This window comes from Halorubrum cibi (assembly GCF_900182635.1).
GTDB classification, from domain to species: domain Archaea; phylum Halobacteriota; class Halobacteria; order Halobacteriales; family Haloferacaceae; genus Halorubrum; species Halorubrum cibi.
Window position 1 is genome coordinate 55,329 of the sequence record NZ_FXTD01000001.1, and the last position, 54,717, is coordinate 110,045.

Genomic DNA, 54,717 nt, shown 5'->3' on the forward strand with positions numbered 1-54,717 from the left:
CGCCCCGAAGACGTCGAAACCGCTCCCGAGGTTCGCGCTGGTCGCGGGTGCCCGTACCGTTACCATGCCGAGGCGTTACGCCGGGGCGTCAAAAAGGAGCGGGATCGCGATCGAGGCGAGAACGCGGGACGAGGTGCGGACGCGAGCGTGGCGGACGGAGACCGGAGAGAGAACGGAGGCGGTGCGACGGGGAGAACGGAGGCGGTGAGAAGAACGAATCGGGGGAGGAGAACGGCTACGAGTCGGCCGTCGTCCACAGGAGCGGCCCGACGATCACCAGCCCGACCCCGAGGAGGATGTACGTCGCCGGCATGGTGGTGAACGGCGACATCGAGAAGATCAGCCCGAAGCTGATTATCACCGCGGCGACCAGCTTCTGTGACTTCAGCGGGAGCACGCCGAGAAGCGAGGCGACGAACGCGAGCAACAGGACGTGCCCGAGGTGATAATCGAGCAGGAACGTGTCGATGAACAGCGGCGAGAGCATCTCGTCGGGAAATGGGAGCGATCCTCGCATTAAAGTTCCGTTTCTGCCGACGGGTCGGATCGGCTGACTCGATCCCTCGCATATAAGACTCGTCCGGGAGAGCACGGATCGTGCGACTCGTACAGGTCATGATCCCGGCGGGAAAGCGCGCGGCAGTCGTCCGCGCGCTCGAAGACGAGGGGGTCGACTACGTCGTCACCGACGAGACGAGCAACCGCGAATACACGGGCGTCGCGACGTTTCCGCTGCCGAAGGCGGCCGTCGAACCCGTCCTCGAGCGCCTGCGCGAGGCCGGCATCGACGAGCGGACCTACACGGTGATCGTCGCCGCCGAGACGGTCATCTCCCGGCGCTTCGAGGAGTTGGAGGCGGAGTACGCCGAGGAGTCCGACCGGGACGAAGACCGGATATCGAGACAGGAACTTCAGGCGAAGGCGGACGACCTCGCTTCCGGGATGGGGACGTACGTCCTGATGACGGTGATCTCGGCGGTGATCGCGACGGCCGGACTGCTCCTCGACTCGCCGGCGACGGTCGTCGGGTCGATGGTGATCGCGCCGCTCATCGGGCCGGCGATGTCGGCGGCCATCGGCACCGTCGTCGACGACGAGGAGATGTTCCGACGGGGCGTGCGGATGCAGGTGCTCGGCGTCGCGGTCGCGGTCGCGGCCGCGACCCTGTTCGCCGTGTCGCTCCGGACGCTGGGGCTCGTCCCGCCCGGACTCGACCCGCTCGAGCTCGCCGAGGTCGCGGAGCGGCTCGCCCCGAACGTGCTCGTGCTCGCGGTGGCGATCGGGGCCGGCGTCGCGGGGATCGTCTCGCTCATGACCGGCGTCTCCGCCACGCTCGTCGGCGTGATGATCGCGGTCGCGTTGATCCCGCCGGCGGCCGCCGTCGGCATCGGGATCGCCTTCGGGATCCCGCGGCTCGTGCTCGGCGCGGGCGTGATCGTCGCGGTGAACGTGCTCTCGATCAACCTCGCGGCGCTCGTGATGCTGTGGTACGAGGGGTACCGTCCCGAGCGCTGGTTCCGCGAGGACGACGCGCGGGCGACGGTCGTGAAACGCGTCGCCGTCCTCGTCGCCGCGATCGCGGTGTTGAGCGTGTTCCTCGGCGGCGTCACCTACGACAGCTACGTCGCGTCCACGACGGAGAGCGACGTTCGGAACGCGGTGGGCGACGAGCTGGCGACGCTCGATCCGGCGGCCGAACTACTCGAGTTGCGTATCGAACGCACCGGCACGATCCCGCCGCGGGAGACCGACCGCGTGATCGTCACCGTCGGCGCGCCGCCCGGGGTCTCGATCGACGGCGTGGCGACGACGCTGGAGGAGCGGATCGAGCGAGTGACCGGCGAGGAACCCGGCGTGGAGGTCCGGTTGGTGACCGTCGATCGGTCGTGACTGGTGACCGTCGATCGGTCGTGACTGGTGACCGTCGATCGGTCGTGACTCGTCTCCGGACGGGGCCCGAGCGACCGCGTGCGATCGAGCGGTAGCGGGAAGAGCAACTCCTTTTTATCGGCGCCTCCCTGTGTAGGGCAGTGACGGACCCCACGGGACCCGACGACGACTCGATGCGGGAGGTGGTCGAGCGATCGCGCAGCGGCGCGCCCGCGGTCGGCGAGGCGGTTCGGGACCGCTTCTCCTCGGACGAGGTGTTCCAGCGGATCGTCGCCGCGGCCGACGAGGAAGTGACCTCGGGGCGACGCGAACTGTTCTTCAGCGGCGTCGCCGCGGGGTTGGCGCTCACGATCACGTTCCTCCTGTACGCCTCGTTGACCGCCGCGACCGACGGTCACCCGATCTTGAGCGTCCTGTTGTACCCGCTGGGGTTCATCTACATCATCATCGGCGGCTACCAGCTCTACACGGAGAACACGCTCCCGCCGGTGGCGTTGACGCTCGAACGACTCGCCAGCGTCCCGACGCTGTTGCGTCACTGGGGTATCGTGCTCGCGGGGAACTTCGTCGGCGGTGCGGTCGGCGCGCTCGTGCTCTCGTACGGCGGCGTCTTCTCCGCCGACGCGGTCGACGCGGCGGTGTACATCTCCACTGGGGGACTCTCCGTCGACTTCTGGCCGCTCTTTTTCAAAGCGGCCGTGGCGGGGCTGATCGTCGCCGGCGTCGTCTGGGTCGGATTCGCCTCCACGAACTCCGTCACCCGGCTGCTCGTCGTCTACCTCGCGTTCCTCGCGATCCCGCTCGGCGACCTCTACCACGTCGTCATCTCCTTCACCGAGGTGATGTACCTGCTCTTCGCCGGGACGCTCGGAGTCGACGTCGGCGGACTCACCCTGTACGGCGGGCTGATCGGGTTCGTGCTCCCGGTGCTTCTCGGCAACACGATCGGCGGTGTGGTGCTCGTCACGCTGGTCAACTACTTCCAGACGAGCGAGGAGCGCTTGGAGGAGGCGCGCTTCGAGGGGATGAATCGTCGGCTCACGCTACCCGAGTGGGTCTTCGGACGGGCGGCCGGCCGGTCGTACGTTCCCATCCTCGACGCCACCGAGGCGACGCTGTTCGCGAGCGAGGGCCACCGGATCATGGTCCCCATCTCGAACCCCCGGACCGACGGGCCGATAGTCGAGCTCGCGAGCCGGCTCGCGAGCGATCACGAGGACGGTCTCGTCCACGTCGTCCACGTGGTCCAGGCCCCCGAGCGCATGTCGCTGTCGGCGGGGGCGGGCCGGATCGCGGACGTCTCCGAGGAGGGGATGGCGGGCCTGCGCGAGACCGCGGAGGGGTACGACGTCGAGGTCTCCACCTCGACGGTGGTCTCGCACCGCTCCTTCGAGGAGGTGTTCAACATGGCCCGCCGGACCCGCCCCGAGGCCGTACTGATGGGCTGGGGCGAGGACCAGCTCTGGAACGCGGCCCGCGCGGAGCGGCCGATAGACGAGCTCACGAACCAGCTCCCGTGTGACTTCCTCATCCTGAGCGAGACGGATCTCGACACCTCGCGGGTCCTCCTCCCCACCTCCGGCGGCCCGGACTCCCGACTCGGCGCGGAGGTGGCGAGCGTGCTCTCGCGGACCGCTGGCTCCGAGGTGACGCTGTTACACGTCGTCGACGGCCCCGAGGACCGCGAGGAAGGCGAGAACTTCCTCGCGGCCTGGGCCGAGGAGAACGACGTGGGCGACGCCGAGCGGATCGTCGACGACGGCGGGGACGTCGAGGCGGCGATCGTCCGGGAGGCCGAAGAGAGCACCCTCGTGATCATCGGCGCGACGGAGAAGGGGCTGCTCTCGCGGCTCGTCTCGAACTCGCTTCACCTCGACGTGATCCACGACGTGGACTGCTCGGTGCTGCTCGCGGAACGGCCCAGTCGCCGCTCGATCCGCGACCGGCTGTTCGGCTCGGGACGACGGGAGGCCGGGCCGCCGAACGGGGCCCTCGAGCGCGAAGCGAACGGATCGAGCGGCACGGACGTCCGCGGGACCGACGACGAGTCGCCGACGGAGGGATCCGACGGGGACCGTGGGGACGGGAGAAGCGAGGACGACGAGCCGCCGGAACCGGCGGTCGTCACCGACCACGACGACCCCGACGAGGACGGAGAGGAGGGCGGCGAAGGCGACGACGAACCGCCGGAACCGGCGGTGATAACCGACCACGACGATCCCGACGAGGGCGGAGAGGATGCCGACGCCGATCCCGACGGGGGCGGAGAGGATGCCGACGACGATGACGACAGCGAGGCGGGCGGTGCGGCGGGCGGCGGTGACCCCGACGACGACGAACCGAACTCGACGTGATCGACGCCGCGATCCCGGCGACGACGCGGAACGCTACTCCTCGCGGTCGCGGGTCGGGAGGTCCGGCTCGAAGGCGGCCGCCTCGACGGCCATGTCCAGCACCCGCTCGACGTTCTCGTCGTCGGTGACGCTCATCGTCGCATCGACGGCCTCGGCGCGAACGGCGTCGAAGCGATCGTGTTTGTTCGCGACGGTGAGCATCGGGATCGACTCGTCGAACAGCGCCCGAACCTCCTCGCGGAGTTCGAGCTGTACGTCGAGGGGGTAACCGCAGTCGCCGGAGGGGTCGAGCACGAAGAGGACGACGTCCGCGAGGTGTTCGAGCGCGCTCACCGCCTGCTGCTCGATGTCGTTGCGCTCGTCTTCCGGCCGGTCGAGCAGCCCCGGCGTGTCGACGATCTGGTAGCGGACGTGGTCGCGCTCGAAGTGGCCGACTTGGACGCCGCGGGTCGTGAAGGGGTACTCCGCGATCTCGTTCGACGCGCGCGTGACCCGGTTGACGAACGACGACTTGCCGACGTTGGGGTAGCCGGCGACGACGATCGCGGGCTCGTCGGGCCGGATGTCGGGCAGGTCTCGCAGGTCGTCGCGGGAGTCGCCGATGTATCGGAGGTCGTCTTCGATCTGGTCCATCACGTCCGCCATGCGGGCGAACGCCTGCTTCCGGTGTTTCCGCGCGGCGTCGACGTCCGAGTTGCGGATCTTCGTCGTGTACTCGTCGCGTAGCGATTCGATCTGCCGGCTCGCCCACATCACCTGCGAGAGCGCCTGTCGGAGGCGGTCGACGTCGACGATGGCGTCGGCGAGCTCGTAGTAGAACGGGTCGACGTCGAAGCCGAAGTCGGGCCAAGAGACGACCACGTTCTCGAGGTTGTCCGAGAGCACGTTGCCGGCCGTCCGCAGCATCGACTCCTGGGCCTCGTGGCCGCGCTTGGCGCGACCGGCGCGGGCCGCCCGCGAGAACGCCTTGTCGACGAGCTCCTCCGAACGGGGGGTCGTCGGGAGGCCCTCGAATATCATACCCCGGTATTCCCCGCCGAGGCGTATAAGCGCGTCCGTTTCGGGGCTCCACGACACCGCGCGGCACGGATCGGGGTCTCCGGAACCGCGATCCCGGAACGGAATCATCGCGGAACGGAAACGTCCCGGAACCGCGCCGTCGCTAGGTCGATCGATCGCCACGACCGATCGCCACGACCGACCCCACCAAGTCCGATCAGCGTAACCGATTTCGGCTACGTTCCGAGAACAGAGCGGATCGCCGAGGGGTCGCCGCCCGCACCGTGCGTCGAACGAAACGGCCCGATACACGCGTTTATACGTGGTTTTCGGCGGATTCGACCAGACGCCGGCGACCACGTCCGAAGTCGATCCGTCGACGACCACAACCTATTTTCGTGTCGCCGTCGTCGATGTTTCTATGCCGATACAACGACGTGAGGTGCTCACCGCACTGGGGACTGGAACGCTCGCCGGCCTCGCCGGCTGTTCGGGGATCACGGGCGGCGGCGAGGAGGAAGCGTCGGCTGGCGTGACGGGCGAGACGCTCACGCTCACGACGACGACGAGCACCTACGACACCGGACTGCTCGACGAGATCCACGGGAGCTTCGAGGAGCTGTACGGCGTGAGCGTCGACGCGGTCGCCCAGGGGACCGGCGCGGCCCTCGAATCGGCGCGCAACGGCAACTCGGACGTGGTGATGGTCCACGCCCGCGGGCTCGAGGACGAGTTCCTGCGCAACGGCTACGGGGTCAACCGCCGCGACCTGATGTTCAACGACTTCGTCATCGTCGGTCCCGAGGACGACCCGGCCGGGATATCGGGAATGGGTTCGGCCACCGACGCGCTCACCGCCATCGCCGACGCGGGCGCGCCGTTCGTCTCTCGAGGGGATAACTCGGGGACTCACACGAAGGAACTCAATCTCTGGGAGGCCGCGGGCACCGAACCGGGCGGCGACTGGTATCAGGAGATCGGCGGGGGAATGGGGGAGGCACTGAACAACGCCAACCAGCAGGGCGCGTACACGCTTTCCGATCGGGGAACGTTCATCTCCCAGCGCTCGGAGATCGACCTCGTCATTCTGGTTCAGGGACCGATCGAGGGCGGCCCGGAGATCCTCTCGAACCCTTACGGGATCATGGCGGTCAACCCCGGCGTCCACGAGGACACCAACTACGACCTCGCGATGGCGTACATCGGGTGGATCACGAGCCCCGGAGCCCAGGACGCCATCTCGAACTACCAGATGAACGGGGAACAGCTGTTCTTCCCCGAGGCCGTCTCGGAGGACCCCGACTTCCAGCAGTACGTTCCGGAAGGCTGGAGTAGCGAGTCCTCGGACGCGTAAGCGTGCCACTCGAACCGGTCGTCCTGCCGGCGGCCTCCCTGCTCGAGTCGGCGACGGGGCTCGCCGCCGGGGCGAAGTCGGCGGTTGCCCTCGTCGACCTCCCGTTCAGGGACGGGTACGTCTCGAGTATCATCTACGTCTCGCTGTACGTGAGCCTCGTCGCCGTGACTCTGAGCACGCTGTTCAGCGTCCCGGTGGCGATCTTCCTGGGCTTCACCGACTTCCCCGGAAAGGGGCTCGTCAAGTCGGTGATCAACACCGGGATGGGATTTCCGAGCGTGGTCGTCGGACTGATCGTGTTGTTCGCCGTCTCCAATCAGGGGCCGCTCGGGTCGCTGGAGCTGATATTCACGAAGGAGGCGATGATCATGTCGCAGTTCGTGCTCGCGACGCCGCCGATCACCGCCATCAGCCTCGCGGCGATCACGGGCGTGGGCGACGACGTCCGCGACGCCGCACGCGCCCTCGGCGGAACCCGGATCGACGCGGCGCTCGTCGTCCTCAAGGAGGCGCGCTACGGGATCGCGACCGCGGTTCTGGCGGGGTTCGGCCGCGCCATCAGCGAGGTCGGCTCCGTGCTCATCGTCGGCGGCAACATCACGAGCGCGGACGGGATCTCGAAGACCCGGACGCTGACGACCGCCATCCAGCTCGAGGCCCGACAGGGCCAGTACGAGACGGCGATGGTACTCGGCGCGGTGCTGGTCGCGCTCGTGTTGACGGTCAACGCCGTCGTCGTCCGCTTCGGTGATCGGGGGGTGCGCTGATGCTCCGCGCGACCGGCGTCGGCCACTCGTTCGGGAACGAGTGCGTGTTCGAGGACCTCTCGATCGACGTCGAGTCCGGCGAGGTCGTCGCGGTCATCGGGCCCTCCGGCGTCGGGAAGACGACGCTGCTCCGGATGCTCGCGCTCTCTCGCGAGCCCGACGACGGCACCGTGACCTTCGACGGCACCGACGTGTGGAGCCTCGACGAGGCGGAGCGGCTCGCCCTCCGGCGGCGCGTCGGAATGGTGTTTCAGGAGGCGAGCCTCTTCGACGCCCCGGTCGCCCGCAACGTCGAGTACGGGCTCCGGATACGCCGGTCGTGGTCGGAACGGCTCCGGGACGAACTCCAGTCGATCGCGGGGTCGAACGGGACCGCCGCCGCCGTCAGCGACGCGCTCGACGTCGTCGGGATGGCGGGCAAGGCGGACCAGCACGCGGAGTCGCTCTCGGGCGGCGAGGCCCAGCGAGTCTCGTTCGCGCGCGCGATCGCCTACGACCCGGACGTCCTGCTGCTGGACGAACCCACGTCGGATCTCGACCCGCGGAACACCGCGGTCATCGAGGACGCGATCGACGAGGCGCGGGACCGGGGGATCGGCGTCGTCGTCGCGACCCACGACATGCACCAGGCCGAGCGGGTCGCGGACCGCGTCGCGGTGCTTCTCGACGGGGGGATCTCGGAGGTCGGCCCGACCGATCGGGTGTTCGAGGACCCGCGGGATCCGCGGACCCGACGGTTCATCGAGGGTGAACTGGTGTACTGAGGGGGCCGGTCGCGACGTCCGACACGAGCCACGGATACACCGATCCGGTCTGAAAATTTCACTGGAACTCTCACAAAACCATTACCCGTGTCGGAGATGTTGTGATGTTATGGGTGACTCAGATACCGGCGGTGAACGGCCGACCGTGTTGGTCGTCGACGACGACCCGGAGATGGCCGACCTCTACGCGGAGCTGTTGGCCGAGGAGTACACGACCCGCACGGCATACTCGGGCGAGGAGGCGCTCGATCCGGACCACTTGGACGCGGACGTCTCGGTCGTACTGCTCGGCCGTCGGATGGAGGGGATCTCCGGGGACGAGGTATTGCGGACGATCCGGGCGCGTGGCATCGGCTGTCGCGTCGTCATGGTCACGGCGATCAAACCCGACACGGACGTCCTCGATCTCCCCTTCGACGACTACCTCGTCAAACCGGTCACGGGTGAGATACTCCGCGACGCTGTCTCGCGGATGATCGTCCGGAACTCGTGTGACGAGACGATCCGCGGGATCGTCGCGCTCGCCTCCAAGATGGCGACGCTCGAGGCCAAGATGACCCTCGAGGAACTGGAGTCGAGCGGCGTGTACGCCGCCCTCGATCGGGAGTTCCGCGACCTCCGGCGAGGCGTCGACATGGGTGACCCGAACGACGACGTGTACACGGAGTTCACCGCCAAGAAGGTCCAAACGCTCTTCGAGTGAGCCGCGGTCGTCGACCGCGGCCACGAACGGGCCCCCGCCTTCGCGGGTCCGTCGTCGATCCGCACCCACCGGTCCGTCCGAGGAACTAACCGCCAGCCACGAGTAGCGTTCGCCGATGGACGAAGCGACCGGCCGGGGGCGCGCGACGCTCGTCGAGGACGACGTCGAGTTCGACGGACGGGACGCCGCGCTGCTCCGCGCGATAGCGCGAACGGGGTCGGTCGCGCGGGCGTCGACCGATCTCGGTCGCTCACGCGCACGAGCCCTCTCGCGGATCGAGACGCTCGAATCCGCCTTCGGCGACCTCGTGGAGCGTCACCGGGGCGGAAGCGGCGGCGGGGGGAGTCGACTGACCGATCGCGGGGGTCGGATCCTCGGGCGCTACGACCGGCTGTCGGCCGCGATCGAGGCGACCGCCGGCGTCCCCGAGACGGTCCTCGCGGGAACGGTCGAGACGGTCGACGGGGAACTGGCCGAGGTGGAGACGCCGATCGGGGCGGTGTGGGGCCTCCACGACGACCTCGCGGTCGACGACCGCGTTCAGGTTCGGATCGGCGCGGACGCCGTGACGGTCCGCGCGGCGGGGGACGACGGGGAGCCGACCGCGACGAGCGAGCGGAACCGCCGTCGCGGCCGGGTCGAGGGCGTCGACCGCGGGGAGACGGTCCACGCGGTCCGGATCCGCGTCGAGGGGGCCGACTGCGGCGAGGCGGTCCACGCCGTCCGGGCGCTTGTCACCGACGAGAGCGCCGAACGGCTCGGGATCCGGTCGGGAACGGACGTGTGGATCTCTTGGAAGGCGACCGCGACGCGGCTGGTCGCGGGCGTCGACGCCGGCGAGCGAGACGCCGCCGACGGATGAGCAGACACCGACGAGCGAACCGGCGCCGACTGGCGGGTCCACGCCGACCAGTGAGCCGACGCCGACGAGGCAACCCGGTACGTTTACCCCGGTCGCCGGCCGCGGGTGGGACATGAGCCTCAAAGCCACCGTCGCCGCCCCGTTCAAGCGACACGCCGCGGATCGGCTGGGCGAGGGCGAGTTCGTCGTCGCGCTCTCGCTGGAGCGCGAGTGGTTCTCGCCGGACCAGGCGAAGCGGCTCGTCGACGTGGCCGTGGGGCGCGGGCTCGTCGACGAGGAGGACGGCGAGCTGGTCGCGCGATTCGATCCCGATGAGGTCGCCGTCCCGGAGGACTTCCGGCCCGACGAGGACGTGTTGCGCGAGCAGTCGACCTTCGAAACCGCCCTCGACGCGGTCGTCGACGCCGGCGTCGAGAAGCAACGGGCAGTCGCCGGGATCAACGAGCGTCAGCGCGCGCTCGCGGTGACGATCGAGGCGGCCGCGGTCCTCTACGCGAAAGAGCAGGGGGCGCGCGTCGACCACCTCGTCGAGGACGTCCGCGCGGAGCTCGCGGAGGCGGAGTGATGGTCGCGGGCCGCCTGACCGACGGGGTCCGGATCGCCCAACTCTTCGCCTCCGAGGTGACCGGCGACCGCGGCCGCCTCCGAGAGGTCGACGTGACCGACGCCGATCCCGACGTCGAGCCGACCCCCGACGGCGCGCTGGCGTTTCGATTGGTCGAGGTCGACGCCGGCCGGGACGAGAACGACCGCGACGACGACCCGGGAGCGACCGGCGGCGACGAAACGGGGGCGACCGCCGGCGAAGACGACGGCGAGAAGCCGAGCGAAGGAGACGCCCTCGCGGACGTGTACGTCCAGCCGGACCGCGCCCGGATCGAGTTCCGTCGCGCGCCGGAGGCGGTCGCCGACGCCGCCGTCGAGGCGGGCCTGCGCGTCAGGCCGAAGGCGGTCCGCCCGCCGCGGACGCTGGTGTTCCTCGAGGACGGCACGGACGTGAAACGGGCGCTGCCGGCGTTGGAGACCGTCGTGGAAGGCGGCGATAACGCGTAGTGTCGCGGAGGGGAGGCCCCCGCGCCGACCTCAGTCCGTCCCGCCGTCGCCCACCGCGACCGGCGTGGACTCCGGCGAGGACCGCTCGCTCGCCGTCGACGACCCCCCGACCTCGAACTTCCGGAGGAGCCCGCGGAGTCGCTCCGCCCGGTCGCTGAGCGTTCCGGCCTCGGCGGCGGCGGCCGTCATCGCGGAGAGTTGTTCGTCGGCCGCCGCGGAGGCGTCGTCCGTCTCGTCGGCGGTCGACCGACTGATACCAGCGACCTCCTCGACCATCGCCACCGCCTCCTCCGTGCTCGCCGCCTGATCGTCGGTCGCCTCGGCGATCTCGGAGATCCCGTCGTCGGTCTCCTCCGCGTTCTCCGCCACCCGCGTGAACGCGTCGGCGGCGTCGCGGACGGCGTCGGCACCCGTCTCCATGTGCTCTTCCGCGGTCCGGACCTCGTCGACGGCCGCCTCGGTCCGGGCCTGCGTCCCCGCGATGAGTTCCTCGATGTCGCCCGCGGCCTCCTTCGTCTCCTCGGCCAGCTGTTTGACCTCGTCGGCGACGACCGCGAAGCCGTCACTCGATCCGGTTCCGGAGCCGCCGCCCGCTCGGGCGGCCTCGATGTTGGCGTTGAGTGCGAGCAGGTTCGTCTGGTCGGCGATGTCGCCGATCAGGTCGACGATGTCGCCGATGTCGGTCATCCGCTCGTCCAGGTCCCTGACCGTCTCCGCGGTCGAGTCGATCGCCTCCCGCGACTCTCGGACGCTCTCGATCGCCTCGTCGGCGGTCTCCTCTCCTTCGTCGGCGATCGACGCCGTCTGCCGAGCCGCGTCGGCGACCGTCTCGGTCGAGGCGGCGACCTCCTCGATCGCCGCGGAGAGGTCGCTCATCTCGCCGGAGACCTCCTCGAGCATCTCGCGTTGATCGTCCGCTCCCGAGGCGATCTCCGCGATGGATCGGCCCACGTCCTCGCTCAGTTCCTCGGCGGCCTCGACGCCGCTCATCGTCTCCTCGCTCGCCTCAGAGACCTCCTCGGCGAACGACTGGACCTCCCGCACGGTGGACTCGAGGTCGTCTATCATCCCGTTGAAGGCGACGCCGATCCGCTCCATCGGCTCGCTCTCGCTCTCGGCGTCGAGCCGGACCGTGAGGTCGCCGTCGGCCGCCTTCGCCATGGTCGCGCGGTAGTCGTCCGCCTTCGTCTCGAGGTGTCGGTTGAGCCGTTCGACCTCCTCGCGGCGCTTCTCGGCCTCGGCTTTGGCCGCCTCGACGTCCTGTATCTCGGCTCGCTGCTCGGAGACGAGCTCGAGCTGACGTTGGGCCTCCTCGCGGGACTTCTCGATCGAGTACCAGTTGACCACGAGCGCGCCCGCGAGCGCCGTGACGAACACCGCGTGGATCCCGCCCCAGACGACGGGGTTCGCGATCGCGGCGGGGTGGTTGTACACCAGGCTCGCGTCGATCAGGCCGAACAGCCCGTGGCCGGCCGCGACGTACGCCATCCCGAGTCCGAAGGGGAGCCAGTCCTCGTACACTGCGACCACCGCGATGAACACGAAGAAGTGGAAGTGCGCCTCGATGTACCCGCCCGAGAGCTTCACGAGCGCCATCGAGATGGTGAGCCCGCTGAACGTCGCGAGCACGGTCCGAGTTCGGCGGTCGAACCCCGACCACGTCGCGAGCAGCCCGGTCGCGGCGATGACCGCCAGCACCCCGACGAGCATCCACGTCGGCGTGTTCGGGATCTGCGCCCCGGTGAACGGTTCGGTACCCGAGTACACGCCCAACGCGACTAGAATCGGGATCTGCGCCGCGATCGCGATCTGGATGTTGCGGTGACGCGGTCGCCACATCTCCTCGGGCATCGATGTCCCGTCCGGGACGTACCCGAGAACCTCTCTGATCCCGGCGAACGCCCCTGCGGTTCCCCCGCTCGCCCCGTTCGCTGGATCGCGGCCGCCCGACGGCGATCTGATCGCTGATTCAGTCATGAACGTCGATCGTCGTACCGGATGAAATACTCTCGGCTCCGAATATTATCACTGATACTTCCCCATCGGGAGCGACGGCTCCCGTACCGACAGTCGTCGGGGAACACGCCAATACCGCGACCGGCGGTCAATTTCGCTGGTTCATCGACGAAGGTCGAACGCGACCGGGTTCGGCTCCGACGGGACCACGCGGGCGACGCCTTTTATACGAATCCGGACCCAGTACGGGCGTGACCCTCGATCCGATCCACGTCGAGAACATCGCGCGGCTCGCGTACGGGATCGCGGGCGACGTGGACACGACGGACCACGAGGACCTCGCGGGACGGGTGTGGAACGACTGGCTGACCGGACTCCGGCGGGAGGGTCGAACCGTGATCGAGCCTGTCGCCGGCCACGAGCGCCGCCGAGCGCCCATCGACGACGTTGCGCTCGCAGATCGGCCCTTCGGGACGGTCCACGGGCTCGACTCCGGCACGATCAACCCGACGACGTTCAAGAACGGGCTCGTCGTCGACGTGGCGCACGCGGCGATGGCCGCGGAGCCGACCGACCTCGACCTCCACCGCGACCGCACCATCGTCGCGACCGTCCACGCGGGCGACTCGACCGCCGACTTCGACGGGGCGTGGACGAGACGCGACGACGGCCACACCCGCCAGCGCGTGCTCCACGCGCCGCGGGTGAACCGGTACGCCGAGGGGGTCGTCCACGCGCTCGCGCTCTACCTCGCCGAGGGGACCCACGCGCTCGACCACGCCGACCGGGTCGAGGAGCTGCTCGTCCTCGACGGCCCGATCTACCCCAAGGAGCTGTTCACCTGGGGGGACCGCGACCCGGAGCTCGGCGAGCTCGCTCGGGAGGCGAAACCCCAGGCGGTCGTCGAGAAGTACGTCCGGCTCGTCGAGCGGTTCGTCGAGCGCGACGTGCCGCTCACCGGCTTCGTGAAGAACCCCTCGAGCCGGACGATCGTGCGGACGCTCTCCCGGAAGGGGTTCGAGTCCCCCTGGCCCGACGACACCGCGCTATTCACTCGGCTCCTGGAGCGGCGGGAGGGAGCGAACGGCGGCGACGGGAGCGGTGCGGACGGGACCGTCGCGAGTGGCGGACGCGACGACGATCGAAGAAGCGACGCCCGCCTCGACGACGACCTCACGTTCACCACGTGGTTCCACAGCCGCGGCGGCGCGGACGGGACGATGGCGGCCGACGCCGACGCGCTCGGGATCGACCGCGAACTCGACCCCGAACTGTACGAGCCGACGTTCATGGTGTTGTACGACCCGCGGACCGACGTGACCTACAAGCTTGAGGCCCCCTACGCGTTCACTCGCGACGCGGAGACGCGCGACCGGCTGACCCGGCAGGTGCTCGCGGACGTGGCGACGACGCGGGGGCCGCCCGCGGCGGTCGGGAAGGCGGACGCGCTCGCGCGGATCGACGCGACCGAGAAGGCCGCCCTGCGCCGGAAGTTCGAGGAGCGGTTCGACAGCGACCAGCAGGCGACCTACGACGACCACCGGTGGGGAAAGGACCGGTACTAGACCGCTGATCCAGGCGGTCGGCGTGCCTCCGGGTGCTCACCGGAGCAGGGCGAGAGCAGAGCTCTCGCGTGAAGCCGGCGCGTAGCGCCGGCGACGCCACCGCACCGGGAGAGATCGTTCGCAGAACAGCCGAACTCGACCTCAGAGCGCGTTCGCGAGCAACACCGCGTAGATCGCGGCGTTGTACACGCCGTGGGCGAGTCCCGGAACCAGTACGTTCTCGGTCCGCTCGTAGAGGACGCCGAGCACGCACCCCAACACGACGACGACCCCGACGTACGCCCACTGCTCGGCGCGGGTCCCCTGGATCCCCGAGAGGTGAACCAGCCCGAAGAGCGCGCTCGCGATCAGGATCGCCGGGGCGGCGTCGAACGCCCGCCGGAGTCCGCCCTGAACGACCCCGCGGAACAGGATTTCCTCGACCGGGCCGACGACGAGAAGCGAGACGGCGACCATCGCGAGGTAGTAGCCGACCGGGTCGCCGGCGGGGACGACCGCCTGGTTCTGTCCGGTCGAGAGCCCGACCTGTCGGAGGGTGAAAAGCGCGCCGTACTGGAGCGCCAAGAGGGCGACCCCCGCGCCGACGACGATCCCGACCTCCCGGAGCGACGGCCGTGCGACCCGGAGGAGGTCCCGCTGGTCGGTGAACACGAGATAGCCGCCAACGGCGGCGAGGAAGCCCGCGAACTGGCCGAGCGTCCGGAGCAACTGCCACCCGTTTCCGCCGTCGGCGACGAGCCCGATCCGGACCGCGAGGTCCGCGACCGGCGTGGCGATCGCACTCGCGACGACGAGCGCGAACACGATCGCGAAGGCCGCACTCGCGACGCGGACGACCCGGTCCAGCGCCGGGGGGAGGTTCTCCGTCATCGCCGGAGGTACGCGACCCGCGGTGTTAGTCGATCCGGAACTCGCGTTTGTCGGCCACCGCCTCGGCCTCGGGGAAGTCGCCGCCGCCGAGCAGCCCGCGAGCCGCCTTCTTGCCCCACTCGACGGCCGGCTGCGTGAACGTCGAGACGCTCGCGAGCTCGCCGTAGAGCACGCAGGCCGCCTCCATCCCGAACAGGAGCTCGCCGAGCGCGCGCTCGTCGACCCGGTCGATCTCGACCCGAACGTTGGGGACGTCGGCGGCCGCGAGGCTCGCCTCGGTCGCCGCGAACTCCGCGTCCAGCAGGTCGCCGAGCGAAGAGCCGCCGAGGTAGGAGAGCCCCTCGAGATCGGTCTCGGGGATCGGCGCGTCGGCGCGCTCGGTCGGCCGGACGAGCGTGACGAGCTTGTCGGCCGGGCCGGCGCGGTAGAGCTGGAGCTGGGAGTGCTGGTCGGTCGCGCCGAGCGCGCGCGCCGGCGTCTGGCCGAGCCCGTCCTTCCCGAGGCTCTCGGCCCACAGCTGGGCGAACCACTCCGCGAACGTCTCCAGCGACTCCGAATAGGGCATGAACGCGTTGGTGAGCGCGCCGCGCTCCGCGAGCGCGTAGGTCGTCGCGCCGTAGGCGTACGCCGGCGACTCGTAAAGCGACCCCGAGAGCGCATCCATCCCGTCTCGCCCGCCCGCGAGCACCGCCTCGACGTCGTGGCCCTGGAGCGCCGTGACCGCGAGCCCGACCGTCGAGAGGGCGGAGAAGCGACCGGGGACGCCCTCCGGCACGTCGAGCGCGGGGAGGTCGTGGGTCTCCGCGAGCTGCCGGAGGTTTCCCTCCTCGCCGGTCGTGACGAGCGTGCGCTCGGTCCAGTCGACGCCCGCGTCGTCCATCGCGTCGCGAACGACGAGGAAGTTCGCGAGCGTCTCCGCCGTGGTCCCCGATCGCGAGACCACGTTGACGACCGTGTCGGCGAGCGACAGGTCGGCGAGCAGCGCGTCGACGGCGTCGGGGTCGACGTTGTCGAGGAAGTGCGCGTCCACGTCGCTCTCGAGGGCGTCCGCGAGCGTCGCCGCGCCGAGCGCGCTCCCGCCGATGCCGACGGTCAGGACCGCCTCCGGCTCCCCGAACGGTTCGACCGCGGCGCGGATCGCCGCCGGATCGGCCGTCTCGGGCAAGTTCAGCGAGGCGTAGCCGAACTCGTCGTCGGCCATCCCGCGGGCGATCCGGTCGTGCGCGTCCGCGACGCGGTCGTCGAGTCTATCGAGGGTCTCCTCCGTGAGCCCCGGCCGGGTCTCCAGGGCGTTTCCGATGTCCACGTCCATACGGGGGAGACAGCCCGGCGGGTCATAAGCGTGGGTCGTTGGCGCGGACGGTCGTTCGGAGACGTTGGCGCGAGATCGACACACCGCACTCAATCCGCCGGGATCACGGACTCGCCGTCGGCGAGGGCGGGTCGGCCGAACCACCGGTCGAACGAGAGCGGTCCCGATCCCAGCGTGAAGACGGCCGACGCCAGCCCGAACAGCGCGACGTGGGCCAACACGGGATCGTCGGGGAGCCCGAACAGCGTGGTCGTGAAGAGGACGAACGAGACCGCGGCCGCGCCGCGGGTGAAAAAGCCCGCGATCAGCGCCAGACCGACCGCGATCTCGGTCACGCCCGCGCCGACGACCCAGAGGCCGGGGTCGACGGGGACGACCGCGGTCAGGTCGTACTTCTCGACGACGAGGAGGCCGCTCGCGGGGTCTGACAGCTTCTGGATCAACCCGAGGTAGACGAACGTGACGCCCATGCCGACCCGGAGCAGCGTCGGGACGTACTCGCGGAGCGGGGCCGTCGACTCGTCGAGGAACGCCTTCAGGTGGTGGATCGGATCGATCCGACCGTAGTAGGTGCCGGGCGTGCTCGCGACCTCCAAGAGCATGTCGTCCGCGCTCGGCCGGCCGCCGCCGAGGACGAGCAGCGCGAGGAGGACGGGGACGTACTCCATCGCGATGACGACGCCCGGATCGACGGCGAGGAGGACCCACGCGAAGGTCAGGAGGCCGACCGCGGAGACGATCCGGGTCGCGAGCCCGAAGAGGACACAGAAGCCGATCCCGATGAAGAGCACCCGGAGGACGGGGCTCGATGCGGGCTCGAACGTCAGCGTCGGCGCGAACAGGTATCCCTGGAAGCCGGCCCCCACGAGCGGGAGCCCGATCGAGAGCCGCAGCATCCACGGGACCAAGTCGCCGTACCCGACGAGGGTCTCCCGGAGAACGACCACGTCGCGGATCGTCGGCCGCACCCACAGGTACGCCGCGATCCCGGTGACGACGGCGAGCCCGGAGCCGACGAACACCGCGGCGTTGAACGGGTCCGAGAGCACCTCGAGGAGGAACGCGACCGCGTCCACCGGATCGCCGGAGTCCTCGGTGACGTAGTCGACGTGCGCGCTGACGGGGCGGACGGCGACCGCGCTCAGGGCCGCGACCGCCGCGAGGAGGGCGACCGCGGTCGATCGGTTGGGCATGGGTCGCCTACGGCCCACAGCTACCTAAGGTGTGTGTCGGATCCCCGCCGCGAACGACCGCGAGGGTCGATCGAAGCTATTCGTCGGCGTCAGCGTCGACGTCGGACCCGTCGGCGTCGGACCCGTCACCCGCGCCGGAGTCGTCGTCGAAGACGTCGCGGTACACCCGGCCGAACGCGTTGCGTCGGAGAGTGCTCGCGGCCGCGTCGGGACCGTCCTGGAACGTCGTCGCGACCACGGTGTCGGCGAAGGGGACGGGGTGCCACGCGACCCGGTCGACGTGTTCGGAGCCGAGTTCGACGACGTCCTCGGCGTCGAACTCGCTCTCCGCGAGCCACTCGCGGTACTCCTCGCGTTCGGCGAGGTGGACGGCGAGCAGCTCGGCGAATGTCGCGTCGCGGGCGGTCTCGATCACCGCCGAGGTGACGCGCTCGCCGTACTCGTCGGCGTCGAACTCCATCGCCTTCGCCGTCTCCCGGACTATCACCCGCGCGGCCGGGCCGACCTCCTCGTAGCGCTCTCTCGCCTCCTCGCGCGTCGCCGGCGCGAACACGCCCCTCGTTTCCATACGAAGTCGTTGCCGGCGGAGGGAAAAGGGCGTTCGGTTGCCGACCGTTCACTCTCGCCGCTTTCCCGGTGGGTAACCGATTCCGCCGTCTCCGGGACGCGATCCTCCCGCGACCTCGTCCGATCCGGCGCGCACCGCTCTCTTTTGTCCGTGTGGACCCACGGAACGGGTATGAGCCGATCGGACCGATCGAGACGCCCGCGAAACCGGCGGGGCGAACTCGTCGATCCGGTCCCGTTCCTCGTGAGCGCGGGTCTCGCGTTCATGCTCGCCTTCTCGATCGGCCCGATCTACGGGCTCGCTTACGGCGCCCCGCTGGGGGCGTCGCTCGCGCTGTCGGGCCTCGCGTTCGCCGGGACAGCGGTCGTGGCGTACGTCCAGTTCATCAGGAACGCGCCCCCCGTCGACGCCGGTCCGCTCCCGATCGCACCCCGGGTCGAACGGCTGTTGTACGCCGGGATCGCGCTCGGTGTGGTTCTCGCGGGACTGACAGTGCCGCTGTTTTGACCGCTCCGAGCGGGATCGAAGGATTCCGAGCGGGATCGAAAGGTTCCAAGCGGGATCGATCGAGATTCCGGTAGTCGATCGGTCAGGGCTCCCGGAGAACGACCTCCCCGCGGTCCTCGGTCGGGAACGGATCGGGTCCGTCGAGGGACTCGCTGGCCTCGACGCGGTCCCACTCCTCGTCGGTGACGAGCGCGTCGTCGAGCCGGTCGACGAGCTCCGCCTCGTCGAAGTCCGTTCCGATGACGACGTAGGCGGTCTCGCGATCGCCGTGGTCGTCGTGCCAGTCGAGTTCCGGGCGGTTCGACCGGAGCATGTCGCGTTCGACCGTCGGCCGACTCGCGATCCACGGGCCGGGTGCGGTCACGCGCACCGAGGGTCCCGCCTGTCCGACCTGCTGGCGGCGGTCGTTGCCCGCGATCCACAGCGTCCCCTTCGACCGGACGACGCCGTCGGGGAGGTCGCGAAGGGCCGCCGCGATCCGCGCCGGGTGAAACGGGCGGCGGCGGCGGTAGGTGAACGAGGTGACGCCGTACACCTCGTCCGGATGGCGGTGAGCGTGACCGTCGTCGTGGCCGGTCGGATCGCGGCTCGCATCGTCGCGGTCGTGCCCCTCGCTCCCACCGTCGTCTCCGCTCCCTTCGTCTCCGCTCCCTTCATTTCCGGCATCCTCCAGCGCGCGCTTCCAGCCGGGAAGCGTCGATACCTCCCGCTCGTCGAACAGGTCGACGCCGAGCAGTCGGTCCGGGTCGACCGCGGAGAACTCGGTGCGGATCGTCGCCGCGTCCGGCTGGAGCGCGGCGACGAGCTCCTCGGCGCGGTCGAGCTCCGCGTCGGTACACAGGTCGGCCTTGTTGAGGAGGACGACGTTCGAGACCTCGACCTGTTCGACGAGGAGGTCCGAGAGCGGGCGACCCTCCGCGTCGGTGCCGCGGCGCTCGGGGGACTCGGCATCGGAGAAGGAGTCGAGGAACAGCCGGGCGTCGAGCACGGTGACGAGCGCGTCCACGCGGTAGCGTGCGGCCGCCCGCGACTCGGTCGTGAACAGCCGGGCCACCGGCGCGGGCTCGGAGATTCCCGACGACTCGACGACGAGGTGATCGAAGGAGCGCTCGTTCGCGAGCCGCACCACGGCGGTCTCGAGGTCGTCCTGTAGCTCACAGCAGATACAGCCGTTCGACAGCTCCGTGACCCCGTCGTCGACGTCGAGTTCGGACCCCTCCGCGATCAGCTCCGCGTCGACGTTCACGTCTCCCATGTCGTTGACGAGCACGGCGATCTCGCGGTCTCCCGCGTTCGAAAGCAGGTGGTTCAGAAGGGTCGTCTTCCCCGCCCCGAGACTGCCCGACAGCACGGTCACCGGGATCCGGTCGTTCATGGGCGGAAATCGAGGCCGAACTCCCTTCAACTCCCCGGCACCGCACGCCCGCGAGCGATTCGGTCCCTCCCAGTAGAAGCCGATACGTTGATACGCCATCCGTACCGATAGCCGCGCATGACCGGCCTCGTTCCCATCACCGGGATCGCTGCGATCGTCGCGACGGTATCGATGGTCTTCGCCATGTTGTACCTCGTCTGGCTCTCGATGGGCGACGGGACTCACGCCCCGAATCTGGACGACGACCGTCCGGCGTTCGCCGACCGGAACGACGAGGAGGAGCAGCCGGAAGTCACCGACGGCAGCTCGGTCTGAGGCTTCGATCCGCTCGAGAGACCCCGCTTTTCTCCGCGTGCCGGTTCGCGTCCGCGACAGGTTTACGGCGCTCGCCCGGCCATGAACGACGATGACAGTCGCAGACCGGATCGCGGCGTTCCGTGCCGCCCTCGAGGAGTGGTTCCGTGGCCTCTACCACGGGATGTTCACCCACCCGGCCTACGAGAAGATCGAGAAGGAGGCCGAGGACGCCGAGGACGCCTTCATGCTGGCGTGTTTCCCCGACGCGTTCGGTATCCCCTCGCCCGTCTCGTACTACACCGCCGAGCTGTTGCCGTACCTCGAAAACGAGTTCGAGGCGTGGGAGCGCCGGCTGTGGGACCGTGAGAGCCTGATCGAGCGCAAGGGCCAGCAGTACCACTTCTGATGGACCGGTTCGTGTTCTTCGGCGGGAAGGGCGGCGTCGGCAAGACCACCGTCTCGTGTGCGTACGGGTACAAGTGTGCGAACGCGGGCCTGCGGACGCTCGTGGTCTCGACCGACCCCGCCCACTCGGTGTCGGACGTCTTCGACCAGCGGTTCGACGACGACCCGGCCTCGGTCGAGGGCATCGACGGGCTCGACGCGATGGAGATCGATCCGGACGACGAGGTCCAACGGCACCTCGACGAGATACGCGAGGGGCTCTCGGAGCAGGTCTCGGCCGCGATGGTCTCGGAGATCAACCGTCAACTGGAGATGTCCCACGGGACGCCCGGCGCGTACGAGGCGGCGCTCTTCGACGCGTTCGTCGGCGTGATGCGCGAGGAGAGCGATCCGTACGACCGCGTCGTCTTCGATACGGCTCCCACGGGCTCGACGCTCCGGCTCCTCGGTCTGCCGGAGTTCCTCGGCGACTGGATCGACCGGCTGATGTACAAGCGCCGACAGTCGATCGACCTCTTCGAGAAGGCGGCGATCGGCGACATGGAAGCCAGACGCGTGATGGAGGGCGATCCGGTTTTAGCCCGGTTGGAGGACCGAAAGGAGTTCTTCGAGTACGCCGGGGAGGCCCTCCGCGAGGAGTCCGCCTTCTTCCTCGTGTTGAACCCAGACCAGCTGTCGGTCAACGAGACCGAGCGGGCGATCGGGGCGTTCGCCGAGCGCGATCTCGCGGTGCGCGGGCTCGTCGCGAACAAGCTGACCCCCGAACCCGACGACGACGAGGAGGGTCGCGGGGCCCGATACCTGCGCGACCGCGTCGCCACCGAACGCGAACGGATCGAGCAGGTCGAGGAGGGGTTCGACCCGCCGCTGCTCGCGGCCATCGAGTCGCGCACTCGCGAGGTCCGCGGGGATCTCCTCGCCGAGGTGGCCGCCGAGCTCGACGTCGATCCCGCGACACCCGAGCGCGCGTGATTCAGATCGACCTCCTTCATTTAGAATTAACTTATAATTAATCGGAATCAATTGTCGGTGCGGTCGTGGAACCCGATTACGCCGCCGCCGTCCCCGCAACTATCAGGGTTGATGGTAATATTTAACACGTCGTTCGAAAACGCGTAGCACGAGGCAGAACCTATGACAAGTGTAATCTGGATCGTAGCTGCCGTGTTGGCGACGTTCACCGTCGGGTACATGGGATACTCGCGGTACCTCTCGCGGTTCGTCGACCTCGACGACGACCGCGAGACGCCGGCACACAAATACGAGGACGGACAGGAGTACGTACCGGCCAAGAAGCCGGTGCTACTGGGGCATCACTTCTCGAGCATCGCGGGCGGCGCTCCCATCGTCGGCCCGATCACGGCTGGGGCCATCTGGGGGTGGGTCCCGGCGCTCCTGTGGGTCGCCATCGGCAACCCGCTGATGGGCGCGGTCCACGACTTCATCTCGCTTTCGGGGTCGATCCGCCACGAGGGGCGGTCGATCGGGTACATCGTCGGCCAGTACGTCGGCGATCGAGGGAAGGACCTTCTGTTGTGGTTCGCGTTCCTCACGATCATCCTCGTCGTGGCGGTGTTCGCGCTCGTCGTGGGCATCGTCTTCAACGCGTTCCCGGAGGTGACGACCGCGAGCTTCGTGTACGTGTTGCTCGCGCTCGGCTTCGGAGTGTACCTCTACCAGCTCAACGGCCCGTTCGTCCCGGGCACGGTGCTCTTCGTCGCCGGCGTCTTCGCCGGCATCTGGGTCGGCATCCAGTTCCCGTTCGCGCTGTTCGAGCTGGCCGGCGAGGCCAGCCACGACCCGGGGACGTTCGTGCTGTTCAGCGGAACCGGTTCGTGGGTTCCGGGTGCGGCCGCGCTCGGCGGCAACACCGCCGCGTGGGTCCCGGTGATCATGGTGTACGGAGCCATCGCGAGCGCGCTCCCGGTGTGGGTCCTGCTCCAGCCGCGTGACTACCTCTCGTCGTTCCTGCTGTACACCGGCGTCGGCGGCGGGGTTCTCGCGATCATCGTCGGCACGCTGTTCGCGACGTCCTCCGTCCCGCTCGTCGTCGACTCGTCGATCGCCCCGTTCCAGGGCTTCTGGGGCGTTGAGGCCGCGGGGCTGTATCCGCTGTTCCCGCTGCTCTTCATCACCATCGCCTGCGGGACGATAAGCGGGTTCCACTCGCTCGTCTCCTCGGGGACGACCGCGAAACAGCTGAACAAGGAGAGCGACGCCCGGCTCATCGGCTACGGCGGCATGCTCGGCGAGGGGTTACTCGCCGCGCTGGCGCTGTCGACGCTCGCGGTCGCCGGGTTCGCCGGCGACGCGGCGGCCGGCGGGATCGGCGGCGCGCTCCCGAACTTCGCGACCGGCGGCGGCATCATCCTCACGAGCTTCGGGATCCCCCAGGCGGTCGGCTCCGTGTTCATGGCGCTCGTGCTCGTGAGCTTCCTCCTCACGTCCACCGACACGGCCGTTCGGCTCGGTCGCTACATGATGGAGGAGATCGTCGGCACGCCGAGCGGAACGACCGACACCGGCCTCTCGGGCGGCATCGGTTCGTTCGCCCGCGGGCGGTACACCAACCCGCTGATCCAGATCGGATTCGGCTACCTCCTCGTGATCTCCGGGCAGTGGGCGACGCTGTGGGCACTGTTCGGCGGCGCGAACCAGCTGCTCGCCGCGCTGGCGCTCTTGACCGCGACCGTCTGGATCGCCAACTGGGACGACTCCAAACAGCTCGTCTCCACCGGCGTCCCGATGGCGGTTATGGTGACGATCACGGTGCTCGGGCTGCTCTGGTTGGCGCTGTTCCAGAACCTCTATCTCAACATCATCCAGGGCGGCGCCGGTACGATCGGCGCACAGGTGTCCTCGGGCGTCCAGATGATCCTCGCGTTCGTGCTCATCGGACTGGCGCTGTCGCTCGTCCGTCTCGGGTACGGTAACCTGAAATCGGTTCGGGGCGGGAGCCGATCCGCCGCCGAGCCGGGCGACGACTGAGCCGTCGCCGACCGAGCCGCGGACGATCGAACGTCCGCGACGGGCGACCGCTCGTGCGACCCGTTTTTTTGACCGAACCGCTACCGCCAGAAGCGCTTGGCGAACCGCGAAAGGAACCCCTCCTTCGGCGGCTCGACCGGCTCCCAGAGCCGGAAGGCGTCGGCGATGCCCGCCGCCTCGCTTGCGACCATCGTCTCCGGCTCGGGCGCGACGACGATCAGATTCACCTCGTAGTGACCGTAGTAGCCGAACTTCAGAAGGGTCCGATCGCGAAACCCGTCGACGAACTCGACGACCTCCTCCGGAACCCGATCACTGACGAGGACGAAAGTGACGTCGGTGCCGTAGTGCTGTTCGTCTCCCTCGACGCGCTCGTCGACGACCGCGTGGCCGAGGTCGACGAGTCGCTCCAGCTCCCCGACGGTCGGAGTCGAGACGCGCCGGGCGAACAGGTACTCCTTCGTCTCGTGATCCGCGTAGCTCAACGCGGGGTGGAGGAACTGCTTCTGGTTTCGCATCCGCATCTCGGCGTACAGATCGAAGCGCTCGCCGTCGACGGCGTAGTCGGTCTCGAGGTCGTAGCTGTACATCAGCCGGTCGGAGACCCGGTCGAGGTACTCGTCGTCGTAGTCGGGGACGCGCTCGCGGATCTCGGCCGGCAACTCCTCGTGGTCGTGACGCGGAGCGGTCCCCGGTTTCCCCCCGTCGTCCTCGCTGCCGCTCGAGTCGTGTCCGGCCATCGTCACTCGTCTGTTCCGTCGTCGTCTGTTCCGTCGTCGTCGCTATCGGCGTCCCTGCTCGCCGGCGGACCGTCCGCCGTCGGATCGTACGCGACCGCGTCGCCGTCAACCGGCGGCGCGCCGATCGCGAGCAGTTCGACCGCCCCGTCGGCGTCCGCGGGGTTGTGCGCACGCTGTGGGCTTCCGGGGTCGACGGCGAACAGCTCGCCGGCGGCCACCTCGAAGGTGCGGTCGGGCGTCTCGACCGCGAGCGTGCCGGAGAGGACGTAGAAGGCCTCCTCCTGGGTCTCGTGGTAGTGGTACGCGAGCGGGACCTGCTCGCCGGGCTCGGCGCGGAAGCGGTTCAGCGCCACCTCCTCGAGCCCGGCGGGTTCCGTCAGCTTCCGGCACTCGCTGGGTCGATCCGGTTTCGGTTCGACCGACTCCGAGTCGACGACGCGGTATCCCATGCGTGGCCATACCAGACGCCCCATAAAAACGCGTCGGGCGACGCGACGACTCCAGAACCGCCCGAAATCGGTCGTGCGCGCCTCGCGCACCGCCGACACGGTTTAGTAAACTCGAACACACGATCGTGACAGACCGCGACATGACTGACGAAACGAACGCGAAACGGACCGAGGCGTGCGGCCGGTGTTCGATGTCGACCGTCGTCGACGCGGTCAACGGCGACGAGTCGCCCGAGGAGCGCGCCGAGCGCGACCCGTTCGCCGGCGAGCGGATCGAGGTCGACGAGTCCGCGATCCGTCGGGTGTCGCCCGCCGGATTCCTCGGCGACCTCAAATCGCGGATCGACGACGTCGCGCGGCGGATCGCCTACGGGAAGTAGGAACCTCGCGCGCTTCGACAGCGACGGGAGCGTCGCCGTCGCGGAGTCGCACGTCCGACGTCGACGACGAGACGCCGACGGGGAGACTTATAGTCGTCCGACACGTCCGTTTTCACGACCAATGGAAGAGAGCATCTCCGGGTTCAAACAACGCGGGGACTGGGGAGACGTCGTCGAACACGGCGAGCGGATCACGCTCGCGCTCCGGGAGGCCGGCGCGGACGGCGACGCGTTCCACGAGTTCGACGACTGGCGGCCGAAGACCCACGAGCGGATCGACGAGGACGTCTCGGAGAAGACCGCGAAGCAGGCGTCGGTGAGCGAGGGCAACGGCGAGAAGGCCGGCAAGACGCCGGGAGACGACCTCCAGACGGCCGGCGAGAAGCTCACGGAGTCCTACGAGAAGGTCGAGGCGGACGACACGGAGGGGGCGGTAGAGCGCTGGGGCGAGTCGATAAACCACGTCGCCCGCGCCGCCGACTCGGCGGGCCGGAAGGCGATCCGGAAGGTCGAGGACACGGTGTACCGGAAGGTGATGACGCAGATGGCCCCGTACTACTTCGACAACGAGCTCATCAGCGCCAACGTCACCGAGGTCGCTCGCGGCGACGACGGCGAGGCCTTCGAGTTCGAGGTGAACGTCAACGACGACGAGATGAAAGCCGAGGTGAGCGACATCCTCGCGGAGTACGAGTCGGAGATCGACCGCTGGCACGTCGAGACCGAGAAGTGGACCGAGGACGTCGCGGCCGCGGAGGGCGTCGAGCCGCCCGAGGAGGAGGGCGGTCCCGAGTCGACGATGACCTGACCCGGGACGACCGGGGTCGACGCGGCACGGGAGCTTTATCCATCGACCCCCCGAAACCGCGTCCATGACGCCTCCGCTCCGGATCGAGCCCGGGGAGCGCCCCGCCGACGAGATCATCGCCGCGTTGCGGGAGGGACGGCGGGTCGTCCTCGACGTCGAGGTGGCCGGAGCCCCTCACGAGGTGGTGCTCCGGTACGACGGCGAGACGTTCCACTGTGACACACCGACGAGCCTCCACCGACACACCGAGGAGGCGGAGATGCGCGCCTGTCTCGACCGCATGGGATACGCCGCCGAAGACTGACCCTTTAATCCCGTCGCGGACGACGCGTCTCCATGGCCGAAGCAGAGATCGAGGACCTTGTCGGCGACGTCTCCCCGTCGTTCGAACACGTGCTCTCGTGCGTCTTCGGTGTTCGAGACCACGAGAGCCGGACGTACCTGACGCTCATCGAGTATCGAGGAAGCACCGTCGCCGAGCTCGCGGACGTGCTCGATCGCGACCGCTCGAACGTGAACCGATCGCTGTCGACGCTCCGCGAGAAGGGACTCGTCGAGCGACGTCGCCGCCTATTGGACTCGGGCGGGTACGTGTATCAGTACACCGCGGTGCCCGTCCCCGAGGCGAAGCGGCTCCTCCACGACGCGCTCGACGAGTGGGTCGCCGGGGTCCACGAGTCGATCGACGCGTTCGACCCCGACGAGGCGTAGGGAGCTCGGTCGGTCACTCTCCGTTGTCGAACGCCAGCGAGACGCCGTCGTCGTCAACGGTCGCGCCGGCGGCACACACGGGATGTTCGAAGTCGTCGTCGAGGACCTCGCTCGCGGCGGCGCCGGCGTCCGTTGCCTCCAGGTCGTAGGCGCCGGGTGCGTCCCGCTCGTAGGTCGCCACGAGCGTCGGCGACTCGACCGCCTCGACGAGCAGCGCGTCGCGCCGGACGGTGCCGATCGTCGCCGTCTCCGCTCCGATCACGCCGGCGACCCGCGGGGTGTCGTAGTCGTCCTTCTCGAAGTCGAGCGCGAGGAGCGGCGTCGCGAGCGCGTCGCGGGCGGGGTAGCCGAGTTCGAGCTTCTCGGCGATCGGGTCGACGTGTGAGCCGTTCCCGAGGACCGCCAGCGGCTCGCCGGTCGGCGTCGCCACCCGACGCGCGCAGTTGTACGAGACGTACGGGTTGTCCGTCTCGGGCGCGCCGGGCGTCGAGCCGACGGTCAGCGTTCCGTCCCGATCGACCACTCGTCGGTTCGGGAACGACCGCGAGGAGACTCGATACGCGCCGATGCCGGGGCCGACGACGACGAACCGTCCGATGTACATACACGGCCGTGGGTAATCGTCCGGTTAAAACACGTCGATCGATCCACGTCCGGCGACAGCCGCGGGTCGCTTGAGGGAACGAGCGGCGATCCGGCCCGAGTCGTGTGCGAGCGCGTGGCAGGGAGAACGCGACGCGCAACGCTTACAAACACGCGTGGAGTAGCGATGGTGCGCACAGTCCATTGGGGTAGTGGCCAATCCTGAAGCCTTCTGGGGGCTTCGACCCTGGTTCGAATCCAGGATGGACTATCCGCCTTCTCCGCAACCTCGCCGATTCCGCCTTCCCGACGTGTCGCGATACCGCCGTTTCGCTTGTTTCTACTGGAATAGTTTGTCCGCGCAGTCTTGCGGTTTCCAATCGAAGTGAAGGGGTATGTGATGTCGTGACGGAAAGCCGTGGCTCCCGGACGCCGGGTCCGTGACGGGTCTTCGGGAGATCGTCGGATCGGCGAGGGCCCAGCGTCCTCACTTCTCGACGTCGAGCAGGGCGACGCGCTCGTGGACGACGTCGGCGAGGTCGCCGAGGGTCGCCGCGAGCTCGCGGTCGGTGACTCCGTAGTAGCCTCGGACCGCCTCGTCGTCGTACTCGCCGAGCGTCGGCTCCGGGCTCGCGGCGAGCAGTCCTTCGACGGACGCCACAGCCGCGTCGAGATCTGCCGGAGGACGGTCCGCGCCGGCGACGTCGCCGAAGTCGGCGACCACGAGGGCGGCACGTCGCGCTCCCGGCGAAACGCCGAGGTCGAGCGCGCGGTCGATCTGCCGACGCCCCGCGGCGTACACCAGTATCTCGACCGCGGGGTCGCGCGCGACCGCCTCGCCGCGCGCGATGGAGCGGGCGGCGAGCCGCGTCGCGAGCCGGAGGTGTGCGGCGTCGACGACGCGGTCGGCGTCGAACGCCTGGACGACCGCACCCGTCTCCTCGCGGATCGCCTCGAGATCGGCCAGGAACGCGTCGAGATCGTCGACGGCGAGAACGCCCTCGACGAGGCGGGTCTCCGGGCGCGACGCGGGGTGGTTCGGCGTCGCCGTGCGGGCGGGAGGCTCGCCCGGCTCGGACGAGCCGGTCATCGGAAGTCACCGAGGCTGGCCTGTCCCTCGTCGTCGCCGTCGCCGCTCCCGGCGGTCGCCGCCGCGGAGGCGGATCGGTCGGCGTCGATCCCGTCCATCGAGGGGTCCTCGCGCCCGGCGTGTTCGAGGATCCGCTCCGCAGTCCGCTCGCGGCCGCGGAGCGCGCCGAGCACGACGGCCTTCTCCGCGTCCCGGAGGTCGGATCGAGTCTCGACGCCCGCCTCGTACAGCCGGCGCGCGCGCTTTCGCCCGACGTTGCGCACGCCCGCGAGGTCGAGGAGTTGCTCGCGGACGCCGTACTCGACCCGCTTTCTGGCCCGTCGGACCGCGAGGACCGCGTCGCCGTCGACGCCGTCCACGTCGGCCGCGAGCGTTTCGGCCGCTCGGAGCAGCCACTCCGCGGTGTCGACCTTCCCGCGGATGTCGCCGGGACCGACGCCGTAGCGCTCCGCGATCCGGTCCTCGTCGACCTCGTCGGCCCAGTCCTCCAAGAGACGGGCGGTCTTGAGCGCCGCGAGCCAGTCCTCGAAACGGACGTCCTCGTACTCCGAGGGCACGTCGCCGAGGAACTCCGTCTCGCGCTCGTAACAGACCTCGGTGTACGTCTCGCGGTCCCCCGATTTGAGATAGAGCTCGTACATGTCCGGCGTCCGGCTCACCAGGTGATACAGCCCGAGCGGGGTGATATCGGTCCCGGAGTCGCCGGCGGCATCGTCGTCGCCGGCGTCGGTCCCGCCGGAGCCTCCGTCACTGCCGCCGACCCGGCTGTACGTCCCGAATCCGGGCTCCTCGCCGTCGTCCGCCGCGCCAGCCGCGTCGGCCGCGTCGGCGATCGACCGCTCGTACTTCCCGGTGGCCGCCCCCTCGTCCGCCTCGGCGGCCGCGCACGCGTTCCGGAGGCCGTCGATCATCGTCGCCGCGCTCATCGGGTCGAGGTAGAGCCGCGAGACGGTGTGGCCGATCCCGGTCGCCGAAAGCGACTCGCTTCCGCCCTCGCGGTCGCGCTCGAGGAAGCCGTTGACCGCGAGGTACTCGAGGACGCTGTCCGTGACCGCGGCGAGCCGGCCCGCATCGTCGGTCTGGGTGGCGTACAGCGTGTTGTCGAGGAACTCGAGGAGGCCGCCGCGCGTCGAGGCGAACCCGGAGGCGACGGTCGCGAGCACGTGGGTCCGCAGCGCGGGTTCGGCGGCCAGCTTCGATCGGACGGGCTCGGCGTCCGCCCAGACGTACCGGTCGAACAGCTCCTCTTTCGTGTCGGCGTCGCTCGCGAGCAACACCGCCTCGCCGTACGGATCGAGCCCGGGACGCCCGGCGCGGCCGCACATCTGGTGGACCTCGAGCACGTCGAGCGGCTTCATCCCGCCGAACTCGCCGTCGTAGCGCCGCCAGTCGCGGACGACGACCCTGCGCGCGGGGGTGTTTACCCCGGCCGCGAGCGTCGGGGTCGCGGAGACGCACTTGATCAGCCGGTCGCGGAACGCGTCCTCGATCAGGCTCCGGTGGTCGGCCGCGAGCCCGGCGTGGTGGAAGGCGGACCCCGATTCGACCGCGCCGGCGAGGTCCTCGGAGGTGTCGGTGTCGGAGACGCCGCGGATCTCCTCGGCCAGCTCGCGGAGCCGGTCGCGCTCGTCACCGGTGAGCCGCGGGCCGGTCACGTCCGCGAGCTTGCGGGCCGACGACTCGGCGTTCCGCCGGGAGTTGACGAACACGAGCGAGGAGCCGCCCTGTCCGTCCTCCTCCGTGTCGAGCGCGTCCGCGACGAGCCGGGCGGTCTGCTCCTCGCCGCGGTCGACCGGCACCTCCCGTTTGCTCCCGTCATCGAAGTCGATCGCGTTGCCGAAGTGGACGCCGACGCGGAGGTCGATCGGCCGCCACTCCGACTCGACGAGCTCGGCGTCGAGCCACTCGGCGATGACGTCGGCGTTGCCGACGGTGGCCGACAGCGCCACGGTCTGGAGGCCGGAGTTCACCTTGCGGAGCTTCGCGAGGGTGACCTCCAGAGTCGGGCCGCGGCTCGCGTCGTCGACGAGGTGGACTTCGTCGCTCACGACGCAGGTCAGGTCGTCGATCCACGGCGCGCCGTTGCGGATCAGCGAGTCGACCTTCTCCGAGGTGGCGACGATGACGTCGCGGGTCGCCAGCCACTCGCCGTCGGAGTCGTAGTTGCCGGTGGAGACGCCCACCGTGACGCCGTGCTCCTCCCACCGCTCGAACTCCGCCTTCTTCTCGCTGGCGAGCGCGCGAAGCGGGACGATGTACAGCGCCTTGCCGCCGCGCTCGATCGCCGACAGCATGGCGAGTTCGGCGATCAGCGTCTTTCCGGAGGCGGTGGGGACGGCCGCCACGAGGCTCTCGCCGTCGAGGACGCCCGCCTCGACGGCGGCCTCCTGTGGCGGGTAGAGGTCGGCGACGCCCTCGGCCTCGAGCGCCTCGCCGACGCCCGCGGGGAGCCCGGAGAGGGCGGTCGGTTGCATTGACGTCCCTTGGTCGCCGACGCGATTTAAACCGTCGGAACGGGGCGGAAGGGCCGGCGACGACGTTTCCCGAACACCCGGTTCGGCGCGCGTGAGACGAGGGGCGGAATCCCGAGGAACGCGCGCGAGGGAGCAGCGGCCGCGCCGCCGGAAACCCTCGGCAGCGCGGCCGCTGCGAGGTTGGGGAGGCGTGAGGTGCGGTCGCGGGGCGGGACGATCGCGCCCGCGACTCCCGTGGTACACCGCGTTGACTGCGGTATGCGACGCCGGAGTGCGATCCGCGGTGTCGAGTGCGATCCGTGGTGTCGAGTACGACACATCGCGCCGATCGCGATGCGCGCCGTCGACCGTCGCGACGGCTCCCCGTTCGCGGAGCTACACCGCGTCGTCGAGGTCGTGTTCGGCGGCCATCCGCGACGCCTCCGCGGCGAACCGCTCGACCTCCTCGGCCGGCACCTCGCCGAGCGCGTCCTCGTCGACGTCGCGTCCGGCGGTCACCCCGCCGCCCGTGACCAGCCGCTGTTCGGCCAGTTCTTTGGTGTGGACGCGCTCGCCGTCCTCGGTCGCGTACGTCAGCCGGACGAGTCCCTTCGAGTCGAACTGCCGGTCGACGAGCCAGACTGCGGTCATCGTCGGAGCGTCGCCCGCGACGGCCTTAAACCGGCTGGTCGTCGACCCGCGACGCCGCTACCCCGGCTGGTCGACGAGTGTCGCCCGCTCCCGGTACGCCTCCAGTTCGGCGTCCGCCCACGCGACCGCGTCCGCCGAGTCGTTCGTCACCAATCCGGTGACGTCGCCCGTTCCGCGGAACGTGATCCCCGCGTGGTCCCCCTCCGGCGTCTCCATCACCCACAGCGCGTACGGGAGCGACCCCGCGCTGCGGTACAGATCGAAGGAGTCGCGCGCGAGAAGCGTCGCCACGGGGGTGTCCGACAGCTCGGAGAGCGCCTCCACCACCGCCGGCTCGGCGACGACCGACACGTCGAGCGGGTCGCGGTCGAGCTCGCGGTCGATGATGAACACGTCCGATTTGAGCACGGTCGGGGCCAACCCCCGCATCGCGGTCGCCCGCTCCAGGAGTCGGCTGCTCGCCGTCGACGCGCCGGAGGGTGCGTGTGGGTCAGCGACGTTCACGGTCGCGTCCTCGAGGAAGACCGACGGGAGCGTCGTCCCCTCGGGGAGATTGTTCAGAAGCCTGCTCGCCCGTTCGGCGGTCCGCGTCGTGGCCGCGTAGCGGTCGTACTCCGAGAGCGCGACCCGGCCGGTGGCGGAAAGCGAGTAGGTGCCGTTGCGCGACTCGACGCAGTCCATCTCCGCCAGATCGTCGATCGCGCGATCGACGGTCGATCGCGAGCTCGACAGCCGCTCGACGAGCTCCGGCTTGCTCGCCGATGACTCTTCCAGCGTCCGGAACACGTCCGCGCGCTTGTGGAGCACGTCCCGGAGCGTACTTCTGTCCGATCCCATGGGAGTAAACCACACGGTACGGTTAAAAACGGCCCGACCGAGAACGACGGAGGGCGTCGGCGTCAGCGGGCGTTTTTCCCCAGGGTCGGCACGGACATACCCTCACCGTCCGGGAGAAATCCCGAGGCGCGGGAACGAGCGTCGGACGTGCCAACGGGACGAACCCCGCCACCGCTTTGTACCCGCTTCGCGTAGCCCGGGTATGCGCGTCGAGTTCGACCGGGACACCTGTATCGGGATGTACCAGTGTGTCGCCGAGTGGGACGGTTTCGAGAAGGACCTGAACGATGGGAAGGCAGACCTCGTTGACGGCGAGGAGCGGGAGGAGGACCTGTTCGTCGTCGAAGTCCCCGACGGCGAGGAGTTGGACGCGAAGTTCGCGGCGCGGGCCTGTCCCGTCGATGCCATCGAAGTGTACGACGACGACGGCGAACAGGTGGCGTGAGGTGACCGTCGCGGGTCGAGTGACGCCTCCGAACCGCTATTCGCCGTTGTCCGGGTCGTCCGTGTCGGTCGGAACGCCCCCGAGGTTCCCCTCGTCGTCGAACAGCTTCGCGCGAAGGAACCGGGCGCGGTAGCGGTTCGCCCCTTCCTTCGTGTCCGCCTCGCGGATCTCGTCGATCCGGCCGTCCGCGACCGCGTCGATCATCTCCTCGAGCTGCTCCTTCTCGCTCGGCGTCAGATCGAACTCGTAGGTTCGGGGCTGCTCGCTCTCTAAGCGCGTCCACTTGCGGGCCGCGCTCACGACGACCGAACACGGCTCCCGGCAGGGGAAGACCCCGTCGCCGCCGTCGACGTCGAGGTCGGTCTCGTCGTCGTACTCCCACTCTCGACGTTTGAGACACTGCGAGTCGTCACAGCAAGCCTCGGCGACCCAGTTCACGTGCTCGTGGCCCTCGCCGCGGTCCCACGTCTTGATCACGCCGTAGATGCCGGACTGCCGCTCCATCGTCTCGCGCCAGTGGCTCACGTCGAGTTCGCCCTCGCGCTCGCGGTGCCAGTTGGCGACCGTCGCGGGATATATCGTCTCGACGAGTTCGTAGACCTCCCTCGGCCCCAAGTCGGGGAAGACCCAGCCGCGACGCAGCGTGGGAGCGGTCTTGAGCGGCCGATACCGTCCCTTTCCGTCCAGTTTCACGATCTCGCGGGCGTCGAGCGGGTCGTCGCGGGCGGTCAGCTCCCCGCGGGGGGCGCCCGCGTCCGCCTCGTGGCGCACCTCGTACCGGCGCTCGCCGCGGTCGGTGACCGTGGCCGTGATCCGAAGTTGCCCCCACGCGCGCTCGATCCCCGCCGTGAGCGCGGCGTACCGCTCGGCGACCGTCGCGCCGTCGGCGTCCTCGATCCAGCGCAGGAACGCCCGTCGGGGGCCGAACTCGCCGACGACGCGCTCGAAGACGTACCAGTCGGTGACGGCAGCCGCCCGGTCGGCGAGCGCCGCGTGGAGGTCGCGCTCGCTCAGACCCGTTCGGGGGTCGTCGCCGGCGGGCTCGAGGACGTAGTGGGCGTCCGCGTCGGCGGCGCGGTCGTCGCCGGCGACGCCGACCGAGAACCCCTCGAACCGGATCCGCTCGTCGGGCGCGAGGCCGGCGAGCGCGTCGAGCACCGCGTCGAACGCGTCGCTCGGGAGGTCGATCTCGGGGACTGCAGGCTCGTCGTCGCTTTCGGCCGCCGCCACGGTCTCAGGGTCGCTCACGGACTCGGGGTCGCTCACGGTCAGTCCCCCGCGGCGACGCGGGTCGTCTCACGCACGGCCGCGAGCGCGTCGCCGAGGTCCGCGCCGGCGTCGGCCGCGCGCTCCAAGATCACGTCGGCCATCAGCGGTTCGGTGCCCACCGCGCCCGCGTACCAGATCCGGATGTCGTCAACCGTCTCCGGCACGTCGTACCCCTCCGCGTGGTCCTCACAGAGTCCCACGTCCTCGGGGATGTCCTCCTGCGTGTGGTAGCCGTCGGCGATGAACAGCGGGACCAAGACGACGTCGTCGCTCTCGAAGAACTCGGGGAGGTCGTCGACCTCGGGGTCCTCGTCCATGTAGAGCGCCCGGACCTCGTCGAATCGGCCGCGCTCCGCGATCCGGTCGGCGTGGTACTCGATCGCCTTCGCCGAGTTCTCGTTGCGCTCGGTCCCGTGGCCGACGACCGCCAGTCCGAACCCCTCGCCCACGTCGGGGTCGCCGGTGACCGACTCCGCGCGCCGCTCGATCACGTCGGTCATCGCGCGGTGGGTGCCGACCGGGCCGCAGTAGTGGACCTCGCGGTCGACGTCCGCGGCGACGAGCGTGGCCTGGTCGGCGGAGAGCCCGTCGGAGTCCCACTCGGAGACGTCCCAGCCCTCCAGCCGAAGCTCGCGGGGGATCACCTGTTCGGTGAAGTAGCCCTCCGAGACGAAAAGCGGGACGACGTACACCTCGTCGCCCTCGACGGTGCGGAGCACCTCTCGGAAGTGCGGTTCCTCCTTCCAGAAGCCGGTCTTCACCTCGTCGAACGCGCCGGACGCGCGGATCGTGTCGGCGTGCGCGTACGTCGGCGCGCTCGATTCCGGGTTGAGGTGGGAGCCGTGCGCGACGATGACGAGCGACTGCATACCCGTTCTGGGGGCGCGCCGTTCTTAGGGACTTCGGAGGCTGCGAGGCGGTGAGAACGGGTCCAACGGAACGGCGACAGCACCCGACCGAAACCGCCATGCCGACCGCGCGCACACGGGCGGGCATGTCGCTGGCAGCCGACACCCGCGAGGCGGTCCGAGAGCACCCGTTCCTCCTCGACGCGCTCCGCGCGGGAGTCCTGAACTACAGTGCGACCGCCGCGTGGCTCGTCGAGCGCGGCGGGCTCGACGGCGACGCCGACGCGGTCGCGACCGCGCTCCGCCGGTTCCGCGAGGACCTCCCGACGTACGCGACCGCGGACCGGACCGCGAGCGTCACGATGCGGAGCGGCGTCGGGGTCGTGGGCGATGGAGCGCGGGAAGGCGACGATGCGAAGGAAGATGACGGGACGGACCGCGACCCCCTCCTCCGGGTCGGCGGCGCGGCGGTCGTCCTCGAGGGGTCACACACCGCGCTGCTCGCGACCGGTGGGGTCGATTCCGCGGCGCTTTCGGCCGTGCTCCGCCGGCTCGACGCGGTCGACGTCGCAGTCGCGGCCGCGGGCGTCGCGGTCGCGGGAGGCGACGACGGCTCGCTCGTCGTGATCGTGGACCGTCGCGACGGCGCGGGCGCACTGCGGGTCGTCGAGGACGCGCTGGCCGCGATCCCGGGGGTCGAAGGCGAATAGACCGATCGAGAGGGAAAATAGACCGATCGAGAGCGTGAAGCGAGAAATGCGGTTGCGGTGAACCCTTCCGAAGCCTCGGTCGCGAGGCGCTACGCGTCTCCGGTCCCTCCCTGTTCGCGGGGACGCGTCGCACCGCACCTCACGCCTCCCCAGCCTCGGCGCCCGCCCTCCGCTTCGCTCCGGTCGGTCGCCTCCAGCGAGGGACCTTCGGTCCCTCTGGCAGCCGGCGCGTAGCGCCGGCGACCTCGCGCGGTCGTTCGCGGCCCGGTGGGCCGCTCACGGCACGCGCCGCCGCGAGGAGAACCCGGTTCCGCAACCGGGTCCTTTTCGGTGCGGGGCGTAGATTCGCTCCGCATGTCCAGAGTCACGATCGACGACGTCGAGGCCGCGGCGGCGCGGTTCGCCGACGCCGACATCGTCCAGCGCACCCCCGTCCAGCGGAGCCGGTCGCTCTCCGAGCGGTGCGGCGCGGAGGTCCGACTGAAGATGGAACACCTCCAGCGCACCGGCTCGTTCAAGCCGCGCGGCGCGTACAACGCGATCTCCCGGCTCGTGGAGTCGGACCCGTCGGCCGAGCGGGTCGTCGCCGCGAGCGCGGGAAACCACGCGCAGGGAGTCGCGCTCGCGGCAACCGCGGCGGGCCTCGACTCGACGATCGTGATGCCCGAGTCCGCCCCCGGCGCGAAGATCGAGGCCACGCGGTCGTACGGGGCCGACGTGGTCCTCGAGGGGGCCGTCTTCGCCGAGGCGATGGCCCACGCGCGGACGCTCGTGGACGACCCCGCGACGCGGTTCGTCCACGCCTTCGACGACCCGGACGTCGTCGCCGGACAGGGGACCATCGGGCTGGAGGTGCTCGAGCAGGCTCCCGACGTCGACACCGTGCTCGTCCCCGTCGGCGGCGGCGGGCTGGCGGGCGGGATCGCGACCGCGATAAAAGCCCGCGCGCCGGACGTGCGGGTCATTGGCGTCCAGACCGAGGGGGCCTCGACGCTCTCAGAGAGCCTCGCGGCCGGCGAACTAGTCATGCGCGAGGAGCCCGACACGATCGCCGACGGGATCGCCACCGGCGGGATGAGCGACCTCACCTTCGGCCTCCTCGAGGAGCACCTCGACGGCGTGGTGGTCGTCAGCGACGACGACGTGGCCGCCGCGATCCTGCTGCTCTTGGAGCGCGCGAAACAGATGGTCGAGGGCGCGGGCGCGACCGCCGCGGCCGCGCTCCTCGACGACGAACTCGTCTCGAAACTCGGGCTGGCCGACGAGACGGTCGTCCCGCTGCTTTGCGGCGGCAACATCGACATCACGTCGCTCCAGGAGGTGTTGACCCACGCGCTGGTCGAGCGCCACCAGCTGGTCGAACTCACCGTCCGCATCGACGACACGCCGGGGAAGATGGGCGAGATCGCGACGCTGATCGGCGAGGAGCGCGCGAACATCCGCACCGTCCGCCACGAGCGGAGCCGCCCGGACCTCCCGGTCGGCGACGCCGACCTGGTCTTCGAGGTCGAGACGAACGGTCCGGCTCACATGAAGCGGGTCGTCGAGGCGGTCCGCGAGGCGGGATACGGAGTTGCCTCCCGGACCGACGTCGGCTCCCGGCGGTAGCGCGGCGGATCGAGACCGCCTACTCGGGCGCGGCCCATCGGAGCGCGTCGGAACCGTGATCGAGAAGCGTCCCGAGGTGGTCGCCGCCAGCGGTCGTCAGCGTCCCTCCGCAGTCGTCCACGAACTCCTCCACCGACGGGAGGGGCGTGTTGTCGTCGCGGGTTCCGTGCCACGCGCGAATCGGGAGATCGAGGGATTCGGAATCGACTGATCCGGTCGCGAACGACCGGCTCTCGCGCTCGACCGCGCTCGCGCCGCCGCCGATCGCGCCGCCGAGGGCCTCGTGGAAATCCGCGGCGATCGCCCGCGCGACCGCCGGCGACACCGATCGGTCGGTGTACTGGGAGACGACCGCTTCCGGTCCCGATACCGACGCGACTGCGCCGAAGAGCGGAAAGAGAACTCGGATCGCGTACGGGATCCGGGCGAGTCCGGCGAGGCCGGCGTCGCTCGGTGGAACGACCGTACTCACCAGCCCGAGCCGGGTCGCCCGGTCGCCCCCGGCGGCCGCGATCGCGAACGGGCCGCCCCCGGAGAACCCGAGCAGTCCGACGCGGTCGATCGACTCCGCACGGAGCACCGGTAGCAGGTCCTCGCGCCAGTCGTCCAGTCCCCAGCCGTCCGGCGGCGGCGACGAGCGCCCGTATCCGGGTCGATCGGGAGCCACGAGCCGGACTCCCGCGTCGACGGCGTCGTCCGCGAGCAGCGCCGCGAACAGCCGCGAGCCGGGCGTGCCGTGATGGAGGACGACGGGCGAGCCGTCCGGTGGACCGCAGACGGAGTAGGCGAGTTCGCGGCCGTCGGGGAGGTCGACCGCGTCGGTTCGGAGGCCCGGGTCCTCGTCGGCGGCGTCGGCGGCCTCGTCGGCGTCGGCGTCGGCTCCGGCGTGCTGGGCCATGGTGGATCGACGTTTCGGTCGCGGTCTCATAACCCGTCGGATGACTCACACCCGCGTTGTAGCCTTCGGGGCGACGATCCGACGATTTCAAAGCCTCCGCGCGGGTACCGGCGCGTAATGAGTCTCGTCGTCACCGACACCCTGGAAGACGAGCGCGTCGAGTTCACGGCCGACGGCGACGTCACGCTGTACGTCTGTGGACTGACGGTGTCGGACGACCCCCACCTCGGACACGCCCGGCTCTGGTTCCACGCCGACGTGCTCCACCGGTGGCTCGACCATCTCGGCTACGACGTGCGCCACGTCGAGAACGTCACCGACGTCAACGAGAAGATCGCGGCCCGCGTGGGCGAGCGCGACGACTGGAACGAGGAGCGCGACGTGGCCGAGGCGTTCACGGCGAGCACCTTTGGCGCGATGCGCGGGCTGAACCTGCTCCGCGCGGAGGTGTACCCCCGCGTCACCGAACACGTCCCCGAGATCGTCGACCTCGTCGAGACGCTGGTCGAGAAGGGGTACGCCTACGAGTCGAACGGCTCGGTCTACTTCGACGTCACGACGTTCGACGACTACGGCGAGCTCTCGAACCAAGACGTCGAGGAACTGGAGGCACAGGGCGAGCCGGACGAGCGGTCGGAGAAGCGTCACCCGGCCGACTTCGCGCTCTGGAAGGCCGGCGGCGTGAGCGAGGCGGCCGCCCGCGAGCACGCCAAACACGACCACGGCGAGGCGGTCCCCGAGGGCGAGACGTGGGAGTCGCCGTGGGGCGAGGGGCGTCCCGGCTGGCACGTCGAGTGTTCCGCGATGTCGACGACGCACCTCGGCGAGACCCTCGACGTCCACATGGGCGGGCGCGACCTCGTCTTCCCGCACCACGAGAACGAGATCGCCCAGTCGGAGGCGGCGACCGGCGAGGAGTTCGTCCGCCACTGGCTCCACGTCGGCCTGCTGGCGATGGAGGGCGAGAAGATGTCCTCGTCGATCGGAAACTTCTGGACCGTTCCCGACGCCTTGGACGAACTCGGCGTCAACGTGATCCGGACCTTCTACGCCGGGGCGGCCTACCGATCCGAGCAGGCGCTCACCGAGGAGGCGATCGCGGAGGCCGAGGAACGGTGGGATCGGCTCTCTCGCGCCCACGAGCGCGCGGTCGACGCCCTCGACTCCGTCGACGCGTACGCGAAGACGGTCGACGAGGAGTTACGGCAGGCGGTCGCCGACGCCCGCGCCGACTTCGAGGCGGCGATGAACGACGACCTCAACCTCCGGGAGGCGACCGCGGCGCTCTTGGCGCTCACCGACGCCGTGAACCGCCACGTCGACGCGGAGCCTCCGTACGACTACCGCGGGCTCCGCGAGGCCGTCGAGGTGTTCGAGGAACTCGGCGGCGGCGTGCTCGGGCTCCAGTTCGAGTCGACGACCGACGGCGACGTTGACCTCGCCGGCGACGTGGTCGAACTCGTCCTGGACGTCCGCGAGGCCGAGCGCGAGGCCGGCAACTACGAACGCGCCGACGAGCTGCGTGACGCCCTCCGCGACGTGGGCGTCGAGATCGAGGACGGCCCGGACGGCGCGAGCTACCGGTTCGAGTGATCTGCGAGGTGGACTCTGGGTTCCGCGGCGAGAAGGGATCGAGTCCGCCGTGCGGTGGCGCCGCCTCCGAGACGGTCACGCCCTACTCGAGGACGTGTTCGGTGTCGTACGATCCGAGCACGCGCACCCAGCCCTTGTCGGCGATCGCCTCGACGTCCTCGACCGCCTTCGCCATGTGGTCCTCGTAGAGCCCGGCGTCGACGTCGAAGTGGAAGAGGTAGTCGCCGAGGCGCTCGCCGCTGGGGCGCGACTCGATCCGCGAGAGGTTGAGGTTGCGGTCGGCGAAGGCCTCCAGGAGTTCGAGCAGCAGTCCGGGGTAGTTGGCGTTCGGGTAGACGATGAGCGTGGTCTTCCCGCCGGCGTCCGAGCGGGCGCTCTCCGGGCCGACCACGAGGAAGCGGGTCGCGTTCGAGGTGCGGTCCTGGATGTCCGCGGCGAGGATCTCGAGGTCGTCGCCGGCGTTGTCGGGGTGACCGATCCCGGCGACGCGGGCGTCCTCGCGGGCGCGCTCGACCCCGCGGGCGGTCGAGGCGACCGCTTCCAGCGCGGCGTCGGGGTGGTTCGCCTCGAGCCAGTTGCGACACTGCGCGAGCGCCTGCGAGTGGCTGGCGACGAGCTCGAACTCCGGCGACTGCGCGAGCAGCGCGTGGCGGATGGGGGTGACGACCTCGCGGGTGACGGCGACGTCGTGGTCGGCGAGCGCGTCGAGGCTCTCGGAGACCGACCCCTCGATGCTGTTCTCGATGGGGACGACCCCGCGCTCGAACTCGCCGCTCGCGACGGCGTCGACGATGGCGGTGACCGACTCGCGGAACGACACCTCGGCGGCGACGGCCCGCGCCGCGCGGTGGGAGTACGTCCCGGCGGGGCCCAGCGTGACTGCGTTCATCGCGTCGACGTAGGCGACGGGGTGCGAAAAACGTGGTGGGAGGGAACGCTACAGCAGCCCGGGGTCCTCGTCGTACCGCTGGAGCCACACGAACTCGCCGGTGTCGAACGCGAACGCGACCGCCCCGCCGTCGATCCAGCCGTCGACGACCGTCGACGAACGGACCTCGAGATCCCGCGTCCAGGCCCGGCCGCCGCCGGAGTCGTCCGCGGCGTCGCCCGTCGCATCGACCGCGACCGCCTCGCCGTCCCGATCGACGAAGTACGCCCGCGCCGCGTCGACGACGAGCGAGCGGTGGCGGTCGCGACCGGGCGCGAGCCCGGCGCGCCACAGCGGATCGCCGGCCTCCCGGTCGAGGACGCGAACCGCTCCCCGGTTCACGGCGGCGACTCGGTCGCCCGTCACCGTCGGCGGCGGGCCGTCGCCGCCGACCCCGGTCCGCCAGGCCTCCTCGCCGTCCGCGAGGTCGAGCGCGAGCAGGTCGTCGCCCTCGCGGAGCAGGACCTGGTCGCCGTCGACGACGAGGGTCGATCCGGCCCCGGACTCGCGACGCCACCGGCGGGAGCCGTCGGGGGCGAGCGCGACGAGCGCGTCGCCCGCCGCGACGACGACGCCGTCGGGACCCTCGTCGTCGGCACACCACAGCCCGCGGACGTCCCCGCCGACCTCGACCGTCCAGTCGACTTCTCCCTCGCGGGCGGCGATCACGAGCGGCCCGCTCGCGACGTACGCGCCCAGTCCGTCGGCCGCGATCGGCTCGGACTCCCGGCGTTCGACCGGGTCCGTCCCCTTCGCCGGCTCCCCGAGCACGTCGGCGATCGACGCCTGCCAGTCGGGCGCGTCGACCCTCGAGAACTCGGGGTCGCCACCGTTCCAATCGTCCGGGTCGTCGACGCGGTCGGTGGCGGTGTCGTCGTCGGAACTCGCGTTCCCGTCGGTGTCGTCTCCGGCCCCGGACGGTTCGCCCGCCTCGTCGTCGGCAGCGGGCGTCACGGCGACGATGTCTCCGGTCGATTCGCGGAGGTACACCCGCTCCGCGTCCGGACCGGCGGCCATTCCGACGCTCAACCCGTCGTGCCGGAACGTCCCGATCTCCTCGGCACCGCGGTCGATCACCTCGACGGCGGTTCGCTCGCCCTCGAAGGGCGAATCGCCCGACTCGGCGAAGGCGATCCGATCGCCGGCGATCGCGTGGGCGCTCCAATTGGACGCGAACACGCTCGAGCCGCCGGCGGACTCGACGTCGCGAACGTCACCGCCGCCGTAGGCGTACCCGCACCCCGCCAGGCTCGCCGCGGCTCCCGTCGCGACCGCGGCGAGCAATCGCCGTCGTTTCATCGTCACTCGAGTTCCCCCGCCATCTCCCGGAGCCGGTCGATCCGGTCGGCCGTCGGCGGGTGCGTCGCCGGGAACACGTCCGTCGACACCAGCTCCGCGTCGGTGAACGCCCGTCCCTCGAGGGGCGCGACGTACAGCGCCTCGGCGCCGCCGTCGAGCGACCGGAGGTCCCGATCCGGCACGTCCGCCATCCGGTCGTCGAGTTTCCGAAGCGCGCTCGCGAGCGCGGTCGGATCCCCCGTGATGGCCGCCGCCCCGCGATCCGCGGCGTGCTCGCGGTACCGCGAGAGCACCCGGTGGATCAGCACGCTCGCCGCCCAGAACATCGCGGAGACCGCGAGCGTGACCACCGCGGTGACGAGCAGAACGAGGATCGCCTTCGCCGCGCCGTCGCCGCCGTCACCGTCACCGCCGCGACCCGCCGTTCGCGCCAGTCCGTAGAGGACGTACGCGGCCGCGACCGCGACGTAGTAGGTGACCGTCGGCAGCAGCCACGCCACGGTCATCACGGTGGCGTCGTCGTTGGCGAGGTGTGACACCTCGTGGGCGAGGACCGCCTCCAGCTCGCGCTCGTCGAGGGCGTCGAGCAGCCCCGTGGTGACGACGACGGACGCGCCGTGAGGTCCCTGAACGGCCATCGCGTTCGGCGCGTCGTTGTGCGCGACCGCGACGTCCGGCGGGTCGATATCGGCCGTCTGTGCCAGTCTCGTGACTCGCGCGTGGAGCTCCGGGTACTCGTCGGGGCCGACGCGCCGGGCTCCGACGCTGCCGAGCACGACGTCCGGACCCTTCCACGCCTGAAGCGCCAGCCCGCCGGCGACGACGACGACCGCGAACAGCGGGTCGACGTACACGCGGCCGTGGTAGGGGCCGCTCCCCTGCGACTCCAAGAGCGGGAGGAGGACCTGGTTCGTCACGAACACGAACGCGTAGATGAACGCGAACGGGAGGACGGCGACCAGCGCGCTGGCGACGAGCAGGCGTCGCCGGAGGCTGGGATCCTCGGGGAGGGCGGAGGGCATCGCTCCCGAATTGTGAGCGATCCGGTAAAAATCCCACGCGAGTCGACCGGAATTCGGATCGAGAACGCTACGCGACCGGCGTCCGCTCGACGACGGTCCCGTTCACGGTCGGGTACTGCTCGACGATCTCGCCCTCCTCGAGGTCGCCGTCCTCGACCATCTCCTCTAAGAGCCACCAGGCGACCTCGACGTGATTCGTCTTGACGGTGTAGAACTCCTCGGGGACGCCGAGCGACTCGAACCGCTCGGGGGCGGCGAACGCCTTGCCGTAGACGAGCGTGCCGTCGTCGGTGACCTCGTCGAACTCGCGGCGGACGTTCCGGGCCATCCGCTTGAGCCGGTTGCGGTGTTGGGCGGCGTCTTTGAACACCGACGTACAGAAGTACACCTTCTCGTGGCTCGCCATCTCCTCGACGATCGCGGCGTCCTTCGACCCCTCGACCGCGGACATGTGGCCCTCCTGTAGCTCGAAGCCCTCCTCTTGCATCCGGCGGTAGTTCCCGTCGCTCATCTCGAACTCGTTGACGTTACAGAACTCGGCTGCGCCCTCGTCTAAGAACTCGAGGAACTCCGGCTCCGCGCGAATTCCGGGGATCTCGAAGGCGGGCGTGAGGCCCTCCTCGCGGGCGATATACAGTATCTCCTCCCACTCCGTGCCGTGCATGTCGCCCCACAGTTCGAGGGGCGGGTGAAAGCGGATCTCGTCGAGGCCGGCCTCGCTCAGCCGGCGCATGTTCTCGCGGCCGCCCGGGATCCCGGTGTACAGGTGAGTGTGGTGGTCCTCGCCGAACTCGTCTTTGAGCAGTTCGAGGTAGCGAGTCGTCTTCGCCATCGCCTCCTGGGGCTCGCCGCCCGTGATCGAGGTGCCGAGCGCGCTCATGCGCTTGGCCTCCTCGATCACGTCTTCGTCGGATTCCACCTTCCGCTCGTTGGCGTACACGTCGGTGACGTTCTTCCGGTTCTCCCCGAGGGGGCAGTAGAAACAGTCCCGCTGGTCACAGTAGCCGTAGACGAAGAGCACCATCTTGCCGCCCTTGGCGCACTGTTCACAGCCCTTGGAGATCATCTACGGCCCGATACTCGCTCCGGCGTGAAAAAGCGTCCGAAGCGTTCTCGCGGGCGTGAGCCGTCCGCACGGCGGTACGGGTGCCCGCCGATCGCGAACACAAAGTATGTACCGCCGCTCGTCCGGAGGGGAGGTATGGAACACGACGCGATCGCCTCGGAGGGGACCGACCGGGACGCCGTCGACGACGGGACTGGCCGGGACGACCGCGGGACCACCAGACGTCGGGCGCTCGCGGTCGCCGGGTCGCTCGGTATCGCCGGTCTCGCCGGCTGTACCGCGCTCGACGTCGTCACCGGCGGCGACCCCGTCGAGTTCGCCGCGGAGGCCGCGACGGTCTCGGACGCCGCGCTCGAGGAGACGGGCTACGAGTCACAGGGCGTCACCGACGACGTGATCACGCGGGAGTTCGAGGTGGCCGGCCAGACCCGACAGGTCGAGGTCACGAACCGGATCGCGGAGTACGACCGCGGCGTCGACGTCCTCGGCCAGCGCTTCCGCGGCGCGGTGTTCGCGGCGCTCTCGACCCCGAAAGTCGAGGTCCTCGGGCGGACGTTCAACCCCGTCGCCGAGATGGACACCGACGAGCTGGCGACGATGCTCCAGGACCGCTACGAGGGAATGAGCGACGTCGAGCGCGTCTCGGAGTACGCGACCGACGTGGTCGGATCGGAGACGACGGTCGTGGAGTACGAGGCCGAATCGGAGGTCGCCGACGCCGGAGTCACCGTCGATCTGACGCTCCACGTCACGGAGCCGATCGAGGTCGGCGAGGACTTCGTGGTCTGTCTCGGCGGGTATCCGACGGCCATCAGCGACGGCGACAACGTCCGGCGGCTGTTGAACGGCGTCGAACATCCCGGGGAGTAAGGGGTCGGCGGGAGAGGGAGAGAGATCCCGTCGTATCCGCTCTTTCGGACCTCGGACAGCGCGACCGAGCCGACCATTAGAGCGTCCTTGTTGAGATGTTTGTGAGAATGAGAGTAACTGTCGGAGTATATCCAAGCGCGAACCGAATGTCGGTTGGGGTCAGGGAGAGCCTCTGACATTCCGGAACTGACCCACGTTCCGGACTGGCCTCCCAGCCCTCTAGTACGCGTCTGGTACGAAACGTTGGGAGCATTCAGTACGCCAACTACATTGATCACGGGAAGGTCAGGATCTCTCACCTGCTGGGAGTCTCATCGGAGTCGGGGCCGCGAGCCGAAAGCATATGCCGACCCCTCGCATACCCCCGGTGAATGCTGCTCGTCCTCTGTGTCGACCTCGACGACGACCTCGGCCGAAAGACGGGGATCCCTACCCCCGTGATCGGCGACGACGACGTCACCGAGGCCGCGGTCGCGCTCGCCACCGCCGACCCGGAGGACTCCGACGTGAACGTGCTGTTCCAGGGCGTGACCGTCCACGACGAGCTGGCCGCCGAGGGCGAGGCGGTCGAGGTCGCGGCCGTCACCGGCGTCGACGGCCCGGACGTGAAGGCCAACCGCGCGGTCGGCGCGGAGGTCGACCGCGTCCTCGCGGAGCTGTCGACCGGCGAGGACGTCTCGGCCATCGTGATCACCGACGGCGCACAGGACGAGTCGGTGCTCCCCGTGATCCGCTCGCGGATGCGGATCGACGGCGTCCGCCGCGTCGTCGTTCGACAGGCACAGGACCTCGAGTCGCTGTACTACACGATCAAGCAGGTGCTCGCGGACCCCGAGACCCGCGGCACCATCCTCGTGCCGCTCGGAATTCTCCTCCTCATCTACCCGCTCGTCGTCCTCGCCAACCTCTTCGACGTCGAGGGCGCGGCCGTGCTCGGACTGATCTCCGGCGGCGTCGGCCTCTACTCGCTGTTCCGCGGGCTGGGGTTGGAGGAGACCGTCGACGGCGCGGCCGACTCCGTCCGGAACGTGCTCTACGCCGGGCGCGTGACGCTCATCACGTACGTCGTCGCGCTCGCGTTGATCCTCGTGGGCGGGGTCCAGGGCACCGAGACCGTCGAGGCCGTCGGCGGCGTCACTGCCGGACCCCTTCCGCCGAGCGCGACGCTCACGGCATTCGTCCACGGCTTCGTCCAGTGGCTCGCGGTCGCCGGGGTGACCTCCAGTCTCGGACAGATCACCGACGAGTACCTCGCCGGCCGCTTCCGGTGGCGGTACCTCAACGCGCCGTTCTACGTCGTCGCCATCGCGGTCGTGCTGTACGCGGTCTCGGGGTTCTTCCTCCCGCCGGCTCCGGGCGTGACGTCCCTGGCGCTCGCGGACCTGGCGATGGCGCTCGCGGCCGGGACGCTGCTCGGCGTGTTGAGTACGCTCATGTTCGCTATCGCGGAGTCTCAGGTCCCGTCCGGCGACCCGGCGTGAAAGAACGGGCGGCCGGCGGACTCACCGCGGTGTCCACTGTTCGCAGGGCTCCATGGCCTCCATGACCTCGTCGTAGTGACCGCAGTAGGGTCGCATCCCGTCGTCGGTCTTGACGTAATCGAACTCCGCACAGTTCCCGCAGTACGTGTCCCCCGGACCCTCGCGTGCGGTCGCGTCCGTTGTCGACCGGCCTCCCGAGCCGTCCGATCCGTTCCGTCTGCTCGGCCCGTCAGGCGCGGCCGGCGTCCTCGGTTCCGTCGGCGCGTCGAGCGGCGAGGAGATGTCGGTCGTCGAGCTTCCCCCGTCGCTGCGGCCCGACGGCGTCGGCGAGGAAACGTCGAGTGAACCGGCCGTCTGACTGGACCCGACGTCCCCGGAAGCCGCCGACTCCGACCGGTTCGTCTGCGTCTCGACGTCTCCGTTCGGCGTCCCGCCGAGGAGGCCGACGCCGCCGCCGAGCCCTCGAACTTGGTCGCGTTCGACCTCGATGACCTTCGTTTCTCCCTTGTGGGTCACCTCCATCGTCACCGTTCCTCCCGGGTCGTTACGGGTCTTGAAGTTCGCGACGCCGACGAAGACGCACCACATCGTCGTCGCGGCCCCGAGGAAGTAGACGCCGGCGGTCGGGAGCGTGAGATCCACGAGTTCCGGGCGCGGCCCGCCGACCCAGTGGTTCGGGTACGCCTGCGAGAACAGCGCGACGCCGAGCGACATGATCGCCGCGCCCACGACCGCCGCCGCACGGGTGCGCCGGTCGGCCGGCAGGACCGTCATCACGCCGAGCGTGACGAGCGGGACGCCGAATCCGCCGAGGATCCCGCCGAGGCGTCTCGCCGCGCCGGAGGTGTACCCGCTCGGAACGAGCACCTCGGCGGCCACGAGGATCCCGGCGACGAGGAGCAGCGTCCCGCCGACGAACAGTCCCGCACCGAGCGACAGCCGCCGCGGGTCGACCTCGGAGCGTCCCTTCCCCCCGTACGCCTCCGAGAGACTGGTCATACGCCCCCTTCGTCGGCCACCCTGAAAACAGTACGTCAGACGCTCACGCGATCGGGGGCGCTCACCCGACGGGACCGATCGCCGACCGACGGGGCCGATCGCCGACCGACGACGGTCGTCATCGCCCGTCGGTCGTCACCGATCGCCGGCGGTCGACCGCGCCCGCTCGATCAGACGAGCGCGTCGACGTCGGCGTGGGCCTCGAGGAGTTCCGCCATCCGCTCGACGGTGCGGGCGTCGCGGGTCCGGCCGCCGCTGATGACGGCCTCGACGCGGTCGATCGCGGTGGCGGTGTCGGTGTTCACGGCGAGCACGGCGGTGCCGGCCTCGGCGGCCCGCCCGAGCACCGCGCTCGAGGGGCGGTGGCCGCCGGTGAGCACGAGACACTTCACGCCCGAGGCGTCGAGGGCGGCGGCCTGGACGTCGGCGCGGTCGCCGCCCGTGATCACCGCGGCGTCGCGGGCGCGCCGGAAGTGCCGGAGCGCCTCGTCGCCGCCCATCGCGCCGACGAGGAACCGCTCGACGAACGCGTCGGTGGAGCCGTCGGTCAGCAGCTCCGCGCCGAGCTCGTCGGCGAGGTCGGCGACGGTGACGCCGGCGAGTTCCTTCTCGTGTGGGAGCGCCCCGAAGACGGGGATACCGCGCGATTCGAGGAAGGGGATCCCGTCGTGATCGAGCGAGTCGAAGGCGGCGTCCCCGACCTTGTTGAAGACGACGCCGGCGAGCCGGTCGCCGAACGCGTCGGCGGCGGCGAGCACCGCGTCGAGGTCGCCGGGCGTCTCGTAGTCGGCCACGAGCACGACGCGCGCGTCGAGCAGTTCGGCCACGTCCACGTCCGTGAGGTCGACGACGCCGCCCGTGGTCCAGTCGCCGCCGCCCTCGACGAAGACGTGGTCGCGGTTGGCGGCGAGCCCGTCGAACTCCTCGCGGATCCGCTCGCGGAGCGCCCCGGGGTCCTCCGTGCCGCGGACCGCACCCTCGATGAACGTCGGCGAGTAGACGACGGGCTCCATCTGGTGTATCTCCGCGTCCAATCCGAGCACCTCGCGGGCGAGCATCGGGTCCCGGTCGAGCGTCTTGCCGACGTTCGACTGGAGCCGCGTCCCCTTCGGTTTCATGTAGCCGACGCTCCGGTCGCGGTCGGCCGCGAGCCGCGCGAGCGCGACGGTGATCGCAGTCTTTCCGGCTCCCTCTCCGGTGGCGGTGACGAGTGTGGTGGTTGTGTCTGTCATTGGTGGGGTTCCTCGGTGTGGGGTCTCTCGGGGTCGGCGTCGGGGCCCTCGAGGTCGAGCTCCTCGGGGTCGACGGTGAGTCGGACGTCGACGGCGGCGGCGTTCGCGTCGCCGTCGGCGTCGGGCAGTGCGACGAGCGGGTTGATGTCGAGTTCCAAGATCGCGGGGAAGTCGGTGACGAGCTGTGAGAGCCGGCCGATCGTCTCGATCACGGCGTCGAGATCAACCGGGTCGCGGCCGCGAGCGCCGCGCAGCAGCGGCGCCGACTGGATCTCCTCGGTCATCTCGCGGGCCTCCGGCTCGGAGACGGGCGCGACGCGGAAGGCGGTGTCCTCCATCACCTCCACGAAGATCCCGCCGAGACCGAACATCACGAGCGGGCCGAACTGCGGGTCGCGGTTCATCCCGACGATGGTCTCGACGCCGTCCTCCAAGTCGACCATCTCCTGTACTTGGACCCCGAGGATCGTCGCGTCCGGCTGGTAGTTCCGCGCCCGGGTGATCAGGTCCTCGTAGGTGTCCGCGACGTCAGCGTCGGCGACGCCGACCGCGACGCCGCCGATGTCGGACTTATGTAGGATGTCGGGCGAGACGATCTTCATGACGACGTCGCCGTCGATCTCGGCGGCGACCTCGCTCGCGCGCTCGGGCGAGTCGACGATCTCCCCGGCGGGCGTGGCGATCCCGTAGGCGTCGAGCAGCTCCATCGCCTCAACGCCGAGACGGTTGTCCTCGCGGTCGCGGACCGTCGCGAGCACCTCGCGAGCGCGCTCGCGGTCGACGTCGAACGACATCGGGTCGGCGTACTCGCGTTCCCTGATGTCGCGGTACTCCGCGAGCGTCGCGAGGCTCTCGATCCCGCGGGCGGGGTCGAAGTAACAGGGGATCCCGGCCGCCTGGAGCTTCCGTTTCGGCTCGCGGGTCCGGTCGCCGCCCATCAGGCAGGCGGCCACCGGCGCGTCGGTGTCCGCGACGGTCTCTCGAACCGCCTCGCCCAACTCATCGAACTCGAGGGTCGCGGTCGGGGCGGCCAACACGAGCGCGGCCCCCACGTTGTCGTCGGCGATGACGGTCTCGAGCGCCTCGCGGAAGCGGTCGACGTCGGCGTCGCCGATCACGTCGACGGGGTTGTGGACGTTCGCCTCCTCGGGCATCGACTCGCGGAGCGCCGCGGTGGTCTCGCCCGTGAACGAGGCCAACTCGAGGCCGGCGTCGCCGACCGCGTCGGTCGCCATCACGCCCGGCCCGCCGGCGTTGGTCACGATCGCGACGCTGTCGGTTTCGGGCAGCGGCTGGCTGCCGAGGATGCCGGCGGCGTCGAACAGCTCGTCGACCGACTCCGCGCGGATGACGCCGGCCTGGTCGAGGCCCGCCTCGTAGGCCTTCTCCGAGCCGGCGAGCGTGCCCGTGTGTGAGGACGCCGCTCTCGCGCCCGCGCTCGTCCGGCCGGACTTCACGGCCACTATCGGGGTCTCCGCGGCGGTCTCGCGGGCGGTCTCGATGAACTCGCGGCCGTCCTCGATCCCCTCGAGGTAGCCGATGATCACGTCCGTGTCCTCGTCGTCGCCCCAGTGGTCGACGAAGTCGGTCTCGTCGAGGACGGCCTTGTTCCCGAGCGAGACCACGTCCTTGAAGCCGACGCCGTTGTCGTTGGCCCAGTCGAGGACCGCGGTGACGAACGCACCCGATTGGCTCATGAACGAGAGCCCGCCCGGCAGGGCGTTCTCCGGCCCGAACGTGGCGTTCATCCCCGACGGCGTCGACATGATCCCGAGGCTGTTCGGGCCGACGAGGTTCAACTCGTACTCGTCGGCAAGCTCGGCGAGGCGACGCTCGCGGTCGGCGCCGTCCTCGCCCGTCTCGCCGAACCCCGCGGTGATCACGACGACGTTCCGCACCCCCGCCTCGCCGCACGCCTCGATGGCGTCCAACACGATCGAGGGCGGGACGACGATCACCGCGACGTCGGCCTCGGCCTCGTCGACCGCGTCGACGCAGGGCGTCCCGAGCACCTCGTCGTAGTTCGGATTGACGGGGACCGTCTCGCCGTCGAAGTCCGCGAGCAGGTTCGACGTGACGGCGCGGCCGACAGCGCCCTCGCGAGCCGTCGCGCCGACGACCGCGACCCGATCCGGGTCGAACAGTTCGTTGAGCGTACCCATCGGCTTCACCTACGCGGACGGTCGGTTTAACCCCGGTGGCCGTTCCCCGCGTCGTGAAATCCGCTCCACAGATCGGTCGGGTGTCGTTCGCGGATCGACGTCACTCGGGGGCGATCCCGTCCCGCCGCCCGCGTTCGATCCGGAGTCGGTTCACGGGGTCTGCCGGCTCGGACGTCGCCTCGCCGCGGGCGCTCGGCACGGTGAGGGTGACGACGTTCCCGTTCCGATGGGTATCGAACGCGAGCTCGCCGCCGGACCGTTCGGCGATCCAGTAGACGAGCCACAGTCCCATCCCGACCGTGTGTCTGAGCCGATCCATCTCCCACTCGTCGGTGATGACACGCCGCTGTTCGACCGGGATGGGCGGACAGGTGTCCCTGACCGCGATCTCGACGTGGTCCTCGTCGTCGGTGACTTCGATGTGAACCGTCGGCGGCGACTCGGCGTGTTCGACGGCGTTCTCGACGAGCTCGCCGATCGCGTGGCCGAGTTCGGGGATCGCGAGCGCGGTCGCTTCCGACGCACACGAGACGTCGAACTCGGCGTTCGGGTCGCGAGTTCGCACCCGGCCGATCGCCTCGGACACGATCGGTTCGACCGGAGTCGGACGCGGAGAGCCGTCCTCGCCGAGGAGGTCGATCACATCGCGCTGCTTCTCCGCGGTCTCGAGGAGGTCCCCGGCGACGCGCCGGACCGTCTCCGCGTCGGCCGCGAGTTCGTCGCTCGTCCGATCGGCGATCCGTTCGGCGATCCCGGAAACGACGTTCATGTCGTTCCGGATGGTGTGACGCAACAGGTTGTCCATCACCGTGAGCTGGCGGTTTCGCCGGTACTCGTCGGTGACGTCGCGAGCGAATCCGGACACCGCGATCACCTCCTCGTCGTCGTCGAAGACCGGCTCGCCGGGAACGCGGAGCCACCTCATCTCCCCGTCGGACGGTTCGATCCGATAGTCGATGCGAGTCGTCTCGCCGGCCGAGAGCCGCGCCATCGCGCGCTCGACGCGCGGACGATCGTCGGCGTGGACGACTTCGAGAAACCGACGTGGGTCCGCTCGAAGCTCCCCGACGGTGAGTTCGAAGACCTCCTCGACGGACTCGTTGACGAAGAGTAGCTCCGACCAGTCGGCGTCGAACATCCAGAGGACGTCCGGAGACTTCGAGACGATCGTCTCCAGACGCCGCCTCGACTCGACTTCCTCGGTCACGTCGCGTGCGCGCAGGACGTTGCCCTCGACGCCGGTCTCCTCGGGCGGAAACAGTTCGCTCCGAACCCAGATCCAGTCGCCGTCGGCGGTCCGGCACCGGTACTCGAAGGGCTCGTTCGGGACCGATCCGTCCGCGACGGCGCGTTCGAAGATCGCTCGGATCCGAGGGCCGTCGTCGGGGTGAACGAGCGCGAACGCGTCCCGACCGACGAGCTCGCTCGGCTCGAACCCGAGAACGCCCTCGATCGCCGCGTTGAGGTACCGGAAGGACCCTCGGTCGTCCACCACGACGACTGCCTCGTTCGTGAGGTCGAGAAGGGCCGCGGCGTCCGGTGCCTCGGTCATACGCGAACCCTCTCGGAACGGGACATATAACGATAGCCGTCCGGTTATCACGATCGAAAAGCACGGTTCGAACGACGGTCGCGGCCGTTCCCGACCGGTTCAGTCCGCGGAGACGCCGGGAGCGTCGAAGGTCGCGACGGGCGCGTCGGGTTCCTCGGATTCGACCGTCAGTCGGACGCCGGCGTCGGTGAGTTCGACGGTGGCGTCGGTGACGCCTCGCGAGTACTCGGCCGCGTGGTCGCCGCTGGGGTCGAACCGGACCCCCTCGGCGAGAAGCGGGGTCTCGCTCAGCCGCTCGACCTTTCGGTACGCCGTCGAGAGGGCGATGTCACAGTCGTCCGCGATCTCGTTCGTGGTCATCGGCTCGTCGACCGCGGCGAGGATGCGCCGACAGTCGGGGTCCGAGAGCGCGCCGAACGCGGTGTCCAGGTCGTCGTCCGCCTCCGTCAGCGTCGTCGGTCCGCCCACACGGGACGTGTCTCGTTTCATGTTCGTTGATCGGGGCTCCGTCCCCCCGAACCCCGTCCCTGTATATAGGGGGTGTTTTATAAGCGACCGAGGGATCGCCGGGCAACCAAGGGGGTACGTTCCTCCCCCGAGCGACGGCGACGGGCGGGCCGTCAAGGTTTTGTCCGGCGGCGGGGAGAAACGAACGATGGGAGCCGGTATCAGGGCGGAGGTCTCGCTGCCGACGTCGTCGCCGTCGCCGTTCGACGGCGTTCTCGACGGGTCGACCCCGATCTACAGCGTGGCACGGAGCCGGCTCGTCCCCGAGTCGACGGGTACGGACGAGACGGCCGAGGGAAGCGACGGGACGGCCGACGCCGCGGATCCCGCCGCCACCGCCGCCACCGACGCCGTCGACGCCGCCGCCGCCGTCGACACCGTCGTGATCGAGTTCCTCGCGGACGCCGACCTCGAGGTCCCGGAGGGCGTCGAGACGGTGTTCGATTACGGCCGGAAGGCAGCCTACCGGTTCGAGGTGCCGTGTGCGGACGAGTCGCCGTTCTCGGTGCTCGACCGCCACGGCGTCCCGGCGACGGAGACGGTCGTCCGCGACGGTCGGCTCCTCGTGACGTTTCACGCGTCCGACCTGCCGACGCTGCGGACGGTCCTGGAGGAGCTCCAGGAGTCGTGTGCGGACATGCAGGTGTTGCGGCTGTTACAGTCGTCGTCGACGCCCGAGGAGAGCGATCTGGTCACCTTCGACCGAAGCGAGCTGACGGAACGACAGCGCGAGGTCCTCTCGGCGGCCCACGACGCCGGTTACTTCGACCACCCGAAGGGCGCGAACGCCGGCGAGGTCGCCGCGGGTCTCGGCATCGATCGATCGACGTTCAGCGAGCACATCGCGGCCGCCCAACGGAAGATCCTCGCGACCGTGCTCGACTGATCGCACGGAGGGCGTACGACCGATCGAATTCCGACGGCGTGGGAACTCGATGATCGTTTGATAGGGAATGTCGTCCTACCTCCATTCATGACGACGTCCACACACACGTTCGCCTGCCCGGAGTGTCGCCGCTCGTTCGAGGTGGACGACGCGATGCGGGAGGCGCTGCTCGAGGTCGGCTGTGTCGTCTGCGGGGCGCCCGTCGTCGACGCCGACCTCACCGCGCCGACCGTGGAGTGACGCGCTCGCTCGCTCCCACCGCCGACTCCTTCGGTCGCTTTCGCTCCCGTCAGCCGGTTTCGCGTCGCCCAGTCTCGTGTGGTTTATGCCCCCGTGTGTAGAGACGTTGCGTATGACGACGAAGCGCGAGGCCGAGATGTCCGCGTCCGCGATCGACGCGTTCCTCGCCCGCCACGAGACCGGCGTGCTCTCGCTCGCCCGCGACGACGCCCCGTACGCGATTCCGATCTCCTATGGCTACGACGAGGACACTCGCGAGGCGTTCTTACGGCTGGTTTCGACGGTCGACAGCGAGAAACGCGAGTTCCTCGGATCCGACCCCGACGCGCGGATCGTAGTGTACGAGGAGGCGGACGGCACCTACACCAGCGTCGTCGCCATCGGCACCCTCGAACGAGTCGACCCCGCGACGCTCACTCCCGAGCGGATCGCCCAGTACGGCGAGACTCGTCGGCCGCTCTTCGAGGTCTGGGCCGACGACAAGCCCGACCTCGACATCCAGCTCTACCGGCTCGCTCCCGACCGGCTGACCGGACGGGAGATCGTCGTCGACCGCGACGAGTAAGCCGCGATTTCCCCCGCCTCCTCCCGACCCTTCCGCCCTCGTTCACTCCGCCCG

Annotated in this window: 57 protein-coding genes and 1 tRNA gene (2 of these 58 running past the window's edge); 29 read left to right on the forward strand and 29 right to left on the reverse strand. The window is 69.9% G+C overall.

Annotated features, from left to right (window positions below; genetic code table 11):
- Positions 1-66: the 5' portion of a homoserine kinase gene (locus FN829_RS00285; RefSeq protein ID WP_142985014.1), read on the reverse strand. 816 nt of this gene lie to the left of the window's left edge; the window shows 66 of its 882 coding nt (coding positions 1-66); the start codon lies at positions 64-66; the stop codon falls past the left edge of the window.
- Positions 67-235: 169 nt separating this feature from the next.
- Positions 236-487 carry a hypothetical protein gene (locus tag FN829_RS00290; RefSeq protein ID WP_142985016.1) on the reverse strand — a complete coding sequence of 84 codons (252 nt, stop codon included), beginning with the start codon at positions 485-487 and terminating at the stop codon, positions 236-238.
- Positions 488-615: 128 nt separating this feature from the next.
- On the opposite strand from FN829_RS00290, the gene FN829_RS00295 reads away from it, so the two are divergent.
- A complete protein-coding gene (locus FN829_RS00295; RefSeq protein WP_142985429.1) occupies positions 616-1,890 on the forward strand; it encodes a TIGR00341 family protein in 1,275 nt (424 codons plus the stop codon).
- A gap of 140 nt (positions 1,891-2,030) precedes the next feature.
- Positions 2,031-4,244 carry a formate/nitrite transporter family protein gene (locus tag FN829_RS00300; protein WP_142985018.1) on the forward strand — a complete coding sequence of 738 codons (2,214 nt, stop codon included), beginning with the start codon at positions 2,031-2,033 and terminating at the stop codon, positions 4,242-4,244.
- A gap of 33 nt (positions 4,245-4,277) precedes the next feature.
- Here FN829_RS00300 and FN829_RS00305 read toward each other — a convergent pair whose 3' ends face one another.
- Positions 4,278-5,264, reverse strand: coding sequence for an NOG1 family protein (locus FN829_RS00305; protein ID WP_142985020.1), 987 nt, complete (start codon positions 5,262-5,264; stop codon positions 4,278-4,280).
- A 400-nt stretch (positions 5,265-5,664) separates the two neighbouring features.
- Here FN829_RS00305 and FN829_RS00310 point away from each other — a divergent pair, with 400 nt between their 5' ends.
- The 7 genes from FN829_RS00310 to FN829_RS00340 all read left to right on the forward strand — a co-directional run bounded on the left by FN829_RS00310 (position 5,665) and on the right by FN829_RS00340 (position 10,746).
- Positions 5,665-6,597, forward strand: a complete 933-nt coding sequence (locus tag FN829_RS00310) for a substrate-binding domain-containing protein (RefSeq protein ID WP_142985022.1) — start codon at positions 5,665-5,667, stop codon at positions 6,595-6,597.
- 38 nt (positions 6,598-6,635) lie between these two features.
- Positions 6,636-7,364: an ABC transporter permease gene (locus FN829_RS00315; RefSeq protein WP_142985430.1), complete on the forward strand. Its 729-nt coding sequence runs from the start codon at positions 6,636-6,638 to the stop codon at positions 7,362-7,364.
- The gene (locus tag FN829_RS00320; protein ID WP_142985024.1) at positions 7,364-8,128 is read left to right on the forward strand and encodes an amino acid ABC transporter ATP-binding protein; all 765 of its coding nucleotides are present in this window, start codon (positions 7,364-7,366) and stop codon (positions 8,126-8,128) included. Before FN829_RS00315 ends, FN829_RS00320 begins: the two co-directional genes overlap by 1 nt.
- Before the next feature lie 109 nt (positions 8,129-8,237).
- On the forward strand, positions 8,238-8,831 hold the full coding sequence (locus FN829_RS00325) for a response regulator (protein WP_142985025.1): 594 nt from the start codon (positions 8,238-8,240) through the stop codon (positions 8,829-8,831).
- Between the two features lie 115 nt (positions 8,832-8,946).
- Entirely contained in the window at positions 8,947-9,693 is a 747-nt protein-coding gene (locus FN829_RS00330; RefSeq protein WP_142985026.1) for a LysR family transcriptional regulator, read from the forward strand.
- Positions 9,694-9,805: 112 nt separating this feature from the next.
- Entirely contained in the window at positions 9,806-10,258 is a 453-nt protein-coding gene (locus FN829_RS00335; protein WP_142985027.1) for a DUF2240 family protein, read from the forward strand.
- On the forward strand, positions 10,258-10,746 hold the full coding sequence (locus FN829_RS00340; protein WP_142985028.1) for a hypothetical protein: 489 nt from the start codon (positions 10,258-10,260) through the stop codon (positions 10,744-10,746). The genes FN829_RS00335 and FN829_RS00340 overlap by 1 nt, the downstream gene beginning before the upstream one ends.
- A 30-nt stretch (positions 10,747-10,776) precedes the next feature.
- On the opposite strand, the gene FN829_RS00345 is transcribed toward FN829_RS00340, so the two are convergent.
- The gene (locus FN829_RS00345) at positions 10,777-12,597 is read right to left on the reverse strand and encodes a methyl-accepting chemotaxis protein (protein WP_142985431.1); all 1,821 of its coding nucleotides are present in this window, start codon (positions 12,595-12,597) and stop codon (positions 10,777-10,779) included.
- 356 nt (positions 12,598-12,953) lie between these two features.
- Between FN829_RS00345 and FN829_RS00350 the strand changes: the two genes are divergently transcribed.
- The gene (locus tag FN829_RS00350) at positions 12,954-14,267 is read left to right on the forward strand and encodes a DNA double-strand break repair nuclease NurA (RefSeq protein WP_142985029.1); all 1,314 of its coding nucleotides are present in this window, start codon (positions 12,954-12,956) and stop codon (positions 14,265-14,267) included.
- A 141-nt stretch (positions 14,268-14,408) separates the two neighbouring features.
- On the opposite strand, the gene FN829_RS00355 is transcribed toward FN829_RS00350, so the two are convergent.
- The 4 genes from FN829_RS00355 to FN829_RS00370 form a co-directional block, all read right to left on the reverse strand.
- Positions 14,409-15,137 (reverse strand): CPBP family intramembrane glutamic endopeptidase, encoded by a 729-nt coding sequence (locus FN829_RS00355; RefSeq protein ID WP_142985030.1) that lies wholly within the window; start codon positions 15,135-15,137, stop codon positions 14,409-14,411.
- Positions 15,138-15,162: 25 nt separating this feature from the next.
- Positions 15,163-16,449, reverse strand: a complete 1,287-nt coding sequence (locus FN829_RS00360; RefSeq protein WP_142985031.1) for a glucose-6-phosphate isomerase — start codon at positions 16,447-16,449, stop codon at positions 15,163-15,165.
- 89 nt (positions 16,450-16,538) lie between these two features.
- Positions 16,539-17,642: a DoxX family protein gene (locus FN829_RS00365; RefSeq protein WP_142985032.1), complete on the reverse strand. Its 1,104-nt coding sequence runs from the start codon at positions 17,640-17,642 to the stop codon at positions 16,539-16,541.
- Between the two features lie 76 nt (positions 17,643-17,718).
- The gene (locus FN829_RS00370; protein ID WP_142985033.1) at positions 17,719-18,210 is read right to left on the reverse strand and encodes a DUF5809 family protein; all 492 of its coding nucleotides are present in this window, start codon (positions 18,208-18,210) and stop codon (positions 17,719-17,721) included.
- Between the two features lie 171 nt (positions 18,211-18,381).
- On the opposite strand from FN829_RS00370, the gene FN829_RS00375 reads away from it, so the two are divergent.
- The gene (locus FN829_RS00375) at positions 18,382-18,717 is read left to right on the forward strand and encodes a hypothetical protein (RefSeq protein WP_142985034.1); all 336 of its coding nucleotides are present in this window, start codon (positions 18,382-18,384) and stop codon (positions 18,715-18,717) included.
- Positions 18,718-18,799: 82 nt separating this feature from the next.
- On the opposite strand, the gene FN829_RS00380 is transcribed toward FN829_RS00375, so the two are convergent.
- Positions 18,800-20,092 carry a CobW family GTP-binding protein gene (locus FN829_RS00380; protein WP_142985035.1) on the reverse strand — a complete coding sequence of 431 codons (1,293 nt, stop codon included), beginning with the start codon at positions 20,090-20,092 and terminating at the stop codon, positions 18,800-18,802.
- Between the two features lie 117 nt (positions 20,093-20,209).
- On the opposite strand from FN829_RS00380, the gene FN829_RS00385 reads away from it, so the two are divergent.
- The 4 genes from FN829_RS00385 (at position 20,210) to FN829_RS00400 (ending at position 23,782) form a co-directional block, all read left to right on the forward strand.
- Complete coding sequence (locus tag FN829_RS00385) at positions 20,210-20,407, forward strand: hypothetical protein (protein WP_142985036.1); 198 nt, start codon at positions 20,210-20,212, stop codon at positions 20,405-20,407.
- Positions 20,408-20,498: 91 nt separating this feature from the next.
- On the forward strand, positions 20,499-20,795 hold the full coding sequence (locus FN829_RS00390; RefSeq protein ID WP_142985037.1) for a hypothetical protein: 297 nt from the start codon (positions 20,499-20,501) through the stop codon (positions 20,793-20,795).
- On the forward strand, positions 20,795-21,766 hold the full coding sequence (locus FN829_RS00395; RefSeq protein WP_142985038.1) for an ArsA family ATPase: 972 nt from the start codon (positions 20,795-20,797) through the stop codon (positions 21,764-21,766). The genes FN829_RS00390 and FN829_RS00395 overlap by 1 nt, the downstream gene beginning before the upstream one ends.
- A gap of 162 nt (positions 21,767-21,928) precedes the next feature.
- Complete coding sequence (locus tag FN829_RS00400) at positions 21,929-23,782, forward strand: carbon starvation CstA family protein (protein WP_142985039.1); 1,854 nt, start codon at positions 21,929-21,931, stop codon at positions 23,780-23,782.
- Between the two features lie 80 nt (positions 23,783-23,862).
- Here the strand turns inward: FN829_RS00400 and FN829_RS00405 are convergent, their stop codons facing one another.
- The gene (locus FN829_RS00405) at positions 23,863-24,522 is read right to left on the reverse strand and encodes a hypothetical protein (protein ID WP_221929811.1); all 660 of its coding nucleotides are present in this window, start codon (positions 24,520-24,522) and stop codon (positions 23,863-23,865) included.
- A gap of 2 nt (positions 24,523-24,524) precedes the next feature.
- Entirely contained in the window at positions 24,525-24,971 is a 447-nt protein-coding gene (locus FN829_RS00410) for a cupin domain-containing protein (protein WP_142985040.1), read from the reverse strand.
- Between the two features lie 140 nt (positions 24,972-25,111).
- On the opposite strand from FN829_RS00410, the gene FN829_RS00415 reads away from it, so the two are divergent.
- The 4 genes from FN829_RS00415 (at position 25,112) to FN829_RS00430 (ending at position 26,870) form a co-directional block, all read left to right on the forward strand.
- Positions 25,112-25,351: a hypothetical protein gene (locus FN829_RS00415; RefSeq protein ID WP_142985041.1), complete on the forward strand. Its 240-nt coding sequence runs from the start codon at positions 25,112-25,114 to the stop codon at positions 25,349-25,351.
- A gap of 121 nt (positions 25,352-25,472) precedes the next feature.
- Positions 25,473-26,159 (forward strand): DUF5828 family protein, encoded by a 687-nt coding sequence (locus tag FN829_RS00420; protein WP_142985042.1) that lies wholly within the window; start codon positions 25,473-25,475, stop codon positions 26,157-26,159.
- Between the two features lie 64 nt (positions 26,160-26,223).
- Positions 26,224-26,463, forward strand: a complete 240-nt coding sequence (locus tag FN829_RS00425) for a hypothetical protein (RefSeq protein ID WP_142985043.1) — start codon at positions 26,224-26,226, stop codon at positions 26,461-26,463.
- A gap of 32 nt (positions 26,464-26,495) precedes the next feature.
- The gene (locus FN829_RS00430; RefSeq protein WP_142985044.1) at positions 26,496-26,870 is read left to right on the forward strand and encodes a helix-turn-helix domain-containing protein; all 375 of its coding nucleotides are present in this window, start codon (positions 26,496-26,498) and stop codon (positions 26,868-26,870) included.
- Positions 26,871-26,883: 13 nt separating this feature from the next.
- On the opposite strand, the gene FN829_RS00435 is transcribed toward FN829_RS00430, so the two are convergent.
- Positions 26,884-27,474, reverse strand: coding sequence for an IMP cyclohydrolase (locus FN829_RS00435; RefSeq protein WP_142985045.1), 591 nt, complete (start codon positions 27,472-27,474; stop codon positions 26,884-26,886).
- A gap of 176 nt (positions 27,475-27,650) precedes the next feature.
- Here FN829_RS00435 and FN829_RS00440 point away from each other — a divergent pair.
- Positions 27,651-27,723 (forward strand) — tRNA-Gln (locus FN829_RS00440).
- Between the two features lie 216 nt (positions 27,724-27,939).
- Here the strand turns inward: FN829_RS00440 and cgi121 are convergent.
- From cgi121 to FN829_RS00460, 4 genes are all read right to left on the reverse strand, one after another.
- Positions 27,940-28,542, reverse strand: coding sequence for a KEOPS complex subunit Cgi121 (gene cgi121 / locus FN829_RS00445; RefSeq protein ID WP_142985046.1), 603 nt, complete (start codon positions 28,540-28,542; stop codon positions 27,940-27,942).
- Entirely contained in the window at positions 28,539-31,016 is a 2,478-nt protein-coding gene (locus FN829_RS00450; protein WP_142985047.1) for an ATP-dependent DNA helicase, read from the reverse strand. The genes cgi121 and FN829_RS00450 overlap by 4 nt, the downstream gene beginning before the upstream one ends.
- Positions 31,017-31,391: 375 nt before the next feature.
- Entirely contained in the window at positions 31,392-31,646 is a 255-nt protein-coding gene (locus FN829_RS00455) for a hypothetical protein (protein WP_142985048.1), read from the reverse strand.
- A 57-nt stretch (positions 31,647-31,703) separates the two neighbouring features.
- Positions 31,704-32,483, reverse strand: a complete 780-nt coding sequence (locus FN829_RS00460; RefSeq protein ID WP_142985049.1) for a helix-turn-helix transcriptional regulator — start codon at positions 32,481-32,483, stop codon at positions 31,704-31,706.
- 202 nt (positions 32,484-32,685) lie between these two features.
- Here FN829_RS00460 and FN829_RS00465 point away from each other — a divergent pair, with 202 nt between their 5' ends.
- Entirely contained in the window at positions 32,686-32,928 is a 243-nt protein-coding gene (locus tag FN829_RS00465) for a ferredoxin (RefSeq protein WP_142985050.1), read from the forward strand.
- Between the two features lie 36 nt (positions 32,929-32,964).
- Here FN829_RS00465 and FN829_RS00470 read toward each other — a convergent pair whose 3' ends face one another.
- A complete protein-coding gene (locus FN829_RS00470; protein ID WP_246066415.1) occupies positions 32,965-34,194 on the reverse strand; it encodes a DR2241 family protein in 1,230 nt (409 codons plus the stop codon).
- A gap of 2 nt (positions 34,195-34,196) precedes the next feature.
- The gene (locus tag FN829_RS00475) at positions 34,197-35,066 is read right to left on the reverse strand and encodes a CbiX/SirB N-terminal domain-containing protein (protein WP_142985051.1); all 870 of its coding nucleotides are present in this window, start codon (positions 35,064-35,066) and stop codon (positions 34,197-34,199) included.
- 125 nt (positions 35,067-35,191) lie between these two features.
- On the opposite strand from FN829_RS00475, the gene FN829_RS00480 reads away from it, so the two are divergent.
- The gene (locus FN829_RS00480; protein ID WP_142985052.1) at positions 35,192-35,755 is read left to right on the forward strand and encodes a DUF7523 family protein; all 564 of its coding nucleotides are present in this window, start codon (positions 35,192-35,194) and stop codon (positions 35,753-35,755) included.
- A gap of 354 nt (positions 35,756-36,109) precedes the next feature.
- Entirely contained in the window at positions 36,110-37,363 is a 1,254-nt protein-coding gene (gene ilvA / locus FN829_RS00485; RefSeq protein ID WP_142985053.1) for a threonine ammonia-lyase, read from the forward strand.
- Positions 37,364-37,382: 19 nt separating this feature from the next.
- Here ilvA and FN829_RS00490 read toward each other — a convergent pair whose 3' ends face one another.
- Positions 37,383-38,261 carry an alpha/beta fold hydrolase gene (locus FN829_RS00490; RefSeq protein ID WP_142985054.1) on the reverse strand — a complete coding sequence of 293 codons (879 nt, stop codon included), beginning with the start codon at positions 38,259-38,261 and terminating at the stop codon, positions 37,383-37,385.
- Positions 38,262-38,378: 117 nt separating this feature from the next.
- Here FN829_RS00490 and cysS point away from each other — a divergent pair, with 117 nt between their 5' ends.
- Complete coding sequence (gene cysS, locus FN829_RS00495; protein ID WP_142985055.1) at positions 38,379-39,854, forward strand: cysteine--tRNA ligase; 1,476 nt, start codon at positions 38,379-38,381, stop codon at positions 39,852-39,854.
- Positions 39,855-39,936: 82 nt separating this feature from the next.
- Here the strand turns inward: cysS and pheA are convergent, their stop codons facing one another.
- The 4 genes from pheA to FN829_RS00515 form a co-directional block, all read right to left on the reverse strand.
- Positions 39,937-40,743, reverse strand: coding sequence for a prephenate dehydratase (pheA, locus tag FN829_RS00500; RefSeq protein WP_142985056.1), 807 nt, complete (start codon positions 40,741-40,743; stop codon positions 39,937-39,939).
- Between the two features lie 48 nt (positions 40,744-40,791).
- Positions 40,792-42,081, reverse strand: coding sequence for a PQQ-binding-like beta-propeller repeat protein (locus tag FN829_RS00505; protein WP_142985057.1), 1,290 nt, complete (start codon positions 42,079-42,081; stop codon positions 40,792-40,794).
- Positions 42,082-42,083: 2 nt separating this feature from the next.
- On the reverse strand, positions 42,084-43,103 hold the full coding sequence (locus FN829_RS00510) for a M48 family metalloprotease (RefSeq protein WP_142985058.1): 1,020 nt from the start codon (positions 43,101-43,103) through the stop codon (positions 42,084-42,086).
- A 67-nt stretch (positions 43,104-43,170) separates the two neighbouring features.
- A complete protein-coding gene (locus tag FN829_RS00515) occupies positions 43,171-44,169 on the reverse strand; it encodes a radical SAM protein (RefSeq protein WP_142985059.1) in 999 nt (332 codons plus the stop codon).
- 135 nt (positions 44,170-44,304) lie between these two features.
- On the opposite strand from FN829_RS00515, the gene FN829_RS00520 reads away from it, so the two are divergent.
- Positions 44,305-45,039 (forward strand): DUF6517 family protein, encoded by a 735-nt coding sequence (locus tag FN829_RS00520; RefSeq protein ID WP_142985060.1) that lies wholly within the window; start codon positions 44,305-44,307, stop codon positions 45,037-45,039.
- Between the two features lie 371 nt (positions 45,040-45,410).
- Positions 45,411-46,520, forward strand: coding sequence for a DUF373 family protein (locus tag FN829_RS00525; RefSeq protein WP_142985061.1), 1,110 nt, complete (start codon positions 45,411-45,413; stop codon positions 46,518-46,520).
- 21 nt (positions 46,521-46,541) lie between these two features.
- On the opposite strand, the gene FN829_RS00530 is transcribed toward FN829_RS00525, so the two are convergent.
- The 5 genes from FN829_RS00530 to FN829_RS00550 form a co-directional block, all read right to left on the reverse strand.
- Entirely contained in the window at positions 46,542-47,519 is a 978-nt protein-coding gene (locus FN829_RS00530; RefSeq protein WP_142985062.1) for a DUF7139 domain-containing protein, read from the reverse strand.
- A gap of 170 nt (positions 47,520-47,689) precedes the next feature.
- Positions 47,690-48,751, reverse strand: coding sequence for a phosphotransacetylase family protein (locus tag FN829_RS00535; RefSeq protein WP_142985063.1), 1,062 nt, complete (start codon positions 48,749-48,751; stop codon positions 47,690-47,692).
- On the reverse strand, positions 48,748-50,913 hold the full coding sequence (locus FN829_RS00540; protein ID WP_142985064.1) for an acetate--CoA ligase family protein: 2,166 nt from the start codon (positions 50,911-50,913) through the stop codon (positions 48,748-48,750). The genes FN829_RS00535 and FN829_RS00540 overlap by 4 nt, the downstream gene beginning before the upstream one ends.
- Positions 50,914-51,013: 100 nt before the next feature.
- Positions 51,014-52,465, reverse strand: a complete 1,452-nt coding sequence (locus FN829_RS00545) for a PAS domain S-box protein (protein WP_142985065.1) — start codon at positions 52,463-52,465, stop codon at positions 51,014-51,016.
- Positions 52,466-52,564: 99 nt separating this feature from the next.
- Positions 52,565-52,954 carry a winged helix-turn-helix domain-containing protein gene (locus FN829_RS00550; RefSeq protein ID WP_142985066.1) on the reverse strand — a complete coding sequence of 130 codons (390 nt, stop codon included), beginning with the start codon at positions 52,952-52,954 and terminating at the stop codon, positions 52,565-52,567.
- A gap of 166 nt (positions 52,955-53,120) precedes the next feature.
- Between FN829_RS00550 and FN829_RS00555 the strand changes: the two genes are divergently transcribed.
- The 3 genes from FN829_RS00555 to FN829_RS00560 all read left to right on the forward strand — a co-directional run bounded on the left by FN829_RS00555 (position 53,121) and on the right by FN829_RS00560 (position 54,663).
- Positions 53,121-53,858 (forward strand): helix-turn-helix domain-containing protein, encoded by a 738-nt coding sequence (locus tag FN829_RS00555; RefSeq protein WP_142985067.1) that lies wholly within the window; start codon positions 53,121-53,123, stop codon positions 53,856-53,858.
- An 87-nt stretch (positions 53,859-53,945) separates the two neighbouring features.
- Positions 53,946-54,098 carry a DUF7560 family zinc ribbon protein gene (locus FN829_RS15745; protein WP_185955649.1) on the forward strand — a complete coding sequence of 51 codons (153 nt, stop codon included), beginning with the start codon at positions 53,946-53,948 and terminating at the stop codon, positions 54,096-54,098.
- A gap of 112 nt (positions 54,099-54,210) precedes the next feature.
- On the forward strand, positions 54,211-54,663 hold the full coding sequence (locus FN829_RS00560; RefSeq protein WP_142985068.1) for a pyridoxamine 5'-phosphate oxidase family protein: 453 nt from the start codon (positions 54,211-54,213) through the stop codon (positions 54,661-54,663).
- 42 nt (positions 54,664-54,705) lie between these two features.
- Here the strand turns inward: FN829_RS00560 and FN829_RS00565 are convergent, their stop codons facing one another.
- Positions 54,706-54,717: the 3' end of a creatininase family protein gene (locus FN829_RS00565; RefSeq protein WP_142985069.1), read on the reverse strand. 786 nt of this gene lie beyond the right edge of the window; the window shows 12 of its 798 coding nt (coding positions 787-798); its start codon lies beyond the right edge, outside the window; its stop codon occupies positions 54,706-54,708.

Coding starts and splice junctions, on each gene's coding strand:
- FN829_RS00390 (WP_142985037.1), top strand. CDS start 20,499: ATGACAGTCGCAGACCGGATCGCGGCGTTCCGTGCCGCCCTCGAGGAG.
- FN829_RS00295 (WP_142985429.1), top strand. CDS start 616: ATGATCCCGGCGGGAAAGCGCGCGGCAGTCGTCCGCGCGCTCGAAGAC.
- FN829_RS00460 (WP_142985049.1), bottom strand. CDS start 32,483: ATGGGATCGGACAGAAGTACGCTCCGGGACGTGCTCCACAAGCGCGCG.
- FN829_RS00430 (WP_142985044.1), top strand. CDS start 26,496: ATGGCCGAAGCAGAGATCGAGGACCTTGTCGGCGACGTCTCCCCGTCG.
- FN829_RS00305 (WP_142985020.1), bottom strand. CDS start 5,264: ATGATATTCGAGGGCCTCCCGACGACCCCCCGTTCGGAGGAGCTCGTC.
- FN829_RS00455 (WP_142985048.1), bottom strand. CDS start 31,646: ATGACCGCAGTCTGGCTCGTCGACCGGCAGTTCGACTCGAAGGGACTC.
- FN829_RS00380 (WP_142985035.1), bottom strand. CDS start 20,092: ATGAACGACCGGATCCCGGTGACCGTGCTGTCGGGCAGTCTCGGGGCG.
- FN829_RS00530 (WP_142985062.1), bottom strand. CDS start 47,519: ATGACCAGTCTCTCGGAGGCGTACGGGGGGAAGGGACGCTCCGAGGTC.
- FN829_RS00365 (WP_142985032.1), bottom strand. CDS start 17,642: ATGCCCAACCGATCGACCGCGGTCGCCCTCCTCGCGGCGGTCGCGGCC.
- FN829_RS00335 (WP_142985027.1), top strand. CDS start 9,806: ATGAGCCTCAAAGCCACCGTCGCCGCCCCGTTCAAGCGACACGCCGCG.
- cysS (WP_142985055.1), top strand. CDS start 38,379: ATGAGTCTCGTCGTCACCGACACCCTGGAAGACGAGCGCGTCGAGTTC.
- FN829_RS00420 (WP_142985042.1), top strand. CDS start 25,473: ATGGAAGAGAGCATCTCCGGGTTCAAACAACGCGGGGACTGGGGAGAC.
- FN829_RS00330 (WP_142985026.1), top strand. CDS start 8,947: ATGGACGAAGCGACCGGCCGGGGGCGCGCGACGCTCGTCGAGGACGAC.
- FN829_RS00475 (WP_142985051.1), bottom strand. CDS start 35,066: ATGCAGTCGCTCGTCATCGTCGCGCACGGCTCCCACCTCAACCCGGAA.
- FN829_RS00555 (WP_142985067.1), top strand. CDS start 53,121: ATGGGAGCCGGTATCAGGGCGGAGGTCTCGCTGCCGACGTCGTCGCCG.
- FN829_RS00320 (WP_142985024.1), top strand. CDS start 7,364: ATGCTCCGCGCGACCGGCGTCGGCCACTCGTTCGGGAACGAGTGCGTG.
- FN829_RS00490 (WP_142985054.1), bottom strand. CDS start 38,261: ATGGCCCAGCACGCCGGAGCCGACGCCGACGCCGACGAGGCCGCCGAC.
- FN829_RS00395 (WP_142985038.1), top strand. CDS start 20,795: ATGGACCGGTTCGTGTTCTTCGGCGGGAAGGGCGGCGTCGGCAAGACC.
- FN829_RS00560 (WP_142985068.1), top strand. CDS start 54,211: ATGACGACGAAGCGCGAGGCCGAGATGTCCGCGTCCGCGATCGACGCG.
- FN829_RS15745 (WP_185955649.1), top strand. CDS start 53,946: ATGACGACGTCCACACACACGTTCGCCTGCCCGGAGTGTCGCCGCTCG.
- FN829_RS00480 (WP_142985052.1), top strand. CDS start 35,192: ATGTCGCTGGCAGCCGACACCCGCGAGGCGGTCCGAGAGCACCCGTTC.
- pheA (WP_142985056.1), bottom strand. CDS start 40,743: ATGAACGCAGTCACGCTGGGCCCCGCCGGGACGTACTCCCACCGCGCG.
- FN829_RS00545 (WP_142985065.1), bottom strand. CDS start 52,465: ATGACCGAGGCACCGGACGCCGCGGCCCTTCTCGACCTCACGAACGAG.
- FN829_RS00405 (WP_221929811.1), bottom strand. CDS start 24,522: ATGGCCGGACACGACTCGAGCGGCAGCGAGGACGACGGGGGGAAACCG.
- FN829_RS00385 (WP_142985036.1), top strand. CDS start 20,210: ATGACCGGCCTCGTTCCCATCACCGGGATCGCTGCGATCGTCGCGACG.
- FN829_RS00400 (WP_142985039.1), top strand. CDS start 21,929: ATGACAAGTGTAATCTGGATCGTAGCTGCCGTGTTGGCGACGTTCACC.
- FN829_RS00540 (WP_142985064.1), bottom strand. CDS start 50,913: ATGGGTACGCTCAACGAACTGTTCGACCCGGATCGGGTCGCGGTCGTC.
- FN829_RS00515 (WP_142985059.1), bottom strand. CDS start 44,169: ATGATCTCCAAGGGCTGTGAACAGTGCGCCAAGGGCGGCAAGATGGTG.
- FN829_RS00360 (WP_142985031.1), bottom strand. CDS start 16,449: ATGGACGTGGACATCGGAAACGCCCTGGAGACCCGGCCGGGGCTCACG.
- FN829_RS00535 (WP_142985063.1), bottom strand. CDS start 48,751: ATGACAGACACAACCACCACACTCGTCACCGCCACCGGAGAGGGAGCC.
- FN829_RS00310 (WP_142985022.1), top strand. CDS start 5,665: ATGCCGATACAACGACGTGAGGTGCTCACCGCACTGGGGACTGGAACG.
- FN829_RS00345 (WP_142985431.1), bottom strand. CDS start 12,597: ATGCCCGAGGAGATGTGGCGACCGCGTCACCGCAACATCCAGATCGCG.
- FN829_RS00375 (WP_142985034.1), top strand. CDS start 18,382: ATGAGCCGATCGGACCGATCGAGACGCCCGCGAAACCGGCGGGGCGAA.
- FN829_RS00410 (WP_142985040.1), bottom strand. CDS start 24,971: ATGGGATACCGCGTCGTCGACTCGGAGTCGGTCGAACCGAAACCGGAT.
- cgi121 (WP_142985046.1), bottom strand. CDS start 28,542: ATGACCGGCTCGTCCGAGCCGGGCGAGCCTCCCGCCCGCACGGCGACG.
- FN829_RS00520 (WP_142985060.1), top strand. CDS start 44,305: ATGGAACACGACGCGATCGCCTCGGAGGGGACCGACCGGGACGCCGTC.
- FN829_RS00325 (WP_142985025.1), top strand. CDS start 8,238: ATGGGTGACTCAGATACCGGCGGTGAACGGCCGACCGTGTTGGTCGTC.
- FN829_RS00355 (WP_142985030.1), bottom strand. CDS start 15,137: ATGACGGAGAACCTCCCCCCGGCGCTGGACCGGGTCGTCCGCGTCGCG.
- FN829_RS00505 (WP_142985057.1), bottom strand. CDS start 42,081: ATGAAACGACGGCGATTGCTCGCCGCGGTCGCGACGGGAGCCGCGGCG.
- FN829_RS00450 (WP_142985047.1), bottom strand. CDS start 31,016: ATGCAACCGACCGCCCTCTCCGGGCTCCCCGCGGGCGTCGGCGAGGCG.
- FN829_RS00415 (WP_142985041.1), top strand. CDS start 25,112: ATGACTGACGAAACGAACGCGAAACGGACCGAGGCGTGCGGCCGGTGT.
- FN829_RS00435 (WP_142985045.1), bottom strand. CDS start 27,474: ATGTACATCGGACGGTTCGTCGTCGTCGGCCCCGGCATCGGCGCGTAT.
- FN829_RS00340 (WP_142985028.1), top strand. CDS start 10,258: ATGGTCGCGGGCCGCCTGACCGACGGGGTCCGGATCGCCCAACTCTTC.
- FN829_RS00525 (WP_142985061.1), top strand. CDS start 45,411: ATGCTGCTCGTCCTCTGTGTCGACCTCGACGACGACCTCGGCCGAAAG.
- FN829_RS00465 (WP_142985050.1), top strand. CDS start 32,686: ATGCGCGTCGAGTTCGACCGGGACACCTGTATCGGGATGTACCAGTGT.
- FN829_RS00550 (WP_142985066.1), bottom strand. CDS start 52,954: ATGAAACGAGACACGTCCCGTGTGGGCGGACCGACGACGCTGACGGAG.
- FN829_RS00290 (WP_142985016.1), bottom strand. CDS start 487: ATGCTCTCGCCGCTGTTCATCGACACGTTCCTGCTCGATTATCACCTC.
- FN829_RS00425 (WP_142985043.1), top strand. CDS start 26,224: ATGACGCCTCCGCTCCGGATCGAGCCCGGGGAGCGCCCCGCCGACGAG.
- FN829_RS00370 (WP_142985033.1), bottom strand. CDS start 18,210: ATGGAAACGAGGGGCGTGTTCGCGCCGGCGACGCGCGAGGAGGCGAGA.
- ilvA (WP_142985053.1), top strand. CDS start 36,110: ATGTCCAGAGTCACGATCGACGACGTCGAGGCCGCGGCGGCGCGGTTC.
- FN829_RS00510 (WP_142985058.1), bottom strand. CDS start 43,103: ATGCCCTCCGCCCTCCCCGAGGATCCCAGCCTCCGGCGACGCCTGCTC.